At 60.8% G+C, this 53,871-nt stretch carries 62 protein-coding genes (2 of these 62 running past the window's edge); 35 read left to right on the top strand and 27 right to left on the bottom strand.

Annotation, left to right across the window (positions count from 1 at the left end; translation table 11 throughout):
• On the bottom strand, window positions 1–282 hold the 5' end (the start) of the coding sequence (locus EIY72_RS11330) for an MATE family efflux transporter (protein WP_093223542.1). The gene continues 1,077 nt to the left of window position 1, outside the view; 282 of the gene's 1,359 nt are visible here — the first part of the coding sequence; its start codon is at window positions 280–282; its stop codon lies beyond the left edge, outside the window.
• A gap of 116 nt (window positions 283–398) precedes the next feature.
• Between EIY72_RS11330 and EIY72_RS11325 the strand changes: the two genes are divergently transcribed.
• From EIY72_RS11325 to EIY72_RS11315, 3 genes are all read left to right on the top strand, one after another.
• On the top strand, window positions 399–896 hold the full coding sequence (locus EIY72_RS11325; RefSeq protein WP_093223545.1) for a CC0125/CC1285 family lipoprotein: 498 nt from the start codon (window positions 399–401) through the stop codon (window positions 894–896).
• Window positions 893–1,516: a hypothetical protein gene (locus EIY72_RS30025; RefSeq protein ID WP_197678796.1), complete on the top strand. Its 624-nt coding sequence runs from the start codon at window positions 893–895 to the stop codon at window positions 1,514–1,516. The genes EIY72_RS11325 and EIY72_RS30025 overlap by 4 nt, the downstream gene beginning before the upstream one ends.
• 435 nt (window positions 1,517–1,951) lie before the next feature.
• Window positions 1,952–2,224, top strand: coding sequence for a hypothetical protein (locus EIY72_RS11315; protein ID WP_093223551.1), 273 nt, complete (start codon window positions 1,952–1,954; stop codon window positions 2,222–2,224).
• A 64-nt stretch (window positions 2,225–2,288) separates the two neighbouring features.
• Here the strand turns inward: EIY72_RS11315 and EIY72_RS11310 are convergent, their stop codons facing one another.
• A complete protein-coding gene (locus tag EIY72_RS11310; protein WP_093223554.1) occupies window positions 2,289–2,834 on the bottom strand; it encodes an NMCC_0638 family (lipo)protein in 546 nt (181 codons plus the stop codon).
• 201 nt (window positions 2,835–3,035) lie between these two features.
• Between EIY72_RS11310 and EIY72_RS11305 the strand changes: the two genes are divergently transcribed.
• Both EIY72_RS11305 and EIY72_RS11300 read left to right on the top strand, forming a co-directional pair.
• On the top strand, window positions 3,036–3,308 hold the full coding sequence (locus tag EIY72_RS11305) for a hypothetical protein (RefSeq protein WP_093223560.1): 273 nt from the start codon (window positions 3,036–3,038) through the stop codon (window positions 3,306–3,308).
• Between the two features lie 122 nt (window positions 3,309–3,430).
• Window positions 3,431–5,011 carry an ArnT family glycosyltransferase gene (locus EIY72_RS11300; protein WP_093223563.1) on the top strand — a complete coding sequence of 527 codons (1,581 nt, stop codon included), beginning with the start codon at window positions 3,431–3,433 and terminating at the stop codon, window positions 5,009–5,011.
• Between the two features lie 32 nt (window positions 5,012–5,043).
• Here EIY72_RS11300 and EIY72_RS11295 read toward each other — a convergent pair whose 3' ends face one another.
• The 3 genes from EIY72_RS11295 to EIY72_RS11285 are packed head-to-tail and all read right to left on the bottom strand — an operon-like array spanning window position 5,044 to window position 9,015.
• Window positions 5,044–7,077 (bottom strand): LTA synthase family protein, encoded by a 2,034-nt coding sequence (locus EIY72_RS11295; RefSeq protein WP_093223566.1) that lies wholly within the window; start codon window positions 7,075–7,077, stop codon window positions 5,044–5,046.
• A gap of 25 nt (window positions 7,078–7,102) precedes the next feature.
• Window positions 7,103–7,720 (bottom strand): hypothetical protein, encoded by a 618-nt coding sequence (locus EIY72_RS11290; protein ID WP_093223569.1) that lies wholly within the window; start codon window positions 7,718–7,720, stop codon window positions 7,103–7,105.
• Complete coding sequence (locus EIY72_RS11285) at window positions 7,720–9,015, bottom strand: sialidase family protein (protein WP_093223572.1); 1,296 nt, start codon at window positions 9,013–9,015, stop codon at window positions 7,720–7,722. The genes EIY72_RS11290 and EIY72_RS11285 overlap by 1 nt, the downstream gene beginning before the upstream one ends.
• Window positions 9,016–9,233: 218 nt before the next feature.
• On the opposite strand from EIY72_RS11285, the gene EIY72_RS11280 reads away from it, so the two are divergent.
• The 9 genes from EIY72_RS11280 to EIY72_RS11240 all read left to right on the top strand — a co-directional run bounded on the left by EIY72_RS11280 (window position 9,234) and on the right by EIY72_RS11240 (window position 15,263).
• Window positions 9,234–9,896 carry a response regulator gene (locus EIY72_RS11280; RefSeq protein WP_093223575.1) on the top strand — a complete coding sequence of 221 codons (663 nt, stop codon included), beginning with the start codon at window positions 9,234–9,236 and terminating at the stop codon, window positions 9,894–9,896.
• A complete protein-coding gene (locus EIY72_RS11275) occupies window positions 9,893–11,260 on the top strand; it encodes an ATP-binding protein (RefSeq protein WP_093223577.1) in 1,368 nt (455 codons plus the stop codon). The genes EIY72_RS11280 and EIY72_RS11275 overlap by 4 nt, the downstream gene beginning before the upstream one ends.
• A gap of 81 nt (window positions 11,261–11,341) precedes the next feature.
• Window positions 11,342–11,746, top strand: a complete 405-nt coding sequence (locus EIY72_RS11270; protein ID WP_093223580.1) for an antitoxin Xre-like helix-turn-helix domain-containing protein — start codon at window positions 11,342–11,344, stop codon at window positions 11,744–11,746.
• Window positions 11,740–12,432, top strand: a complete 693-nt coding sequence (locus EIY72_RS11265; protein WP_093223583.1) for an RES family NAD+ phosphorylase — start codon at window positions 11,740–11,742, stop codon at window positions 12,430–12,432. The genes EIY72_RS11270 and EIY72_RS11265 overlap by 7 nt, the downstream gene beginning before the upstream one ends.
• A 135-nt stretch (window positions 12,433–12,567) precedes the next feature.
• Window positions 12,568–13,047 carry a phage infection protein gene (locus EIY72_RS11260; RefSeq protein ID WP_093223586.1) on the top strand — a complete coding sequence of 160 codons (480 nt, stop codon included), beginning with the start codon at window positions 12,568–12,570 and terminating at the stop codon, window positions 13,045–13,047.
• Window positions 13,048–13,156: 109 nt separating this feature from the next.
• A complete protein-coding gene (locus EIY72_RS11255; protein ID WP_093223589.1) occupies window positions 13,157–13,447 on the top strand; it encodes a DUF7693 family protein in 291 nt (96 codons plus the stop codon).
• 81 nt (window positions 13,448–13,528) lie between these two features.
• Complete coding sequence (locus EIY72_RS11250) at window positions 13,529–14,086, top strand: chorismate mutase (RefSeq protein WP_093223592.1); 558 nt, start codon at window positions 13,529–13,531, stop codon at window positions 14,084–14,086.
• Window positions 14,087–14,102: 16 nt separating this feature from the next.
• The gene (locus EIY72_RS11245) at window positions 14,103–14,819 is read left to right on the top strand and encodes an SGNH/GDSL hydrolase family protein (RefSeq protein WP_093223595.1); all 717 of its coding nucleotides are present in this window, start codon (window positions 14,103–14,105) and stop codon (window positions 14,817–14,819) included.
• 15 nt (window positions 14,820–14,834) lie between these two features.
• Complete coding sequence (locus EIY72_RS11240; RefSeq protein ID WP_093223597.1) at window positions 14,835–15,263, top strand: nuclear transport factor 2 family protein; 429 nt, start codon at window positions 14,835–14,837, stop codon at window positions 15,261–15,263.
• Between the two features lie 114 nt (window positions 15,264–15,377).
• Here the strand turns inward: EIY72_RS11240 and srmL are convergent, their stop codons facing one another.
• The 5 genes from srmL to EIY72_RS11215 form a co-directional block, all read right to left on the bottom strand.
• Entirely contained in the window at window positions 15,378–16,526 is a 1,149-nt protein-coding gene (srmL, locus tag EIY72_RS11235; RefSeq protein ID WP_093223600.1) for a PheS-related mystery ligase SrmL, read from the bottom strand.
• Between the two features lie 190 nt (window positions 16,527–16,716).
• On the bottom strand, window positions 16,717–17,841 hold the full coding sequence (locus tag EIY72_RS11230) for an agmatine deiminase family protein (RefSeq protein ID WP_093223603.1): 1,125 nt from the start codon (window positions 17,839–17,841) through the stop codon (window positions 16,717–16,719).
• A 55-nt stretch (window positions 17,842–17,896) separates the two neighbouring features.
• Window positions 17,897–18,997 carry an extracellular solute-binding protein gene (locus tag EIY72_RS11225; protein ID WP_093223605.1) on the bottom strand — a complete coding sequence of 367 codons (1,101 nt, stop codon included), beginning with the start codon at window positions 18,995–18,997 and terminating at the stop codon, window positions 17,897–17,899.
• A 1-nt stretch (window position 18,998) separates the two neighbouring features.
• Entirely contained in the window at window positions 18,999–19,907 is a 909-nt protein-coding gene (gene aguB / locus EIY72_RS11220; protein ID WP_093223608.1) for an N-carbamoylputrescine amidase, read from the bottom strand.
• Between the two features lie 4 nt (window positions 19,908–19,911).
• Window positions 19,912–20,964 (bottom strand): agmatine deiminase family protein, encoded by a 1,053-nt coding sequence (locus EIY72_RS11215; protein ID WP_093223611.1) that lies wholly within the window; start codon window positions 20,962–20,964, stop codon window positions 19,912–19,914.
• Between the two features lie 146 nt (window positions 20,965–21,110).
• On the opposite strand from EIY72_RS11215, the gene EIY72_RS11210 reads away from it, so the two are divergent.
• Entirely contained in the window at window positions 21,111–21,986 is an 876-nt protein-coding gene (locus tag EIY72_RS11210) for a LysR substrate-binding domain-containing protein (RefSeq protein WP_093223614.1), read from the top strand.
• Here the strand turns inward: EIY72_RS11210 and EIY72_RS11205 are convergent, their stop codons facing one another.
• From EIY72_RS11205 to EIY72_RS11195, 3 genes are all read right to left on the bottom strand, one after another.
• Window positions 21,987–22,367 carry a c-type cytochrome gene (locus tag EIY72_RS11205; protein WP_093223616.1) on the bottom strand — a complete coding sequence of 127 codons (381 nt, stop codon included), beginning with the start codon at window positions 22,365–22,367 and terminating at the stop codon, window positions 21,987–21,989.
• Window positions 22,368–22,458: 91 nt separating this feature from the next.
• The gene (locus tag EIY72_RS11200) at window positions 22,459–22,881 is read right to left on the bottom strand and encodes an arsenate reductase ArsC (protein WP_093223619.1); all 423 of its coding nucleotides are present in this window, start codon (window positions 22,879–22,881) and stop codon (window positions 22,459–22,461) included.
• Window positions 22,882–22,905: 24 nt separating this feature from the next.
• The gene (locus EIY72_RS11195) at window positions 22,906–23,838 is read right to left on the bottom strand and encodes a Ppx/GppA family phosphatase (RefSeq protein ID WP_093223623.1); all 933 of its coding nucleotides are present in this window, start codon (window positions 23,836–23,838) and stop codon (window positions 22,906–22,908) included.
• A 176-nt stretch (window positions 23,839–24,014) separates the two neighbouring features.
• Here EIY72_RS11195 and ppk2 point away from each other — a divergent pair, with 176 nt between their 5' ends.
• Window positions 24,015–24,932: a polyphosphate kinase 2 gene (ppk2, locus tag EIY72_RS11190; protein WP_093223627.1), complete on the top strand. Its 918-nt coding sequence runs from the start codon at window positions 24,015–24,017 to the stop codon at window positions 24,930–24,932.
• A 141-nt stretch (window positions 24,933–25,073) separates the two neighbouring features.
• On the opposite strand, the gene EIY72_RS11185 is transcribed toward ppk2, so the two are convergent.
• Entirely contained in the window at window positions 25,074–25,415 is a 342-nt protein-coding gene (locus EIY72_RS11185; protein ID WP_093223630.1) for a hypothetical protein, read from the bottom strand.
• A 299-nt stretch (window positions 25,416–25,714) separates the two neighbouring features.
• Between EIY72_RS11185 and EIY72_RS11180 the strand changes: the two genes are divergently transcribed.
• Window positions 25,715–26,020, top strand: a complete 306-nt coding sequence (locus tag EIY72_RS11180) for an NIPSNAP family protein (RefSeq protein ID WP_093223633.1) — start codon at window positions 25,715–25,717, stop codon at window positions 26,018–26,020.
• Window positions 26,021–26,083: 63 nt separating this feature from the next.
• Here the strand turns inward: EIY72_RS11180 and EIY72_RS11175 are convergent, their stop codons facing one another.
• The 5 genes from EIY72_RS11175 to speB form a co-directional block, all read right to left on the bottom strand.
• Window positions 26,084–26,542: a GNAT family N-acetyltransferase gene (locus tag EIY72_RS11175; protein ID WP_093223636.1), complete on the bottom strand. Its 459-nt coding sequence runs from the start codon at window positions 26,540–26,542 to the stop codon at window positions 26,084–26,086.
• Window positions 26,543–26,751: 209 nt separating this feature from the next.
• Entirely contained in the window at window positions 26,752–28,440 is a 1,689-nt protein-coding gene (betA, locus tag EIY72_RS11170; protein ID WP_093223642.1) for a choline dehydrogenase, read from the bottom strand.
• Between the two features lie 2 nt (window positions 28,441–28,442).
• Entirely contained in the window at window positions 28,443–30,017 is a 1,575-nt protein-coding gene (locus EIY72_RS11165) for a purine-cytosine permease family protein (RefSeq protein ID WP_093223645.1), read from the bottom strand.
• A 222-nt stretch (window positions 30,018–30,239) separates the two neighbouring features.
• A complete protein-coding gene (locus tag EIY72_RS11155; protein WP_093223647.1) occupies window positions 30,240–31,751 on the bottom strand; it encodes an aldehyde dehydrogenase family protein in 1,512 nt (503 codons plus the stop codon).
• A 64-nt stretch (window positions 31,752–31,815) separates the two neighbouring features.
• Entirely contained in the window at window positions 31,816–32,817 is a 1,002-nt protein-coding gene (gene speB, locus EIY72_RS11150; protein ID WP_093223650.1) for an agmatinase, read from the bottom strand.
• Window positions 32,818–32,969: 152 nt separating this feature from the next.
• On the opposite strand from speB, the gene EIY72_RS11145 reads away from it, so the two are divergent.
• The 8 genes from EIY72_RS11145 (at window position 32,970) to EIY72_RS11110 (ending at window position 40,121) form a co-directional block, all read left to right on the top strand.
• Window positions 32,970–33,884: a LysR family transcriptional regulator gene (locus EIY72_RS11145; RefSeq protein ID WP_093223653.1), complete on the top strand. Its 915-nt coding sequence runs from the start codon at window positions 32,970–32,972 to the stop codon at window positions 33,882–33,884.
• A 70-nt stretch (window positions 33,885–33,954) separates the two neighbouring features.
• Window positions 33,955–35,463: a sigma-54-dependent transcriptional regulator gene (locus EIY72_RS11140; RefSeq protein WP_093223656.1), complete on the top strand. Its 1,509-nt coding sequence runs from the start codon at window positions 33,955–33,957 to the stop codon at window positions 35,461–35,463.
• 39 nt (window positions 35,464–35,502) lie between these two features.
• Window positions 35,503–35,691: a hypothetical protein gene (locus EIY72_RS29905; RefSeq protein WP_157720943.1), complete on the top strand. Its 189-nt coding sequence runs from the start codon at window positions 35,503–35,505 to the stop codon at window positions 35,689–35,691.
• A 171-nt stretch (window positions 35,692–35,862) separates the two neighbouring features.
• On the top strand, window positions 35,863–36,246 hold the full coding sequence (gcvH, locus tag EIY72_RS11130; RefSeq protein WP_093223662.1) for a glycine cleavage system protein GcvH: 384 nt from the start codon (window positions 35,863–35,865) through the stop codon (window positions 36,244–36,246).
• A gap of 34 nt (window positions 36,247–36,280) precedes the next feature.
• A complete protein-coding gene (glyA, locus tag EIY72_RS11125) occupies window positions 36,281–37,537 on the top strand; it encodes a serine hydroxymethyltransferase (protein WP_093223665.1) in 1,257 nt (418 codons plus the stop codon).
• Between the two features lie 89 nt (window positions 37,538–37,626).
• Window positions 37,627–38,619, top strand: coding sequence for a lipoyl synthase (gene lipA / locus EIY72_RS11120; RefSeq protein ID WP_093223668.1), 993 nt, complete (start codon window positions 37,627–37,629; stop codon window positions 38,617–38,619).
• Window positions 38,620–38,649: 30 nt separating this feature from the next.
• Complete coding sequence (locus tag EIY72_RS11115; protein ID WP_093223671.1) at window positions 38,650–39,408, top strand: M15 family metallopeptidase; 759 nt, start codon at window positions 38,650–38,652, stop codon at window positions 39,406–39,408.
• Window positions 39,405–40,121, top strand: a complete 717-nt coding sequence (locus EIY72_RS11110; RefSeq protein ID WP_093223674.1) for a L,D-transpeptidase family protein — start codon at window positions 39,405–39,407, stop codon at window positions 40,119–40,121. Before EIY72_RS11115 ends, EIY72_RS11110 begins: the two co-directional genes overlap by 4 nt.
• A 140-nt stretch (window positions 40,122–40,261) precedes the next feature.
• On the opposite strand, the gene EIY72_RS11105 is transcribed toward EIY72_RS11110, so the two are convergent.
• The 3 genes from EIY72_RS11105 to EIY72_RS11095 all read right to left on the bottom strand — a co-directional run bounded on the left by EIY72_RS11105 (window position 40,262) and on the right by EIY72_RS11095 (window position 43,941).
• Window positions 40,262–41,002: a TorF family putative porin gene (locus EIY72_RS11105; protein WP_093223677.1), complete on the bottom strand. Its 741-nt coding sequence runs from the start codon at window positions 41,000–41,002 to the stop codon at window positions 40,262–40,264.
• A gap of 108 nt (window positions 41,003–41,110) precedes the next feature.
• Window positions 41,111–42,850 carry an amidohydrolase gene (locus tag EIY72_RS11100; protein WP_093223680.1) on the bottom strand — a complete coding sequence of 580 codons (1,740 nt, stop codon included), beginning with the start codon at window positions 42,848–42,850 and terminating at the stop codon, window positions 41,111–41,113.
• A gap of 104 nt (window positions 42,851–42,954) precedes the next feature.
• Complete coding sequence (locus EIY72_RS11095; protein WP_093230634.1) at window positions 42,955–43,941, bottom strand: helix-turn-helix transcriptional regulator; 987 nt, start codon at window positions 43,939–43,941, stop codon at window positions 42,955–42,957.
• A 276-nt stretch (window positions 43,942–44,217) separates the two neighbouring features.
• Here EIY72_RS11095 and EIY72_RS11090 point away from each other — a divergent pair, with 276 nt between their 5' ends.
• Window positions 44,218–44,859, top strand: coding sequence for a TetR/AcrR family transcriptional regulator (locus tag EIY72_RS11090; protein ID WP_093223683.1), 642 nt, complete (start codon window positions 44,218–44,220; stop codon window positions 44,857–44,859).
• Window positions 44,860–44,979: 120 nt separating this feature from the next.
• On the opposite strand, the gene EIY72_RS11085 is transcribed toward EIY72_RS11090, so the two are convergent.
• Entirely contained in the window at window positions 44,980–45,513 is a 534-nt protein-coding gene (locus tag EIY72_RS11085) for a cysteine hydrolase family protein (RefSeq protein ID WP_093223686.1), read from the bottom strand.
• Between the two features lie 68 nt (window positions 45,514–45,581).
• Window positions 45,582–47,309, bottom strand: a complete 1,728-nt coding sequence (ggt, locus tag EIY72_RS11080) for a gamma-glutamyltransferase (protein WP_093223688.1) — start codon at window positions 47,307–47,309, stop codon at window positions 45,582–45,584.
• A gap of 136 nt (window positions 47,310–47,445) precedes the next feature.
• Here ggt and EIY72_RS11075 point away from each other — a divergent pair, with 136 nt between their 5' ends.
• A complete protein-coding gene (locus EIY72_RS11075; protein WP_093223691.1) occupies window positions 47,446–47,958 on the top strand; it encodes a methylated-DNA--[protein]-cysteine S-methyltransferase in 513 nt (170 codons plus the stop codon).
• 10 nt (window positions 47,959–47,968) lie between these two features.
• On the opposite strand, the gene EIY72_RS11070 is transcribed toward EIY72_RS11075, so the two are convergent.
• Window positions 47,969–48,556 (bottom strand): NUDIX domain-containing protein, encoded by a 588-nt coding sequence (locus EIY72_RS11070; protein WP_093223694.1) that lies wholly within the window; start codon window positions 48,554–48,556, stop codon window positions 47,969–47,971.
• A gap of 88 nt (window positions 48,557–48,644) precedes the next feature.
• Window positions 48,645–49,082, bottom strand: coding sequence for a hemerythrin domain-containing protein (locus EIY72_RS11065; protein WP_093223696.1), 438 nt, complete (start codon window positions 49,080–49,082; stop codon window positions 48,645–48,647).
• Between the two features lie 146 nt (window positions 49,083–49,228).
• Here EIY72_RS11065 and EIY72_RS11060 point away from each other — a divergent pair, with 146 nt between their 5' ends.
• Window positions 49,229–49,654, top strand: a complete 426-nt coding sequence (locus tag EIY72_RS11060; RefSeq protein ID WP_093223699.1) for a GNAT family N-acetyltransferase — start codon at window positions 49,229–49,231, stop codon at window positions 49,652–49,654.
• 103 nt (window positions 49,655–49,757) lie between these two features.
• Here the strand turns inward: EIY72_RS11060 and EIY72_RS11055 are convergent, their stop codons facing one another.
• Window positions 49,758–50,108: a hypothetical protein gene (locus tag EIY72_RS11055; protein ID WP_093223701.1), complete on the bottom strand. Its 351-nt coding sequence runs from the start codon at window positions 50,106–50,108 to the stop codon at window positions 49,758–49,760.
• A gap of 91 nt (window positions 50,109–50,199) precedes the next feature.
• Between EIY72_RS11055 and EIY72_RS11050 the strand changes: the two genes are divergently transcribed.
• The 7 genes from EIY72_RS11050 to EIY72_RS11020 all read left to right on the top strand — a co-directional run.
• Entirely contained in the window at window positions 50,200–50,529 is a 330-nt protein-coding gene (locus EIY72_RS11050) for a DUF6388 family protein (protein ID WP_093223704.1), read from the top strand.
• A gap of 121 nt (window positions 50,530–50,650) precedes the next feature.
• On the top strand, window positions 50,651–51,043 hold the full coding sequence (gene tusD / locus EIY72_RS11045) for a sulfurtransferase complex subunit TusD (protein WP_093230637.1): 393 nt from the start codon (window positions 50,651–50,653) through the stop codon (window positions 51,041–51,043).
• A 1-nt stretch (window position 51,044) separates the two neighbouring features.
• Window positions 51,045–51,407, top strand: a complete 363-nt coding sequence (tusC, locus tag EIY72_RS11040; RefSeq protein ID WP_093223707.1) for a sulfurtransferase complex subunit TusC — start codon at window positions 51,045–51,047, stop codon at window positions 51,405–51,407.
• Window positions 51,407–51,700 (top strand): sulfurtransferase complex subunit TusB, encoded by a 294-nt coding sequence (gene tusB, locus EIY72_RS11035; RefSeq protein ID WP_093223710.1) that lies wholly within the window; start codon window positions 51,407–51,409, stop codon window positions 51,698–51,700. The genes tusC and tusB overlap by 1 nt, the downstream gene beginning before the upstream one ends.
• Window positions 51,697–52,032 carry a TusE/DsrC/DsvC family sulfur relay protein gene (locus tag EIY72_RS11030; protein ID WP_093223717.1) on the top strand — a complete coding sequence of 112 codons (336 nt, stop codon included), beginning with the start codon at window positions 51,697–51,699 and terminating at the stop codon, window positions 52,030–52,032. The genes tusB and EIY72_RS11030 overlap by 4 nt, the downstream gene beginning before the upstream one ends.
• Window positions 52,029–53,030, top strand: coding sequence for a glycosyl transferase family protein (locus EIY72_RS11025; RefSeq protein ID WP_093223721.1), 1,002 nt, complete (start codon window positions 52,029–52,031; stop codon window positions 53,028–53,030). Before EIY72_RS11030 ends, EIY72_RS11025 begins: the two co-directional genes overlap by 4 nt.
• A gap of 92 nt (window positions 53,031–53,122) precedes the next feature.
• Window positions 53,123–53,871, top strand: the 5' portion of a protein-coding gene (locus EIY72_RS11020; protein ID WP_093223724.1) for a glutathione S-transferase family protein. 259 nt of this gene lie beyond the right edge of the window; 749 of the gene's 1,008 nt are visible here — the first part of the coding sequence; the start codon lies at window positions 53,123–53,125; its stop codon lies off the right edge, out of view.

Here is a 53,871-nt window from a genome sequence, read left to right as displayed (position 1 = left end):
CGCCCCGGCAATGGCCTTCACCAGATGCGTCTCCCGCGCCCCCCACGCCTGCCCGATCAACACCCCCGCGCCCGCGCCAAGGCCGATCACCAGGGCAATAAAGAAGAACACAATGGGAAACATCCCCGACACCGCCGCCAACGCCTGCACGCCGAGCATCTGGCCGATGTAGATGCTGTTGACCGTGCCGGACATGGATTGCAGGAAGTTCGACAGCACCATGGGCGCGAGGAATAGCAGGTAGGTTTGCCACAAAGGGCGTAGGGGGTTTGGGCTTTGCATTGAAGGTCCGTCTAGATTGGGGGGGACAGTATTTTTGCGATTCTACGCTACGATAAATCACAACATAGCGACGTATTTTCACTACCCGGACCAAGAAAAATCAGTCAGGAGTCTTTATGAATACGTCATTGAAAATTGCATTTCATCTGCTCGCCATCCTGCTCCTTTCCTCTTGTGCGTCAACCTACACCCCGCAGAGCAATTTCCCTGGGTTCAACGGATACTTTGACACTCAGCTTGGTGAAAATATTTTTCAGGTCGGTTTTCAAGGCGATGGCTACGACTCTCGCAGTCGAGTAACGGATCTTGCTCTACTTCGTAGCGCCGAAGTGGCCTTGAAAAACGGGTTTCCCTATTTCGTGATTGTGACCAATGCCGACAACTCTACTGGCGCAAGTTATGTGGCACCCACAACGACACAAGCTTCCGCTACCGCTATTGGTAACACCACATACGGAACTGCCACGACCTATGGAGGGCAGAGTTTCCTTTTCACCTATCCAAACACCACCAATACGATTGTTTGTTTTAAAGATAAACCAATAACGCAAGCGTTGGTGTTCGAAGCGAACCTCGTAATTACATCTCTTAAATCGAGGTATGGAATTAAATGAAGCCCTGCAATGAGCTGCTAAAAATTCTCGAGCCGGCCTATGCCCCATGTCGCAATTTTGCCGGCGCCTGTAATTCTCTCATTTGGGACCCGGGAAACGGGCACGTGCCTCGTGGTTTTCTAGGAGCTACTAGCTCGATTTCTGATGTTGAGCTCGTATTGGTATTTGCGGAACCCGGCGACCCTCATTTTTCAGAGAATCACAAAACGATGGAAACTACGCTGGAATACACCTACCAGTGCATGAAACACGGAACTGATTTAATCCACCGCAACGTTCGGACAATTTTGGATCTCTGTTTTCCTGATGAGCCTTTTGATGACCAACTCCGCAAAACCTGGATGACCGAATCCCTCCTTTGTTCAGCACCTGAAGAAGGAAAATCGGTTAAATCAACTGCTTGGCGAGCATGTTCTTCGTGCTATCTGAAACCACAATTGGATTTACTTTCCAAAGCATTCATAGTCGCATTGGGCCTCAAAGCTCAACAAAGATTAAGGTCTGTCGGGTTAACTTTTTTCGCGGCAGGTGCGGCTTCACCACCGGGCTGCAATTTACCCAGCACCAGAGACTCATGGCTTAAGGCGGCAATGGCTTTGCGAACACGTGGCAGGAATTGAGGGTTTTGGTTCTGCCAGCGAACAACTCAGATCGGATAACTACACCGCATAAATAGGAGCCCTATTTTTTGTGTCGTTGGCCGCTGCCAAAAAATGAGCTCCCACAGTTAACAACGGGCAATGCTCAACCCTCATGTCCTTTCACGATGTGGAAACCAGCTTCTTGCCCCTCTAACCCAATGAAGCTTATAGTCCGCCCCGTCGCCCAAATGGCGACCAGGTTTGGCGACCTGTTCGATCGGATGCAAAAGCACTCTGCTTTTTTGCAGGTGCTGTTGCATGCACGCAAAGCTGTCGTTATGGCAGCTGTGCGCGGGAGACCTTCGGGTCTGCCGGTTTTCCGATCCCGGTTCGCCAACCTGCGTACAGCTGTCACCCATTCGTTTGGCGACGAATGAGCGGCAGTCAATCGTTGCATTGATCGGAGTTTTATCCATGGAAAGATACATGCCCATTACTGGAATCGACCTGGTTCCGGCTTCTCTCCTTATCGACACCCAAGCCCCCCTCGACGTCCTGCAAGCCATGGCGGATTACCGTATTCGCGTGGTTACGCAGGTGTTGGAGAACATTGCCTATCGCTCCGAGCTCGGGTGCGACACGGTGGTGCTGGAAGATTTCTCCAAACTGTTGGTCATTCCATTGCGGGACGGTTGCGACCTGATGGACGTGATCGGGCGCAGATTGCGGGCACAAGTCGCGTCGTAAATGAAAACGGGCGCTAAATGCGCCCGCTCTTTTGCTGGACCTCACCTTCAATTCAAGTCAAACCTCAATCCCCCACAATCGCCGCCGAAGCCATCACCTGCAATTGCGCCGTCTCCGACGGTGCCGTAGACAGGATGAACTGAAACCGCCGTTTCACATCGGGCGCTGACCATTCATAGGCGATGGTCTGAGTTGGTCCATTCGCAGCTGTTTGCGTCTGTTCGTTTTTCACAAGTTTTGCCGTCAGGGGTGCAGGTGGTTTGGAGACCAGTTTCGTGAACAACTGGATGGCAACTTCGGTATTCGCCCGGCGGGCATACAACACGCAAAAGTTCTCGCCTTCAGGCAGAGCGAGGACGAAGGTGCCGTGTTTATCTGGCACGGGCCAGGCGTCGCCAGGTTTACCTGTCAGAAACAGCGTGGCTTTTTCAGTAGGCAGTTTGGGGAATGCCTGGAGTTGTTTGCGCATTGCCTCAAGATTGGGGAGGTTGTGCATGCAGCTCCTCAGGTATTGCTGTGCGAAGGCGTTAGCTGCGTCATCGCCTTCGCTGGCCAGGCAAACAGTCGAGGTCAAAGTGATCAGAAGTACGGGGGCGAAGAATCTGAGCATGGGCAATCTCCTGAAAACCAACAATGCCGCTGATCAGGAGAGTCATCGCCCGGAGTGTGGACAACACGTCGTCGACTTCATGAAATCCTTTTCAGAGTGCCTGTAGCGTAGGAGGCATTCCGGAACTTTTCCTCCACGCATTGCCAAAGGGCTGTGACACAGTGGTTCTCGAAGACGAGCACCGATAAAGGGGAGATCAGAATGATCGGCAAACCAGCGCGTCGCGACGTTTCATGGAGCTTGCTGTTTCTGGTCTTCCTTACGCTACTGACCGGCTGCGCGCACAAATCCGCAACCACAGGCGCAAACTGCTACGCAAAAGCCGTCCCCACCGCCGGTGAAGGCGGTCTCGCCTGGGGTTCCAGCCTGAGCATCGCCAAGCAGAAATCCCTGAACAATTGCATCCGTTACGCCGGTCGCTCCGGTGGTACGCCGAACACCTGCCAAGTGGTGCTCGCCGAGTGCCGAAAGTAAATCCTTACGACGCCCTCAACGCTTTCTTCTCAATCTCCTCACAAGCCCATCACATTTGCCCGGATAGCCTTCACGCATCACTCGCCTCCCCGGCGCCATTCCTGCGTGAACGCGAAGCCGTCATGAATAATTCGTTAGTCCGATTTCTGAAAACCGACCGTGGCGCGCTGTTCCTGTTGCTGGGGGTTTCTGCGTTGCTCCTGCTGTTCGGCCTGGGTGCCCGTGAGCTGTGGGGCGCGGAGACGCGTTGGGCGAACATTGCGCTGCAGATGCTGCAAAGCGGTGACTACTTCGACCCCTACCTCAAGGGCTCGCCCTATTACGACAAGCCGCTGCCGTCTTACTGGCTGATCACCGCCACGGCGCATTTGATGGGCGGGCTGGGGCACTGGTCGCTGCGCTTGTCGACGGTATTGTCCGCCTGGTTGAGCATCTGGCTGGTCTACCTGATTGGCGAAAAGCTCTACAGCAAAGGCACCGGCCTGATTGCCGGGTGGTTTCTGGCGACGACCTTTTACTTCGTGTTCTGGTCGCGAGTGGCCACGGCGGACATCCTCACGGTGTGCGGGGTATTGGCGGCGATCTGGTGGTACTGGCGCGGCCCGGAGGACACCCGGCTGAGTCGCTATCTGGTGTTTTTCCTGCTGCTGTCGCTGACGTCACTGCTCAAGGGGCTGATCGGTTTCATCCTGCCGGGGTTGATGCTGTTGCCGCACCTGCTGGCCGAGGGGCGTTGGAAGAAACACCTCAACCCGCGCCTGTGCCTGGCGCTGCTGGTGGGCGGCGTGGTGTACATGGTGCCGTTCATGCTGTCCCATCGTTACGGCGCGCCGACCTACGGGGAAAGCGGGCTGGGCCTGGTGTTCAAGGAGAACGTGGTTCGTTTCTTCAAGCCCTTCGACAACATCGGCCCGATCTACACCTATCTGCTGTACCTGCCGGTCTACACCCTGCCCTGGGCGCCTTGCTGGTTGCTCGGCCTGTGGCTGGCGGTGCGTCACTGGAAGCATACAGAGCCCAACGTGCGCTGGCTGATCTGGGGGCTGGGCCTGTTGTTCCTGTTTTTCACTGCCAGTGGCAGTCGGCGCAGTTACTACGTATTGCCGCTGGTGCCCTTTGCCCAGTTGCTCGGGGCCTGGTGGGTGACCCGGCGCCTGGCCGAGCGACGCGCGGCCGGCAAGGTCAGCGGGCCGGGCTGGACCAAGGGCATCGCTGCCGCGACGGGCTTCGTGTTCATTGTGCTGGGTGTGGTGTATCCGTGGACCAACGGTGGCGGTGGCGGGGTTATGCAATTTTCCAAAGACCTGCAGGCCGAAGCGAGCAAGACGGCGCCGTGGAATGAGTGGCGCCTGGTGCTGGTGGACGTCGACAACAAGGTGCCGATGTACCTGCAGAACCATGGCTCGCCCTTCTATTACGTCGTGCCGGATTCGGACATTCCGCAAACGGGCGACAGTGCTGCACTGATGGCCTGGCTGGAAAAGCAGAGCGGTCAGGCGTGGAATCCCGAGCGCACGATCTTTGTCGCCCAGTACGAGGACATCAAGCGCTTGCCCCTGGCTTATCTGGCGGCGGACCATCAAATGATCACCACCAAACCCAACAATGGCGCCCGAGTGTTTCACACGAACGAGACGGGCAGCGTGGCGTTTGTTCCCAAGGCGAGCGCGGCTACGGACACGCAAGCCTCGGTGCAACCGTAAAAGCAGACAACACGAAGTTTTTAGGAGCCTGGTCAGCGCACGTTGCGATAAAGCATCAACCTCGAGCTTTCATGCAGCCCGCGCGTCAGCTCCACCAGACGGTTGAATTCCTCGGGGTTCTGCGCAGACACGTCTTCCATCGGCGTTTTCGACGCCAGGTCATGCAAGGTCGGCGAGCTGCCGTCGTGTTGCATTTGCAGCAGGTGATGTTGGGTCACGCCGCCAATCAACGGAAAGGTGCCTTCGCGCAGCACCAGCGGTACCACACGCTCGCCTTCCGGCGCCGGTTGCTGGATGTCCCGGCCCATGGCGCCGTTGCTGAACGGCATGCCGGCCATGCCTGCCACCGTCGGCAGCAGGTCCGCCAGGCCAACCGCTTCCTCGATCACCCTGGGCTGCAACAAGGCCGGTGCGTGGATCAGCATCGGCACGTTGTTGCTTTCCAGGCCCAATTGCTCGAAGGCCGGCGCCATGTGCGGGATCTGGCTGATGCGGGTGTTGTGGTCGCCAAAGAACACGAAAATGGTGTTGTCGTAGTAACCGCCCTCCTTCGCGATCTCCATCAAGCGACCGATGTTGAAGTCCAGCAGGCGCACGGCGTTGTATTGCTCGACGCTGCGCGAGCCGGCGGCCTGAACTTGTTCGAGTGTCAGGTGGCTGACTTCAAAGCCGTCGTTGTCCTTGGGAATGGTGAACGGACGGTGGTTGCCGGAGGTTTGCAGGTAGGCGAAGAAAGGTTTGTCCTTGGGCAGTTCGCGCAAGATGCGGTCGCTTTCCTTGAACAGGTCGAGATCGGAAATGCCCCAGACATCCACCAGCGGTGAGCGCCAGTGGCTTTCGTCATACAACTGCACGCCGTCGATGCTTTGCCGGATCAAGGCGTTGATGTTCGCCCAGCCGGCGTTGCCGCCGATCATGTACAGCTTGTGGTAGTCGGTGAAGGCGTTGATCAGGGTGTGCTGGTTGGTGATCAGCGGATGGCGCGTGGCCGTTTCCTGGCGGGTGACATCGGGCACGCCGGTGATGCTGGCCCAGACGGTTTTCGCGGTGCCGGTGACCGGCACGTAGAAGTGCCTGAAGAACCAGCTCTGCTCCGCCAGGCGATCGAGGTTTGGCGTCGGGTTCAACGGGTTGCCGTAGGCACCCACCGCGCTGGTACCCAGGGATTCAAGCATGACGAAGATGACGTTGGGCGGGCGTTCGCCGGCAACTTTATAGGGCTGCACGGTTTGTTGTCGTACGAAACTCAGGGTTTGTGCATCCGGTTGATTCACGCCGAGGTAGCGTGCGACGGCCGGGTAATGTTCCCGCACCTGCGCTTCGTTGTATTGCGACTGGCCGACCTTGAGCGTGTCGTAAAGGAAGATCACCGGGTTGAGCCCCAGTGCAGCAATCTGGCTGTTGCCGGTGAAAAACGCATCGCTCCAGCGCAGCGGCACCGGGTTTTCCAGGTTGAGATTTTCCACCCGGCCCAACAGTGCCAGCAGCACCGCAACCACGCCGAGCCCGGCACCGAAGGCAACGGATCTACGGCGGATCTCTGTCGGTTCGCGATCCAGGGTCAGCCGCTCCAGGCGCACCAGCCCATAGAACCACAGCCCCACCACCGCCAGCCAACCTGCGCTGATCCACAACACCGGGTAGGTTTCCCAGACCATCTGCGTGGAAATCTGTGCGTCTTGCAGATAGCGCATCACCGTCGCGTTGATGCGCACGCCGAGGTAGGCGTAGTGGCCGAAGTCGATGATGTACACCAGTCCGACCACGCACAACGCCGATAGCAGATAGGTACGCATAAACCCACGCAATACCGGGGTACGCACAAGGTTCCAGCGTGGCAACCATGCCAGCAACGCCAGCGGCAGCATCAGCAGCACCGCCAGACGCAGATCGAATCGCAGACCGATGCCCAGGGTTTCCAGCCACTGCGGGTTGTCGACTACCGCGCGCGGATCGACCCCGGAAAACCCCAGCAGAAACACCAGCCGCAGCAGAGCGAACAACAAGAACATCAAACCTATGGCGCCGGCGCCGTAGCGCAGGCGTCGTGATTGCAACCAGCCCATCGTTTACCTCGGTGTGGTGATTCGTTCAGCCGTTGAGCGAAGGCGTTGCCGCCACGGGTGCGGGACGCAGCTTGCGCCACGCGCTCAGCGCCAGCAGTTTTGCCCCGGCCAACACGCAGTAGCCCGCCAGCAACGGGTCGATCAGGTAATCCCAGTAGTTCTCCGACACTTTCAGGCGCAGGGCGAAAGCCAGGGTGCCGAGCGCGAGCATGCACATGCCCAGGGCATTGCGCAGACACAACAGCGCCATCGCCGCCAGCCCGACCAGCAGGATCATCGGCCGCGGGTTGTAGCCCCAGCGATAAGGGTCGAAATACGTCAGGCCGAGGGTGGCGGGATAGAGGATCAGCCCGCACACGGCAAACACCAGCAACACCTGGCTGCGACGGGCCAGCGTCAACGGCTGCACCAGGCCCAGACGGCGCAAAGCGGCCCAGCCCAGGAACACCAGGGAGGTGATCGCCAGGTCATCGGTGTAGCTGCGGATATACGCGGCGAGTGACAGCCCCTCGACCGGCAGAAAACTGACCAACGCCAGCGCCGGCAACAGCCACGGGCGCCAGGTGGCGGTGAAATTGAACGACCCCAGCAGCACGAACAGCGCCAGGATGAAACTCAGGTGAGCTTGCCAGAGAGGTAGCATTACAGACGCTCCGCCAGCCAGGCCTCATTGAAGCTGACATGTTTGATGAAGGTGTTGTTCCACGAATAGACCAGGTGGTACAGGCCGTCCGGGCCACGGCTGAAGTACGGGTACTCGTACTCGAATTCACAGCCCGAGGGCTTGCACACCCGGTAATCCAGGTTGCTCAGGAATCTCTGTTCAAGGGGCAGGCGCCGGGTGCCGCTGGAGGCACGAAAACCTTCACCGATGATGGCCTTGAAGGCCTCGGGCTCGAAGGCCTTGCCCAGGGGATCGGGCGATTGATCGAGCTCGACCAGGTTGCGCCAGTCGTCGAGGCCAGCATTGGTGCCGTACAGGCTCAACCGGAAGCGGCCGTCGCGCAGATCGTTCAGCGCCACCAGCAAACCGTCATCAGCAGTGCCCACGGCGGCCAGCGAAGAGTTCGGATTGGCCGGTTCCAGCGGATAGGGCTCGCTCCAGGTCTGCCCGGCGTCTTCGGTACGGCTGGCCAGGACCCGATGATGGGTGTTGCCGGCATAACGCAGCATGGCCACGGCACGGCGCTCGTCCTGGGGTACGATGGTCGGCTGCAAGGCATGGGTGCCGCGACTGATGCGGAATTTGTCGATCACCGCCCCGTCGGCGCTCAGGTACAGGTATTCGGCGAACTTGCCGAGGAACTCGTGGTAGATCGGCAAGCCGATGGAGCCATCGGCATGGAACACCGGCGCCGCACGCACCAGCGTGCTGATGTTGAAGAAGGGCGAAGTCACCAGTTGCCGTGGCGCCGACCAGTTGCGCCCCAGATCATCGGAGACCATGGCATTGATGGCGCTGCCGGCCCAGCCGCCGACCGAGACCGAGACGTAGAACAGCCACAGGCGATTGTCCGGTGCCAGGGCGATCACCGGGTTACCCAGCTTGCGGATGAACCGGCGCGTGCCGTCGCGGGTCGACTCGCGCGTGGCCAGCACCTGCTCGGCGCCCCACTCGCCACTCCTGGCGTCATAGTGTGAGGCCCGCACCTGCACATCGGCCGCCCCTTCGCGAGAACCGGCGAACCACACCGCCATCAGGTTGCCCCCCGGCAATGAAGTGACGGAGGAAGAGTGAACAAAGTCGTCCAGCCGCGAGGAGACGAAGCGGCTGGTGTAGAGCGCGGCGGTTTTTTCGGTTGCCGCCGCAGGCGTCGGTTCGGCCTGGGCGAATCCGCTCAATACGTGCTCTGGATGACTGCGCCAGGCTGCAACGAAAATGCATGCCAGCAGCACACTGCCGAGGGTGAAGGTCAGACGAAAGGAAAACGGGCGCATGGGTAACCTGGTGCAGGTGGACGGGCTGCGACAGGCTGCATATGAACGCTGGGAAGCACGCATGCCTGGTCAGGAGGCCGCACTGTGCAAAACCAAGCTTAGTGAAAGCTTAGTTGGCAACGTGCCGTAACATCTTTCCCGGCAAAGGGACTGCCAGTGGACTACCGGGAGCGGCATGATGCCGCCGTTCCAGCCTCCACTTTTACCGGGTACCGCCCATGCGCCTGCTGCTTGTCGAAGATGATCGTGCCTTGGGCCAGGGCATCCGCGTCGCCCTGGGTGCCGAAGGCTATACCCTCGACTGGTTGCAGGACGGCCTCAGCGCCCGGCACGCATTGAACAGCGAATCCTTCGACCTGCTGCTGCTCGACCTCGGCCTGCCACGGCTTGATGGCCTGGCGTTGTTGCAGCAGTTGCGGGCCGATCAGCAGGACCTTCCGGTATTGATCCTGACCGCCCGCGACGGCACCGCCGACAGAATCGCCGGGCTCGACGCCGGTGCCGACGACTACCTGATCAAACCCTTCGATGTCGACGAGCTCAAGGCCCGGGTCCGCGCCCTGCTGCGCCGCAGCCAGGGCCGCGCGCAACCGCTGCTCGAGCACGCCGGTGTCAGCCTTGACCCGGCCACCCAGCAAGTCAGCTATCAGGGCCAGCCCGTTGTGGTGACGCCGATGGAATATCAGTTGCTGCATCAACTGATGGCCCGCCCGGGCAAGGTGGTCACCCGTGAGCGCCTGTCGCGTGCGCTGTACGGCTGGCAGGACCGGGTCGAAAGCAACACCCTGGAAGTGCTGATCCACAACCTGCGTAAAAAGCTCTTTACCGAACTGATTCGCACCGTGCGCGGTGTGGGGTATGTCGTGGAGCTGAAGCCATGATTTCGGTGCGTACACGCATTCTGGTGCCGGCCCTGGTGCTGGTGTTGATCGGCGATGTGCTGATCAGTTGGCTGGCACTGCGCGACAGCCATCACGAAATCGAAGAGGTCTACGACGCCCAACTGGCGCAAAGCGCACGACTGCTGCAAGGCGTTTTGCGCCAACAGGCAAAGGGCGATGCCGATTGGGACCGTCTGTACCACGCCTTCGATGACGCCATGAGCCGGGTCGGCGACGGTGAGGTGGCCCACCCCTATGAAACCCGCCTGACCTTTCAGGTGTGGCGCAGTGACGGGCAACTGCTGATGCGTTCTGCCGAGGCCCCGGCCCTTGAGTTTCCGCCCGCTACCCTCGGTTCCCACGACCTGACGGAGAACGGTCAGGACTGGTGCGCCTTCCTGCTGGCCGACCCGCAACAGGGCTTGCTGATCTGGGTCGGCGAGCGCGATGACGTGCGCCAGGACCTGATCCAGCGCATCGTCAACCATACCCTGTGGCCGTCGCTGATCGGTGTACCGCTGCTGGCGATGCTGATCTGGCTGGCCATCGGCCGTGGCCTCAAACCACTGCGGGCCATGACCCAGGCCATCCGCGGCCGTAACACCGAGACGCTCCAGCCACTCAAGCTCGAGCCGTTGCCCGTTGACCTGGAACCGATGCAGACCGCCATCAACGGCCTGCTCGCACAGATCGACAGCCTGCTGGCGCGGGAACGCCGTTTCATCGCCGATGCGGCCCACGAATTGCGCACGCCGCTGGCGATCCTGCGCATTCATGCGCAGAACGCACAGCAAGCCAGCACCGAGGAGCAACGGCAGGAGGCGCTGGAGTTTCTGGTCACCGGGGTCGACCGCGCCACCCGCATCGGCAGCCAGTTACTGACCATGGCGCGCATCGAACCGCGGCTGAATCATCCACAAATCAGCCACGTCGAACTGACCGCGCTGGTACGCGAAGAATTGGCCGAACTGGCGCCGCTGGCCCTGCAGAAAGAGGTCGAGCTGATCCTCGACAGCGATCTGGAACTGGACATACCCATCGACCCGGTGGCACTGACCATCGCCCTGCAAAACCTGCTGACCAACGCCCTGAACTTCTCCCCCGCCGGCAGTGAAGTCCGCGTACAGATCCGCCCACAGGCATCCGGCGCGGTGTACATCAGCATCGCCGACAGCGGGCCGGGTATCGACGAAGCCGAGCAGGCGCGCCTGTTCGAGCGTTTCTACAGCCAGGGCAACGCCAACGGTGCCGGCCTCGGACTGGCCATCGTCGAGATGATCGTGGGCAAGATCGGCAGCAGCCTGAAGCTCTACAACCTGCCTCAAGGCGGCTTGTGCGCGGAGTTGCGGCTGAATGAACGCTGAGGCCACTGGTCGCCGATGATTTGCTCTATAGATTCAAAAAGACTACGTTTGAATCTATAGATTCAGACTTGGGACACGAAGATGGCCGTCGCCTCGCAACCCCGCTCCTTCAGCAAAAGCCAGTGCGTGACCGGCCTGCGTGCCGCCGTCGGCATTCTGGAAAAGTGGCAGGCAACCGGCGATCAAGCCTGCCGCATCCTGCGCATTTCCCGCAGCACCTACACCCGCGCGCGCCAGCATGATCCCGATTGGTCGGTGGCGCTGGACGCGGATCAGATGCAGCGCATCAGTTTTGTCCTGAACATCCATGCGACCTTGCGCCTGGTGTTCGACAACCCGGACAACGTCTACGGCTTCGTCTCGATGGCCAATCACAACGAGTTCTTCAATGGCCGCAGCCCGCTGGACATCATGGCCCAGGGCGACATGATCGCGCTGTATGAAACCTTCCGCCGCATCGACATGCTGCGCGGCGCGCAATGGTGAGTGCCCGTCGCTTGCCGCAGCTCGCCGGGAAGGCCTTGCAGGCTTATCGGCTGGTGAACTCGAAGTTTCCACCCATTGCCTTGTTCGATGACGTGGCGAGCGCCGATGAGTTCGAACTGCTGTTCGAGATTCAGGCGCTGACCAATCCCCGTTTGAAAAACGAACTGGGTCAACTGGAGCTGATTGCGCGTAGCGAGATCCCGTTCGGCATTCCCGGTTGCTCCTATGCCATTGCGCCTTTCACCCACATCAATCCGGCGGGTTCGCGGTTCAGCGATGGCACCTTCGGGGTGTTGTACCTGGCGGACACGATGGAGACGGCACTGGCCGAGGTCCGCCATCACCAGAGCCTGTACTGGTCGAACGTGCCGAGCCTGAACTATGAGCGCTTTGTGTTTCGCGGCCTGGCTTGCGGTTTTGTCGAGCGCGGTATGCAAGACGCCACCACCCTGCCGTCCGAAGATCCGGTGTATGCCCCGGACGACTACAGCCAATCCCGGCTGCTGGGCCAGGCAATCAGGGACGCCGGCTGTCCGGGCTTGAAGTATCACTCGGTGCGCCAGCCCGGCAGCCATTGCTGGGCACTGATGACGCCGCGCCCGGTGTCGTCGATCGTGCAGACGGCCCACTACGAGATAGTGTGGAACGGGCAGATCACCAGCGTGAGCCAGATCAGCGCGGCCTGAGGGTGTGCCAATACCGACTTGAACAGTCATTGACGGAGTCGATAGTCACCATTAACTCAATGAAGTTCTCTTAAAAAATCCCGGGCGTAACATCTGCTCCATACCAACCAACAAATACCCCCGGAGCACACCATCATGAAACGCCAGACCCTTCTCAGCATCGCTTTCTCGGTTTTCGCAGTAAACGCTTTCGCCGCTACCGCTACCCAGCCAGTCGTCGCTGAAGGTGGTGCGGATCGTCTGATTGAACGTCGTGTGGCCGAGGGTGGTTCCGATCGCCTGATTGAAAAACGTGTGGCTGAAGGCGGTTCCGACCGTCTGCTGGAACGCCGCGTGGCTGCTGATGGTTCGGACAAATTGATGCAAAACCGTGTGGCCGCCGATGGTTCGGACAAACTCCAGCAAAACCGTGTGGCTGCTGACGGTTCGGACAAACTCCAGCAAAACCGCGTCGCCGCTGACGGTTCCGACAAACTCCAGCAGAACCGCGTTGCCGCTGACGGCTCCGACAAACTCCAGCAAAACCGCGTCGCTGCTGACGGTTCCGACAAACTGATGCAAAACCGCGTCGCCGAAGGTGGCTCGGATCGCCTGATCAAATACCGCGCTGCCTGAATGTCTGGTTTTACCGCGGTCCTCAACGAAAAAGCCCGGCCTCAACAGCCGGGCTTTTTTGCATGCCAATGGATTATTCTGTGCCCCCGCTTTTCTCCCGGAGACACCCGTGCCCGCCCTCACCGCCCGCGAGGTTTATCAACAACTGCGTGACGCCGCCCAGGGTATTCGCACCTTCACGGTTTTAAACAGAACCACGGTGGCCGGCCAGACACGGGTCGACATCGACGGCTGGCGCCTGACCCTGGATGTTGATGCCGGGCACCTTCGCCACTGCCTGCAAGGCCAGAGCCCGGACGGTCGAACCTATGAATTCGATAACCATCAGCGCTTCGGCACCGACCCGGTGAGTTTGCTCAGCACTTGGGAGCTGGCGCAGATCGAGCGTTTAATCGGCTGATTGTTTCGCCTCCTATCGTTCCCTGATCGCACTTGTGATAAACAGGCCGAAGTGATTTCCGTGTCCAAGGAGGCCCTGCCAATGTCCCGAACCCACCTTGCCTGCGTTTTGCTCGGCCTGCTCGCTTGCAACGCACAGGCAGACACCACGCCACCGGCGCCCGACGCCCTGCAACCGCTGCTGTCGACCATGGACCAGCGGCTGTACCTCAGCGAACTGGTGGCGCTGACCAAGTGGGACAGTGGCAAACCGATTCAGGACAACGCCCGGGAAGCCCAGGTCGTGGCCAACGCCAAAGTCGAGGCGGCCAAGCGCAAACTCGACCCGGACGATGTCGCCGACCTGATGTCCGCCCAGATCGAGGCCAGCAAGCTGGTGCAATATGGCCGATTGGCGCAATGGCAAGCCGCGCACCGGGCGCCGGATACACCGCGGCCGGACCTGAACAAGGAAATCCGGCCCAAACTCGACAAGTTGCAGGACCAGTTGCTCAAGCAATACGCGGCGTTCCTGCCCTACCGCAAAGACCCGAACTGCCCGCAATGGCTGGCCAAAGAGCGCTCGGCGCTGATCAAGGATTACCTGCATGGCCAGGCGATGATTCGCGCGACCGGCGAGTTGTGCATCGTGGGTAACTGAGTCGTAGGTGCCTTGCATGAGCCACACCGAAACCCTCGCCAAGTTGCTGCTCGGCCCGTTGTTGTTGCTGCAGGGGCTTCACACTCGGCGCGTCACGCCGAAGTTGCCGGAAGCTGAAGGTGAGCGCCGGGGCGAGGCCGGTGATGGCGCTTCATTACGCGTGCTGATAGTCGGTGACAGCGCTGCAGCGGGCGTGGGAGCCTTGACTCAGGATCAGGCCTTGAGCGGTCGGTTGGTCAAACGCCTGGCCGAACGGCATCGAGTGTCGTGGCAACTCTGGGCACGCTCGGGGCTGGACTCGCAAGCGTTGCTGGACCTGCTGGAACAGCAAGTCGCCGAGCCCTTCGACGTGGCGTTGCTGTCGATAGGCGTCAACGACGTGACCGGCACGCTGGCGGTGGATCCGTGGATCGATCGGCAACAGCGCTTGATGAAACTGCTGTGCGACAAATTTGCGGTAAAGCTGATTCTTGTATCGCCAGTGCCGCCGATGCACCTGTTCCCCGCCTTGCCACAGCCATTGCGCTGGTTTCTCGGTTTCAGGGCGCGGCGTTTCAATACCCGACTTGCAGACCTGACCACGCGGCTGGAGCAATGCACGCTGCTGAACATCTCGCTGGCCCCCGAGGCCGGGTTGATGGCCAGCGACGGGTTTCATCCGGGGCCGAAGATCTACAGTCAGTGGGCCGACGATGCGGCCCGAGTGATCGACCAACGCTTTGCACAACAATAAAAAACAGGAGTTGCAATGTCCGAACTGAATCTGCACGCCAACGCCGCAGCCTCCCTCCAGCACTGGCACGACATGGTCAGCCGCAAGGACCTGAGCCAGTTGCCGACGATGCTCGACCCGCAAGCGGTGTTCCGCTCACCGATGGCGCACACGCCGTACCCGGGCGCGCCGGTGGTGTCGATGATCCTCAACACCGTGATGAACGTATTCGAAGACTTCACCTATCACCGGGAACTGGCCACCGCGGATGGCTTGAACGTGATCCTCGAGTTCAGCGCCAGGGTCGACGGCAAAGAACTCAAAGGCATCGACATGATCCGCTTCAACGAGCAAGGCAAGATTGTCGAGTTTGAAGTGATGGTGCGGCCGTTGAGTGGCTTGCAGGCGCTGGGTGAGCAGATGGGGCAGCGGTTGGGGGCTTACTTGAAGGCTGCAAAGGCCTGATTCAGCGCAATCTTGCAGGAGTCGCCCGCAGCAAGCCGGCTCCTGCAATTCAAGCCTCACTTGCGGGAACGGGCCTGCCAGCGATGAGGCGAGAACACCCAACACGAAGACTGGCTAAACCTGCGGAAGATCCATCCTGTACCCCGCCCCCGGTACACCCTCATGCAACGCGGCCTGGATTTTCGCGTACAGCGCGTTCGCCTCAGCGTTAGTGATTGACCGCGAACAATCACGCAGCACCACCCGCAGCAGCACATTCTCCTGACCTGGCATCAACCCGAGACGTTCGCTCGCCTGCACCGGCAAGTTAGAGAATGTCCAACGCCCTTTGACCTGCATCTCCTCGATCCAGCCTGAACAATCCCCGGCGGCCAGCAACATCTTCTCGGTCAACAACTCCTCGCTCAAACCCGGTGATACCGCCAAGGAAATATCGCGAGCGATCGACGGCAATCGCGATACCGGATTCCACGGATTCAAGTCGTGCATCTGCGCCTGCACTCGCTCGTTCTGATCTCGAAGCAGTCGAATGTCGGGAATGCCTTTGCGCAGCATGGTCAAGCGATCCAGGCCCATTCCGAGCGCCAGCCCCCCGTGAAGCAGAGGATCAATACCCAGACGTCTTAACAAAGTTTGCGCAATACGACCGCACTCCAGTACCTCGACCGGTGCGCCATCGTTCAACACATTCACCTCGATTCCACCCTCGGTGTAGTGATGCGGGCTATCACTGTAAATCCAGGATTTTTCTGGCACGGCGGATTCAAGAACATCGTTGACCAGACGCAACAAGTGCTCATGTGTCGCCAGCTCGGGATCACCCAGCACCCAGATATCCATTTGATGCGGTTCCGCGCAATGCCAACGATCCCGGCTATCGCGGCGGAACGTGATACCCGGCGCGGCCAACAGGATCCTCTGCCCCGGTTGTCGAACCTTTGCCGCACGCTGAAGTGCCGCGGGAATCTGGCTGGTGGTCTGGGTCCGCAACAACGAGAAATCGTCGACCCATCGCGTGTGCGCACTTCCAAGGGTGACTTCCGAGGTGTCATAACCGAGTAGCCCGTAATTTTCTTCCGCGGACACAATTCGCGGCCCGGTCTGAAGCAGCGCTTGCGGCCAGCCGTTATCGAACAATCCTTGCAGGACTTCTTTCAACAGAAGCCGAACGGCGTGGTCGGGCTGCGCAGCGTCGGTCAAGTCCGCCATCATCAAGGCTTGGTGTACAGACTCGTCTGTCAGATGCTTTTTTGCCTCTCGCATTAAGTAGTTCCTTTTCGTTGAATAGAAGTTGAGTCCGCAGACACGGCCCCCCTCTATCAACCTAACTACCTGCGAACAGCCTCCACAATGAAAAGCAAAGTGCTTTGAATATTTTCAGAGCCGTACTACATCCACGGACTACTTACTGCGGAAAAAGGAGGAACCGGTTCCTCCACTTTCAGAACAACCATCAAACCTTCGGCTGATGACTGGTCACGCAGTGAATCCCGCCACCGCCCGCCGAAATCGCATCGATATTGAGCTGCACCACCTTGCGCTCCGGGTACAACTCGGACAGCAGGTCGAAGGCCTTGGCGTCGGCCTCTTCATCGCCGAATTCGGGCGCAATGATCGCGCCGTTGATCACGAAATAGTTGATGTAGCCCGCGGCGAAGTCCGGGTTGTCCTGACTGAATTTACTGCCGCGCGGATGCAATGGCGGCGACACGGTGTGCACCTGCAACGGACGGCCATCGGCATCGGTGGCGTTCTGCAAAATCTCCAGATGGGCACGGGTGACTTTGTAGTCGTAGGAGTCCGGATCGTTGTCGAGGTTGGCGATGACCACGCCGGGTTTGACGAAGCGTGCGTAGAAGTCGACGTGGGCATCGGTGATGTCCTTGCCCTTGATCCCCGGCAGCCAGATGATCTTGCGCAGGCCCAGTCGCTCTTTCAGTTCCGCCTCGACTTCGGCGCGGCTCCAGTCGCGGTTGCGGTTGGCATTGACCCAGCTGCTTTCGGTCATGATACCGGTGCCGTGGCCGTCCACTTCGATGGCGCCGCCCTCGCCCACCAGTTCGCTGCGGATGTAGCTGGCCTTAGCGTTTTTCGCGACTTGGGCGGCCAGTTGCGCATCGCTCTCGTGTTGTTGTTTGTTGCCCCAGCCGTTGAAGTTGAAATCCACCGCGCCCAGGTTTCCGTCACCGTCGATGACGAAGTTGGCGCTGATGTCGCGCATCCAGATGTCATCCAGCTCGGTGATGACGAAGGTGGTGTTGTGCTTGCCGCACTTGGCTTCGGCCAGGTCGCGCTCGTCCTCGCGGCAGAACACGGTGACCGGTTCATAGTCGGCAATGGCACGGGCAATCCGGCCCAGGGCGTCTTGCACCTGGGGCGTGAAGTCTTCCCAGATGGCGTCCTGCGCGCCGAACGCGATGAACGCCCGCTGGTGGGTGTCGCCTTCATCCGGCATGTACCAGGGCTTGAGTGTGGCGGCTCGCACCGGTAGCGATGCGAACCCCAGGCCCATGGACGCCGCGGCGCCCCAACCGGCAACGGCCGATACCTGCTTGATGAATGTTCGACGTGTCGGCATAACGTTTCCTTGAATGGTTCGGCTGCGGGCCGGCCCTGCGCGGGCCGGCCGGCGGTCATTTAACAGTAGCGGTTTTGAACTTGGTCCAGGTGCGCATGCGTGCCCGCATGTCGGCCTGAGGTATGTCTTTGCCGGGAATCAGCCGCGCATAGGTGGCTTCGTCGAGGTAGATGTCCGGGTTGTTGCGCATGGCCGGGTCAACGTCCGGCCGCGCCTTGGCGTTGGAGGTCGGGTAACCGGTGAAGTTGCTGATCGCCGCCATGTTCTGTGGACGCATGACGAAGTTGATGAACGCGTAGGCGTACTCCGGGTGCTGCGCGTCGACCGGAATGGCCATGGTGTCCATCCACACCGTGGTGCCCTCGCGGGGGATGCGGTAGTGGAAGGTGGTTTTCTTGCCGGCACTGTCGGAAGTGCGCTGGGCCTGGGTCATGTCGCCGCTGTAGCCGAGGGACATGCACAGGTTGCCGTTGACCAGGTCGGTCACCGGTTGCGACTGGAACTTGCGGATGTACGGCCGCAGTTTCATCAGCAACTCACTGGCCGCCGCCAGGTCTGCCGGCTTGGCACTGCGCGGATCACGGCCAAGGTAGTTGAGCACCACCGCCAGCACTTCGTCCGGCGAGTCGATCATCGAGATGCCGCAGTCGGCAAACTTCGCCGCCAGCTCCGGTTTGAACAGCATGTCGAGGCTGTTGACCGGCGCATCCGGCGCACGCTTGGCGATTTGCTCGGCGTTGTAGGTCAGGCCGATGGTGCCCCAGGTGTAGGGCACGGTGGCATCGTGGGAATGCTCGTAATGCGAGCGCAGTTTTTGCAGGCCCGGTTCGATGTCGTTCATCGCGGTGATTTTCGACTGATCCAGCTTCTGCAGGCTGCCGGCACGCATCAGGCGCTCGGCCACCGTGTCACCGGGGAAGATCAGGTCGTAGCCGCTGCCGCCGGCGAGCATCTTGGCTTCCAGGGTTTCGCTGCCGTCCATGACGTCGTAGATCACCTTGATCCCGGTTTCGGCGGTGAACTTGCTCAGGGTGTCTTCGGCAAAATAGTCGGCCCAGTTGTACAGGCGCAGGGTTTTCTCTTCAGCGTGCAGTGACGGCATGGCACAGCTCAGCGCCAGCCCCATGGCCAGGCACAGCGTGTTGATCGATTTCATCTCAGACCCCTTGGGTTGCCCAGCGCGAATGGATTTGGCGACCGTCCTGGGTCAGCAGTGCTCCGTACATTTCCGGACGGCGGTCGCGGTAGATGCCCCAGGTCAGGCGGTCTTCGCGCATGGCCGCCAGGTCCAGGGTATGGACCAGCACACCGGTGCTGTCGCGGTCGGCTTCGGCGAGCAACTTGCCCTTGTGGTTGCTGATGAACGACGAGCCGTAGAAGGACATTTGCAAGGTCGGGTCGGTGGTGGCGGCTTCACGGCCGACACGGTTGGCGGCGATCACCGGCAGCAGGTTGGCCGCAGCGTGGCCGCGCATGGTCATTTGCCAGTGATCCCGCGAATCGAGGCTCGCACAGCCTGGTTCGGAGCCAATGGCCGTGGGATAGAGCAACACCTCAGCGCCCATCAGCGCCAGGCAACGTGCGGTCTCCGGGAACCACTGATCCCAGCAGATGCCCACACCGACGCGCCCGAAGGCGGTGTCCCAGACTTTGAACCCGGTGTCGCCGGGGCTGAAGTATTCCTTCTCCTGATAGCCGATTGCGTTGGGGATGTGGGTCTTGCGGTACACCCCCAGCAGGCGCCCGTCGGCGTCGGCCACGCTCAGCGAGTTGAAGTAGGCATTGCCGGCCTTCTCGTACCAGCTCAATGGCAACACCACGCCCAGCTCCTTGGCCAGCGCGGCGAAGCGCTTGAGCACCTGGCTCTCGCGGTATTCCTCGGCCAGGGCCAGGTGCTTGTGGTGTTGCTCGATGCAGAAGTAAGGCGTGGCGAACAGCTCCTGCAGGAGGATGACTTGCGCGCCTTTGGCCGCAGCCTCGCGGACTAATTGCTCAGCCTGATCGAGGTTGCTTTTCAGGTCCCAGTTACAGGCCATCTGGGTGGTGGCGACGGTCAACAAGGTCATGGCATCAACCCCGCACCGGCCAGGCCGGCTGTTGCTGGGTGATGCAGTGCACACCGCCGCCGCCATGGGCCAGGTGGTTGATGCGCACCGGCACCACTTCACGCCCGGGGAATGCCTGCGCCAACACTTCGGCTGCCACGTTATCGGCATCGATACCGTAGGCCGGCATGATGATCGCGCCGTTGGCGATATAGAAGTTGGTGTAGGAGGCGCAGAACACTTCGGCTTCAGTGTCCACCGCATCAGTGGCTTCATACAGTTCGATCAGCTCGAAGCGACGGCCTTGGGCATCGGTGGCCAGTTCCAGGGCGCGACGGTTTTCCGCGGCCACTTTGGCGTACACCGAACTCTTGTCGTGAGTCGCATCCACCAGCAACACACCCGGGCGAGCGAAGGCGCACACGCCGTCGACGTGGCCGTCGGTCATGTCACCGGTGACGTAGTCCGGGTCGCCCGGCAGCCAGATGGTCTTCTTGATCCCCAGCAGACGGCTGAAAATCTCTTCGATCTCGGCCTTGGTCACGCCGGGGTTGCGGTTGGGGTTGAGCAGTACCGACTCAGTGGTGATCAGCGTGCCTTCGCCGTCGACATGAATCGCGCCGCCCTCATTGCTCAGGGGCGTGCCGAAACATTCCAGGCCCAGTTGATTGAGCGCACGACGGGCCAGGCTTTCGTCCAGGTCATGGGCCGACTTGCCGCCCCAGGCATTGAAGCGCCAGCTCACCCCGGCCAGGCCTTGCTGTGGATGGCAGACGAAGCTCGGACCGGAGTCGCGGCACCAACTGTCGTTGACTGCCAGCTCGATGAATTCGACGTTCGCCCCGCACAAGGCCTTGGCGCTGGCCACTGCCGACGGATCGACCACCAGTTTCACCGGTTCGAAACGGGCGATGGCGTTGACCACCCGGGCGAAATCCTCCTGCACCTGCGGCAGGGTTACGCGCCAGCCGGACTCCCACAGCGCCTGATTGTGCGGCCAGACCATCCAGGTGGCGGCATGCGTCACCCATTCCGCGGGCATCATCCAACCACTGTTTTTATTGTCGTTCTGCTGCATGATGCTCTCCAGATCATTCGGCCGTTCGTTAAGCCATTGTGTTCAATGAAATCCGCCCTGGTGGCGGCGTCATTCATGCTACGGCTGACAAAACGGGCAAACAAACGATGGATTTTGTCGACAACTGATTAGAGGAACTTATCGATATGCTCAAACACTGGCCGCCGCTGAGCACCCTTCGCGGCTTCGAGGCGGCTGCCCGGCTCGGCAGTTTTCACAAGGCCGCCGAAGAGCTGCACCTGACCCAATCGGCGATCAGCCAGCAGATCCGCAGCCTCGAGGCGTACCTGGAGCAGCCGCTGTTCTATCGCAGCGGCCGCAGTGTCAGCCTGACCGATGCCGGTCATGATTTGCTGAGCACCACCCAGGCGCTGTTGCAGCAACTGGCGGTGGGTATTCGTCGTCTGGGGCAGTACCAGAAACCCAATCAACTGGTGCTCAATACCACGCCGGCGTTTGCCCGGCATTGGTTGATGCCGCGCCTGGGGGAGTTTCGCCGGCTGCATCCGCAGGTGGATCTGTGGATTTTCAGCACCGATGAAGTGCCGGACATGGCCAGCCAGACCATCGACCTGGCAGTGCGTGACGACATCAGCTCCCAGGCCGAATGCAGCTTCAGGGTGCTGCACGCCGACCGCCTCTATCCGGCCTGCCACCCGAGCGTGCTGGCGCTGCCGGTCGAGCAGCGCACCACGCTGCATGGCGAGCGCGAGATGGACTGGAGCCATTGGGAACTGGAGTCGGGGATTGATGTGGGGCAAGTCGATCAGGGGCTGAATTTTTCCGACCCTGGCTTGCTGCTGGACGCCGCGTGCAGCGGGCTCGGCATTGCCCTGGTCAGTCAGTTGCTGAGCCGACAGGCGCAAGCCAATGGCCTGTTGCAGCCGATGGTCGACCAGACCATTCGTGGCCCAAACTGGGCGCTGCTGACCCACCGCGACAGCGAGAACAGCCCGATGGCGCGCAGCTTCAGCGAATGGCTGGTGAGCAGTCTGGCGGCGGATCAGCAGCCCTCGGCGTAATCACTGCGCCGGGAAAGTCTGCAGGTAGGCGAGCAGGTTTTCGATTTTTTCCGGGTCGTCGAGGCCCCAGAAAATCATGCGGGTGCCGGGCACGACTTTTTTCGGCGCTTCGAGGTAGGCGATCAGGGTGTCACGGTCCCAGACCAGGTTGGCTGACTTCATCGCGTCGGAATACACGTAGTCCGTGGTAACGGCAGAGTGACGACCGACGATGCCATTGAGTTGCGGACCGAAGAATGCACGGGCCGATTCACCGATCTGGTGGCAACCGCTGCAGAGGCGCTTGAAGACTTTCTCCCCGGCCTGTGCATCGCCGGCGGCTTGGGCGGACAGGCTGGTGGAGAGAAGCGTGGCGAGGGTCAGTGCTGCAAGCTTGTTCATGTTCCGTTCCCAGTATTCCAATACCGGCTATTGGAACATGGTCATCCTGTCTTGTGCATGCCCTGCGGACGCGCCCGAGGCTTTTGCGCAATCACTGACTGACAGCACGGGTCTTCACGGTGACGAACATTTTGATGCGGTCGCCGATTTCCTGGAGGGTGTGGCGGAACGGATCGTGTTTTTCGCTGGTGGTCGGGTCTTCGAAACTCCACACGATCACTTCGCCGGAGAATGGCATGCGCGCGGCTTCTTCGCTGGACTTGTCGCACAGGGTGATGACGTAGTCGAACGCCTGCCCCTCGAAATCCTCCAGGGACTTGCTGCGCAAACCGCCGGCATCAACATTGATGTGTTCAAGGGCCTGCACGGTGCGCGGGTCGATCTCGCTGGCTTCGAGCCCGGCGCTGAAGGCGCTGAAATCTTCGGGGTCGGCGTGGCGCAGCAGCGCTTCGGCCATGGGTGAGCGAACATCGTTTCGGGCGCAGACAAACAGTACGCGACGAGGGTCGGTCATGGTGTTACCCCTGCTGGCTTGTTATCAGTGTTTGCTCATCAATCCATGCAGCACGCCGAACCGCAGACCCGGTTCAGACGCAATCATATGCGTGATTCCAAACACTTTGAACGCCGCCAGCATGACCACCAGACCGCCGGGCAGAATGCTCATGCGGTGGGTCGGCAGCCCCGCCAGTTTCAGATGCTTGACGTGTTTGACTTCCAGCAGGCGCAACGACAGGCGCAACAGTCCGCCGTAGGTGATGCCGCTTTGACCGTCGTCATTCAGACCATTGGCCTTGAGTACCTTGGCCAGCATCCGCGCCGTGCCGGAGGAGCCGATCGCTTCCTGCCAACCCATGGCGCGGTAGCGCCGGGCGATGCTTTCGAATTGCTGAGTGGCAACACGCTCGGCTTCCATCAGTGCTTCGGCCATGATCCGCCCACCATGGAAGTAGCGCGAACCGAAGGTGCCGCTGCCGATGGCCAGGCTTTCGGTGACCAGCAACTGATTGCCGCGGCCGATGATCATTTCCGTGGAGCCGCCGCCGATGTCCACCACCAGACGCGTGCTTTGCGCACTCGGCAAGGTGTGCGCGACACCGGCGTACACCAGTTGCGCTTCCTCGTGACCGGAAATGACATCGATGCGAAAGCCCAGATGACGCTCGGCACTGGCCAGAAACAGCGGTGCATTATCGGCCTGGCGCACTGCGCTGGTGGCCACCGCCCGCACGCGCCCGGCTTCGAAACCGCGCAGTTTCTTGCCGAACCGTGCCAAGGCCTGCCAGCCGCGATCCAGCGCCAGTTCATCCAGCGCCCCACCCTGCAAGCCCTCCGCCAGCCGCACCGGTTCACGCAGGGTTTTCACTTCCTGAATGACCATCTGCTGGTTTCGCCTTACCGACTGGCCAATCATCATGCGAAACGCATTGGAGCCCAGGTCGATGGCGGCAAACAGGGGGGCGTCTTTCATAGGCGGGTTCCTTGCAATCATCTCCCGAAAAGCCGGCGCATTTCGGGCACTCAAGACGGTTTGCAAGAGCTTGCCACGGGTTCGATGACATCAAGATGACACCCCAGCCCATCACCACTTCGTAACAAATGATGACTAGCATCGGCCGGGCCCACCCACGACGCGAGTGTCTCACCATGCTTTCGAATCAGGACACCTTGGTCCAGCGCATCCACCGCGAGCTGCTGGACATCAGTGACGAAGAGCTGGAACTGGAGTTATCGGAAGACGGACACGATCTCAACGCATTGTTCGACGATCACCTGCCCGATGGCAGCGAAAAGGATGCCCGGCGTCTCTATTTCGCCGAACTGTTCCGTCTGCAGGGCGAACTGGTGAAATTGCAGAGCTGGGTGGTCAAGACCGGGCACAAGGTGGTGATCCTGTTCGAAGGTCGCGACGCCGCCGGCAAGGGTGGCGTGATCAAGCGCATCACCCAGCGCCTCAATCCACGGGTCTGCCGAGTCGCCGCCCTGCCCGCACCCAACGACCGCGAACGCACCCAGTGGTATTTCCAGCGGTATGTCTCGCACCTGCCGGCCGCCGGGGAAATCGTCCTGTTCGACCGCAGCTGGTACAACCGTGCCGGCGTGGAAAAGGTCATGGGCTTTTGCAATGACGATCAGTACGAAGAATTCTTCCGTACCGTGCCGGAATTCGAACGCATGCTCGCCCGTTCCGGCATCCAGTTGATCAAGTACTGGTTCTCGATTTCCGACCAGGAGCAGAACCTGCGCTTCCTCAGCCGTATTCACGACCCACTCAAGCAGTGGAAACTCAGCCCCATGGACCTGGAATCCCGACGTCGCTGGGAGGCCTACACCAAGGCCAAGGAAATCATGCTCGAGCGCACCCACATCGCCGAGGCGCCCTGGTGGGTGGTGCAGGCCGACGACAAGAAAAAGGCGCGGCTGAACTGCATCCATCACCTGCTCGGCCAGATGCCCTATGAAGAAGTCGAGATGCCGGTGATCGAGCTGCCGCAACGGGTTCGCCAGAAGGATTACTCGCGGGTACCGGTGCCGCAGGAAATCATCGTGCCGGAGATTTACTGAGGCATTCGGACCAAAGGTCGCAAAGCTGTCACGGTTTTGTCATCTGCAAGCCGCAACCTCGAAGCATCCAATGCGTGCTTTAAAATTTCTGCTGCCTTCACCGGCAGCTTTTTTTTGCGCGCTTGTCAGGGTCGCTCGCGGTTACAGACACTCCTGCGCCGCCCGCTCGAAACTGGACGGCACGAAGGTCGACGCCAGCAACTTGCGTTCGTACAGGAACACCTTGCCGCCGTTCGAGGCCTTGTAGGTTTCCATCACGTTGTCGGCCGCGATCTTGCTGGAGACGACGATGCGGTAGCTGCGCTGGGTCTGCGAGACGGTGGGCGTCAGTTGGTCATGCTGCAACTTGGGCACCACGCAATGGGTGTATTGCTCGGGGGTCTTGCTGGTCTGCAATGTCAGCGTCGGGTCATTCGGGGTCGAGGCACAACCGGCCATCAACAGCGTGGCGAATGCCAGGGCGGGGGCGAAAAACAGGCGCATGGGCGTCATCCTGATCGGAAATCATCGGTTCGTTGAGCCACCTTCATTGAGGGGCGGCTTCTGTCATGGCGGCAATTTTTCCGTGTTTGCCGGCAAAACAGAACTTGCGATGCGTGATGGTGACTATTACCCGAAGCGATAGTTTGGCTTGGCCTCGCCCAGGCAGACGGCAAAATCCGCGCACTCGCCCCTTTCAACGGGCCGAAACTCACCGATTAATGTCGATCAGGCTGCTGTGCGATAAGCCGGCAGTTGGTTAGAGTGACGGCCATCTTCAAGCGCATCATCAAGGATGGAAAATGGTTACCTGCTACCTGAAATACGTACTCGACCCGTACCAGCTCGACGCCTTCGAGCACTACGGCAAGTTATGGATTCCACTGGTGGAGAAATTCGGCGGCCAGCATCACGGCTACTTCCTGCCCTCCGAAGGCGCCAATAACATCGCCCTGGCGCTGTTCACCTTCCCCAGCCTGGCGGCGTACGAGCATTACCGCCAGCAATCGATGAACGATCCTGACTGCATCGCGGCATTCAAATACGCCGAGGAAAAGAAGTTCATCCTCAGCTATGAACGCTCGTTCATGCGCCCGGTATTGGGATAACGGCGGGTCGCTGTCCTGACTCACTGAAAGCCGCTCAACCCTGAAGGCTGAGCGGTGATGGGCTCAGTCTTTTTTCAGGTCCAGGGCATAGGTGTAGTAACCCGTGTCGCGCTCCCAACCCAGGGACTCATACAAGCGCTGGGCGGTGAAATTGTCGGTGGCGGTTTCCAGGGTCATGCCCTTGCCGCCTGCCAGTTTTGCAAACTCGCGAGCGGTGTTCATCAGCACGGTGCCGACGCCTTTCCCCCGGGCAGCGGGCGTGGTGAACAGGTCGGCGAGCAGCCAGGTACGGTGCGCGTCGATAGAGGAAAAGGTCTGGAACATCTGCACGAAGCCGAGGTTTTCGCCGTCGCTGTCCTGTGCCAGGAATATCACCGACTCGTCCCGGGCAATGCGCTCGGCGATGAAGGCACGCGACTGTGCCAGGTTCGGCGGTTGTTTGTAGAACACCCGGTAGGCATCAAATAACGGGGCGATCTGATCGATGTGCGAGGCGTCGGCGCGCAGGGCCTGAATAGCCATGAGGGTGCTCCATTGCGGTCTCAGGAAATGACAGACTAGCAATGGCAACGCAACTGCGACGGAAAAAATCTTTGAAAGCATTCCGTCCCCTGTGTGCGAGCCTGTTCACGATGACTGAGTCTCAGTCGACATTGATTTTGACTGGTCCACCGCCATCGCGAGCAAGCTCGCTCCCACAAAAGGTCGCTACAAAGGTTTAGCAGACCCGGTCAGACCCGCACGTTACGCCCCGGCAACGAGCTGCGCTGGCTGTTCTCCCAGCCTTCGACCAGGCCCACCGGCACATCCGATGCAGGCAGCAGGTTCACCCCACGCACCAGGTCAGCCGCCCTTTCCGCCAGCATGATGGTCGGCGCGTTGAGGTTGCCGTTCGGCTCGGTCGGGAACACCGACGAATCGATCACCCGCAAACCGTCGAGGCCACGCACCCGCAGTTTTGAATCCACCACCGCCATGTCGTCCTCGCCCATGCGGCAGGTACCGCAAGGGTGATAGGTACTTTCCAGGTTGTCGCGGACAAAGGCATCGAGGTCTTCATCGCTGGTGACGTGGGCGCCCGGGGCAATCTCGCCGTCGCGGAAACGGTCCATGGCGGGCTGGCCGATGATCTCGCGGGTGAGGCGAATGCAGCGGCGGAAGCCTTCGCGGTCCTCTTCGCGCTCAAGATAGTTGAAGCGGATCTGCGGATGCTCGTACGGATCGGCCGAGCGCGCGCGCACATAACCACGGCTTTTCGGCTTGTTCGGCCCGGTCAGCACCATGAAGCCATGGCCCTTGATCGGCTTGTTGCCGTCGTAGCGCATCGCCGCCGGCAGGAAGTGGAACTGAATGTCCGGCCAGCGCAGGCCCTTCTCGGAACGGATGAAACCGCCAGCTTCGAAGTGGTTGGTGGCGCCCAGGCCGTCCTTGAACAGCAGCCAGCGCAAGCCGATCATCAATTTGCTCAGCGGGTCCATCTTGCTGTTGAGGGTCACCGGTTCCTTGCAGCCGAACTGGATGTACACCTCGGCGTGGTCCTGCAGGTTCTCCCCTACCCCCGGCAGGTCGTGACGCACACCGATCCCGGCCTTGCGCAGGACCTCGGCCGGGCCGATGCCGGAGCGTTGCAGCAGGTGTGGCGAGCCGATCGGCCCGGACGACACCAGCACTTCGCGGTTGCAATACACCTGTTGCGTCTGGCCGCCGTGGTCGTAGATGACACCCACCGCGCGCTTGCCTTCAAGGATGATCTGCCGGGTCATGGCGTGGGTGATCACCGTCAGGTTCGGCCGGCCCATGGCCGGGCGCAGGTAGGCGTTGGCGGTGGAGCAACGCACGCCGTTCTTCACGGTCATGTGCATCGCGCCGAAACCTTCCTGCATGTAGCCGTTGCAGTCGTCGGTCTTGATGTAGCCCGCTTCTGCACCAGCTTCCACCCAGGCGCCGTACAGCGGGTTTTTCATGTGGTTGCCGTTGGTGGTGTGCAGCGGCCCGGTCTGCCCGCGATAGCTGTCACCGCCCGATTCGTAACTCTCGGCGCGCTTGAAGTACGGCAGGCAATTGCGATAACCCCAGCCTTCGGCGCCCATGGATTCCCACTCGTCGAAATCCAGCGCATGCCCGCGGATGTACACCAAGCCGTTGATCGACGACGAGCCGCCCAGCACCTTGCCCCGTGGGCAATGAATGCGCCGGCCGTTGAGGTAGGTCTCCGGCTCGGTCTCGTAGCGCCAGTTGTACTTTTTGGTGTTCATCGGGATCGAGAACGCGCTGGGCATCTGGATCACCACGCTCTTGTCGCTGCCGCCGTACTCCAGGACCAGTACCGAGGTCGTCGGGTCTTCGCTCAAGCGGTTGGCCAAGACACAACCTGCGGAGCCGGCGCCAATGATGATGTAGTCGTATTTTTTTGTGGTCATGACTATCTCCCGACCGTCGATTCAGTGAAGAGCGGCAACGGCTGCTGTTTGTGCCTGAGCGTGTCGCCGGTGGTGTATTGCGGGGAGGTTTTTTCGATCTGCTGGATCACCGCTTCTTCGCGCTTGAGGTCGATCGAACGGCTCAGCCAGTAGTAGGCCAGGCCCGAGACGATCAGCCCGACCAGCCAGGCGATGTCGATGCTGCCCAGCGCCTTGGCCAGTGGGCCGACATACACCTCGCGCTGCTCGACGCCATCGAAGATGTAGAAGAACGGGATCATCGAGACGAAACCGATGGCGTACGCGACGATCCCGCGCACTCCCCAGCTGCCATAGATATTGCCGTGAGGCATGAAGAAGTGCGGGATGGCGTAGCGGCCCTTGCGCACGAAGAAGTAGTCAGTGAGGTTGACCGAAGTCCAGGGCACCAGGAAGTACAGCATCACCACCAGGTAGATCCCCAGCACCGACAAGCCTTTGCCGGAACTCTGGATGCTCAGGGCCACGCCCAGTTGCAGCAGGATGACGAAGGCGATGGCGAGGATGCGTGCCTTGCGCGTCGGCTCGATGTGCTTGATCGAGTCGACACAGGTCAGCGTGGTCAGTTTGGCGCTGTAGATGTTCATCGCGATCACCGGCAGGAACGCCAGAATCGTAATCACCACCACCGCCGTACCCATCAACGGCGACACGGTATTGCCGACTTGCCCCAGGGCCACCAGCACATCCGTCGAGTGCAGGTGATCGGCCAGCCAGCCGCCCACGGAAATCATCCAGGCACCGGACAACGAGGCACCGAGAAACACCACGGCGATCAGCTTGCCGCTGGAGGTGTTCTTCGGCAGGTAGCGCGAGTAGTCCGAGACATAGGGCGCATAGGCGATGTTGTAGCTGGCGGCGGCAGCGAACTGCGCGATGAACCCGGTCCAGTTGAAACCCAGCGGCGGTGCCGCCACCTCGCCCGCTGCCAGCACTGGCGCGGCCGCATCCGGCACCCAGCCCATCATCACGGCCAGCGTCACCAGCCCGTACAACGGCAGGGACAGGAACAGCGCCCATTTGAAGCTGCGGTGCATCCAGTCATGGCCAAGAATCGCCAGCACCGCCGCTGGTATAGTCACCGCCACCGCGATGGCCCAGGGGTGAAAACCGAACAGTGTGTGCAGGCCTTGCATCATCAACACCAGGTTGACGATGTTGAAACCGGCGAACACGAACAGCGTGGCGAACAGCACCAGGATCACCCCGCGATAACCGAACTGCGCGCGGGACTGGATCATCTGCGGCAGGCCCAGGTGCGGGCCTTGGGAGCCGTGAAAGGCCATGAACAAGGTGCCGAACATGATGCCCAGCGTACCGGCGAGGGTGGTCCAGAGTGCGGTCAGGCCGACACTCGGGCCGACGAAACCGATGGTCATGGTGAAGAAGGTGAAGTTGCCGAGGAACCAGAACGGGCCTTGGCTGGCCAGTTTGTCAGTGCGCTCGTTCTCGGGAATGAAATCGATCGAATGCCCCTCGACGACGGACTTGTCATCGAGGGTGGGCACGCTCGTGGCGGACTTGGCGTTAGTGTTCATGATGGACTCTTATTGTTGGAAGATCATGAGATAACCGCGTTTCTTCGGGTGCCTGTGGCGAGGGAGCTTGCTCCCGCTGGACTGCGCAGCAGTCCTGTTCTTTTTTTAAAAGAGGGGCCGCTTCGCGACCCAGCGGGAGCAAGCTCCCTCGCCACAGGTTCATTGTTGCCCGTGCCTACCTGGCGTTGTTGCTGAAATCGCATTCACCTTTAGGGACGCGCGTCAGCTCGGCAAGGTGATCCACACCGCCTTGGTTTCGAGCAGGTAATCGAGCTGCTCGGCGCCCAGGTCCTTGCCGAAGCCGGACTGCTTGTAGCCACCGAACGGCATCGACGGATCGAGGGTGCCGTGGGCGTTGACGTAGACCGAGCCGGCCTTGAGGCGTGGGATCAGGCTGTGCACCTTGCCCAGGTCGTTGGAATACAAGGCCGCTGCCAGGCCGTAAGGCGAGTCGTTGGCCAGGGCCAGCGCTTCTTCCTCGTCGTCGAAGGGTGCCGTCACCAGCACCGGGCCGAAGATCTCTTCCTGGACAATGCGCATGTCATTGCGGCAATGGGCGAAGATGGTCGGCTCGACGAAAAAGCCCGGGCCATCGACCGCCTGGCCGCCGTAGACCAATTCGGCGCCTTCGGCCTTGCCGGTCTCGATGTACTCGGTCACCCGCTGCTTTTGCAGGGCCGACACCAGCGGGCCGATGAAGCAGTCCGGGTCCAGGCCCGGGGCCATTTTCAGGGTGCGCGTGTAGGCGATCAGTTCACTCAGGAACTGCTCGTAGACGCTGCGATGCACATAGGCGCGCGTACCGGCGTCGCACACCTGTCCCGAGTTGAAAAACACCCCGTTGGCCACCGCTTGCGCCGCCGCCGGAATGTCCGCATCGGCAAAGACGATTACCGGTGATTTTCCTCCCAGTTCCAGGGTAAGTCGCTTCATTTCGTCTAATGCCGCGCGCCCGACTGTACGCCCGACCGGGGTCGATCCGGTGAAGGTCAGCTTGTCGATGCCAGGGTGGGTGGCCATGGCCGCGCCGACCACGCTACCGCGTCCGGTGACGATATTGATCACACCGTCCGGAATGCCCGCTTCCTGCACCAGCTCGGCAAATCGCAGGGCCGAGAGCGAGGTCAGTTCAGCGGGTTTGACCACCACTGTGCAGCCTGTCGCCAGCGCCGCGCCGAGCTTCCAGGCCATGGTTTGCAGGGGGAAGTTCCACGGCACGATGGCGCCGACCACGCCCACCGCTTCCTTGCGGGTGTAGGCCAGGTAATTGCCCGGCAGCGAAGGCTCGACCGTGCGCCCGTGCAGCTTGGTGGCCCAGCCGGCGAAGTAACGCAGGGTGTCGACGGTGCCCTGGATATCCACGTCCCTGGCGAAGGCGACGGACTTGCCCATGTCGATGGATTCGATCTCGGCCAGTTCAGCGGCGTTCTGCTCGATCAGATCGGCCAGGCGCTGGATCAGGCGTTCGCGCTCCGCCGGCTTGGCCTGGCGCCAGGCGCCGCCGTCGAACTGCGCGCGAGCGGCTTGCACGGCGCGGTCCAGGTCCTCGGTGGTGCCCATGGGAATACGCGTGATCAGGCCTTCGGTGGACGGCTCGATCACCTCCGAGGTCTGACCGTCGCCGGCCTCGACCCAGGCGCCACCGATGAACATTTTCTGCACCTTGCTGAGGAAGGTCTGGGTCGCTTCGCTGACGCCGAATTTCTGCAGGTAACTTTTGACGATCGTGTCCATTTTTATTCTCTCTGACCGGCAGTCAGGCACTGCCGGTGCTGTGGTTTCGATGTTCGGCCTGCCCTTAAGCCGGCGTGGTTTCGCTCTCGGCGGCGGCCCGTACCTTACCGCGCTCGTGGAAGATGAAACCGATGCTGTTGAGCAACAGTTGCGCGGCGAGAATCGAGGTCATGCCGGTCGGGTCGTAGACCGGCGCCACTTCCACCAGGTCCATGCCGACGATGTTGCCCTTGCTGCGTTTGGCCAGCGCCTGGATGATTTCCAGCACTTCGTAGTAGAGGAAACCGCCGTGGCTCGGGGTGCCGGTGCCGGGGGCGATGGACGGGTCGAAACCGTCGATGTCGATGGTGATGTAGTAGTTGATGTTCTGCGGGATCAGCGCCAGCACACCCTCGACACCGAGGCGACGCACGTCGCGTACCGAGAGGATTTTCGAGCCGGCATCGTGGGCGGCCTGGTAGTCGTCGCGGTTGGACGACGACACGTTGCGGATGCCCATTTGGGTCATGCCGACAATGTGGTTCATCTCCGATGCGCGGCGCAGCGGGTTGCCGTGGCCGTAGCGCACGCCGTGACGTTCGTCGACGAAATCCAGGTGGGCGTCGAAGTGGATGATATGGATCGGCCCGCGCCCTTCGAAGGCCTTGATCACCGGCGCATGCACCGAGTGATCGCCGCCCAGGACCACCGGCATCACCCCGGCGTCGAGGATCTTGCGAACCGCGTACTCGGTGTTCTGGTTGCTGGTTTCCATGTCGGTGTGAACGATGTCGGCATCGCCGACGTCGACCATGCGCACGTCCGAAGCGGTCAGGTACATCACGTCGTCTTCGTGATCGTAGGCACCGGCATGGCCGAAGGAAAACAGCGTCGATGCCTCACGAATCCCCCGTGGCCCGAAGCGTGCGCCGGAGCGCCACTGGGTGCCCATGTCATTGGGCACGCCGAGCACCGCGACGTCGGCGTCCAGCGCATCCCAGTCGGTGCACACCGGGGCTTTGCCAAAGGTGCAGTGACCCACGAATGGCAGGTTCAGGCGACCGGATTCATAACCGTTGTTCGACATTTCTAGCCTCTCCACTTCTTGTTATCGGCTTGGCGGAACTGCAAGGCGACCGCCGTTGGAGAAACTATGGGCGCAGGTTTTCGTGGAAAAAATGCCAAACATCAGATACTCATATCGGCATTGCCGATGCATCCACACGCAGGAGATTCCAGGTGATCCAGCTGCACGATGTCGATCTGAAGTTACTCAGGGTGTTTGCCACGATCGTCCGCTGCGGCGGTTTTTCCGCGGCGCAAGCGGCGCTCAACGCCGGGCAGTCGACCATCAGCGAACAGATGACCCATCTGGAAACCCGCCTCGGGGTCAAGCTGTGCCAGCGCGGGCGCAGCGGCTTTCGCCTGACCGAGCAAGGCGTGGCGATTCACGAAGCGACCCAGCGCCTGCTCTCGGCCGTAGAGAATTTCTGCATGGACGCCGACGTGCTCAAGCAGCACATCAGCGGCAAGCTCAACCTGGGGATCATCGACACCACCATCACCGACCCCGACTCGCCGATTCCGCGCACCACCCAGCGCTTCGTTTCACGGGGACACGATGTGCACCTGAACGTGTACGTCGGCACCCCGGCGGAACTCGAAGAGCGCGTGCTCGACGGGCGACTGCACCTGGCCATCGGGCACTTCCCGATCCATGTGCCGGGGCTGCAGCACACCCCGCTGTACCAGGAAGCGCTGGGCCTGTATTGCGGACGGCGCCACCCGCTGTACGGCAGCCTCGCCGAAGGTGAGGAGCTGCTCGAAGAGGTCAAGTCAGGGCGCATCGTGGTGCGCGGCTACATGCAGCAATACGACCTCGAACACCTGGGCGTGAGCAAGGCCGCCGCCACCGTCGACAACATCGAAGCGACCGCTATCCTGATCATCTCCGGCGCCTACGTGGGCTTTCTGCCCGAGCACTTCGCCGCGCAATGGGTCAAGAACGGTGACATGCATCAGCTTGCCCCGGCGAGCTTGCGCCTGAAGTCGCCGTTCGACGTGATCACCCGACGCGGCACCGCACCGCCGCCGATCCTGCAAGCCTTCCTTGAAGACCTCAGCGCCAGCGCACGCAAAACCGGCAACGGATGACGTGGCACTCGCCAAACGGAAATTTTGCCCGGCATACTGATTTGACGTTCGCTCACCTCACAGGCCCGTCATGCGCATCCACGTTACCTTCATTGACCGCGTCGGCATCACCCAGGAAGTACTGGCCCTGCTCGGTGGTCGCAGCTTCAACCTCGATGCCGTGGAGATGGTCCCGCCGAACGTCTACATCGATGCGCCGACCCTCGACGCCGATGTCCTCGAAGAGTTGCGCGAGGCACTGTTCGAGGTGAAGGGCGTGCAAGCGGTGACCATGGTCGACATCCTTCCCGGCCAGCGTCGACGCCTGCAACTGGACGCGCTGCTGGCCGCCAGCTCCGACCCGGTGCTGGCGGTGGATGATCGTGGGCATGTGCTGCTGGCCAACCCGGCGCTGATCGCCCTCTGCGGTCGCGAACCGGCCGGTGAATCACTGACCGCGCTGTTTGACGATGCCGACTTGCAGCGCACCTTGCTCGCCCACCATTTCCGCCTGCCGATGCACGAGGTCAGCCTCGGTGGTCAGACCTTCCTGCTCGATGCGATGCCGGTCACCGACGCCGGTGCCCTGCTCACCCTGTACCAACCCAATCGCATCGGCGAGCGCTTGTCGGCGCTGCATCACGACCACGCCGAAGGCTTCGATGCGCTGCTCGGCGAATCACCGCCGATTCGCTCGCTCAAGGCCCGCGCCCAGCGCGTGGCAGCACTCGATGCGCCGTTGCTGATCCAGGGTGAAACCGGCACCGGCAAGGAGCTGGTGGCTCGCGCCTGCCACGCCATCAGCCCCCGACATGACGCGCCGTTTCTGGCGCTGAACTGCGCCGCGTTGCCGGAAAGCCTCGCCGAAAGCGAGCTGTTCGGTTACGCCCCCGGCGCCTTCACCGGCGCGCAACGGGGCGGCAAACTGGGCCTGCTGGAACTGGCGGATCAGGGCACGGTATTTCTCGATGAGGTCGGGGAAATGTCGCCGTACCTGCAAGCCAAACTGCTGCGCTTTCTGAGTGACGGCTGCTTCCGCCGGGTCGGTGGCGACAAGGAGGTGCGGGTCAATGTCCGGGTGCTCAGCGCCACCCACCGCGACCTGGAAAAGATGGTCGGCGAAGGACGTTTTCGCGAGGACCTGTTCTACCGCCTCAACGTGCTCAACCTGCAAGTGCCGCCGCTGCGCGAGCGCGGTCACGACATCCTGCTGATGGCCAATCACTTCATGCAGCAGGCCTGTGCGCAGATCCAGCGACCGGTGTGCCGCCTGGCACCGAGCACCTTCAGCGCCCTGCTCGGCAATCGCTGGCCGGGCAATGTGCGGCAACTGCAAAACGTGATTTTCCGCGCGGCGGCGATTTGCGAAAACCCGCTGGTGGACCTCGACGACCTGGACATTGCGCGCACGGCGGTAGAGCGGCAAAACGACGGAGAGGTCGGCAGTCTGGAAGAGGCCGTGGGCGGCTTTGAAAGGAACTTGCTGGAGCAGTTGTATCGCAGCTATCCGTCCAGTCGTTTGCTGGCTGCACGGTTGCAGACGTCCCATAGCGCGATTGCCATTCGCCTGCGCAAGTACGGCATTCCCAACAAACCCTGAGCGACCTGACGGAACACATTCCCCCCTGTAGGAGCGAGCATGCTCGCGATGAATTTAGCCACACCGCGGGTAACCGGACAGCCCACATCATCGTTGACGACCATCGCGAGCATGCTCGCTCCTACAGGGGATGAGCGTTTTTTTGAACTCCTCGTCTTCAAATCAATACAGCGTCACGAAATCAAGACAAGCACGGCCCTGCCAACAATCACGGCGCTTGCATCCTGAACGCTGCGTGTCTGTATTGATTTCAATACAACAGATGCCGTCCCTTTTTTAAATAATTACTTTAACTAATTGATTTAAAACAGTTATTAATCCTTGGCACCACCCTTGCTTTCACTCCTGAAACCCTGCTCGTCACCCCGTCACGAGCCTGAAAAACAATAAGGAGTGGATATGAGCCCATTGCGCTTTACCGTCGATCACGAATGGCTGCGGCTCGATGCCGATGGCCTGGTCACTGTGGGCATTACCGCGTTTGCCCAACAGTCCCTGGGGGATGTGGTGTTCGTGCAAGTGCCCGAGTTGGGAACGTTCGGCGCCGGCACCGAGGTGTCGGTACTGGAATCGGTAAAAGCGGCCAGCAGCATCGGCATGCCGCTGGACGGTGAAGTGGTTGCGGTCAACACCGCGCTGGAAAGTTCTCCGGAACTGGTCAACGAAGATCCCCTCGGCGAAGGCTGGTTCTTTCGCTTCAAACCCGCCGACCCTGAAGCCCTCTACGAACTGCTGGATCAGGCCGCCTACGAGCAATTGACCGCCGAACAGGCCGACGCCTGAAACCCTTCCCCACTTCAAAAAAAAGGACTGCACCATGTTCAGCAAACACGACCAGATCAAGGGCTACGACGACGAGTTGTTGGCCGCGATCAACGCCGAAGACGCACGTCAGGAACATCACATCGAATTGATCGCGTCAGAGAACTACACCAGCCGTCGCGTCATGCAAGCCCAGGGCAGCGGTCTGACCAACAAGTACGCCGAAGGTTATCCGGGCAAGCGTTATTACGGTGGTTGCGAGCACGTCGATGTGGTCGAGGCACTGGCCATCGAACGCGCCAAGCAACTGTTCGGTGCCGATTATGCCAATGTCCAGCCGCACTCCGGTTCCTCCGCCAACAGCGCCGTGTACCTCGCGCTGATTTCGCCGGGCGACACCATTCTCGGCATGAGCCTGGCCCACGGCGGTCACTTGACCCACGGCGCGAAAGTGTCGTCCTCGGGCAAGCTGTACAACGCCGTGCAGTACGGCATTGACACCAAGACCGGCCTGATCGATTACGACGAAGTCGAGCGCCTGGCGGTCGAGTGCAAACCGAAAATGATCGTCGCCGGTTTCTCGGCCTACTCCAAGACCCTCGACTTCCCACGTTTCCGCCAGATCGCCGACAAAGTCGGTGCCCTGCTGTTCGTCGACATGGCTCACGTCGCCGGCCTGGTCGCAGCCGGTCTGTACCCGAACCCGCTGCCTTACGCCGACGTGGTCACCACCACCACCCACAAAACCCTGCGCGGTCCACGTGGTGGGCTGATCCTGGCCAAGGCCAACGTAGAAATCGAGAAGAAACTCAACGCCGCGGTATTCCCCGGTGCCCAGGGCGGCCCGCTGATGCACGTGATCGCGGCCAAGGCGGTGTGCTTCAAGGAAGCCCTGGAGCCATCGTTCAAGACCTATCAGGCGCAAGTCATCCGCAATGCCCAGGCGATGGCCAAGGTGTTTATCGAACGCGGTTACGACGTGGTTTCCGGTGGCACCGATAACCACCTGTTCCTAGTCAGCCTGATCCGTCAGGGCCTGACCGGCAAGGACGCCGACGCCGCCCTCGGCCGCGCCGGTATCACCGTGAACAAGAACGCCGTGCCCAACGACCCGCAATCGCCGTTCGTGACCTCCGGTTTGCGCATCGGCACCCCGGCGATCACCAGCCGTGGCTTCAAGGAAGCGCAGAGCATCGCGTTGGCCGGGTGGATCTGCGACATCCTCGATCATCTGGGGGATGCCGATATCGAGGCCAATGTCGCCCGCCAGGCTGCGGCCTTGTGCGCGGACTTCCCGGTCTACCGCGACTGATCACACAACAAAAAACCTGTGGGAGCGAGCTTGCTCGCTCCCACAGAAACCGTGCCCTGCCTGATTAGCTGTCTGCACAAGGAAAAATCATGACCGCCATTGCTGAAACGGCGCAAAAAGGCCCGACCAAAGTGGAAATCGGCAGCAAACTGCGCGGCGCTGAAAAAGTCGCGCGGATTCCGGTGAAGATCATTCCCACCGAAGAGTTCCCGCGCAAACCCGACTGGATTCGCGTGCGTATGCCGATCTCACCCGAGGTCGAGCGCATCAAGCAATTGCTGCGCAAACACAAGTTGCACAGCGTCTGCGAGGAGGCCTCGTGCCCGAACCTCGGCGAGTGTTTCTCCGGCGGCACCGCGACCTTCATGATCATGGGCGACATCTGCACCCGTCGCTGCCCGTTCTGCGACGTCGGCCATGGTCGGCCAAAACCGCTGGACGTCAATGAACCGAAGAACCTCGCCGTGGCCATCGCCGAATTGCGCCTGAAGTACGTGGTGATCACCTCGGTAGACCGCGACGATCTGCGCGACGGCGGTGCCCGGCACTTTGTCGATTGCCTGCGTGAGATCCGCAAGCTGACGCCCGGCGTGCAACTGGAAACCCTGGTGCCCGATTATCGCGGACGGATGGATGTGGCGTTGGCCATCACCGCCAGCGAACCACCGGATGTGTTCAACCACAACCTGGAAACCGTGCCGCGCCTGTACAAGGCGGCAAGACCTGGCTCGGACTTCGAGTGGTCGCTGGACCTGCTGCAGAAATTCAAACAGGCGGTGCCCCACATCCCCACCAAGTCCGGGCTGATGCTGGGCCTGGGTGAAACCGACGAGGAAGTGATCGAGGTGATGCAACGCATGCGCGAACACGACATCGACATGTTGACCCTCGGCCAGTACCTGCAACCTTCGCGCAGTCACCTGCCGGTGCAGCGCTTCGTGCACCCGGACACCTTCGCCTGGTTCGCCGAGGAAGGCACGCGCATGGGCTTCAAGAATGTCGCGTCGGGGCCTTTGGTGCGTTCGTCCTATCACGCCGATCAACAACTTCATGGAGATGCACGGGTTTTCCAGCCATCATGAACGCAACCCTCATGCCTGGAGCCTTGGTCGATGCCTCGTTCACCCTGCCTGTTGCTGCTCTGTACGAGCCTCGCCCTGCCCTGCATGGCCGATGAGGCCAAGCCTGCGCACATGGTGTATGTGCGCTCGGTTGACCCCGGCATCCAGCAGGACATGCGTTACGCTGGCGTGCACAACTTCACCGGCCACGTGCTCGATGGCTATCAGGCGCCGGAGTGCCTGCTGTCTGCCGACGCCGCCCAGGCGCTCGCCCGTGTGCAAGCGACGCTGAAGGCCGAGGGCTACGGCTTGAAAGTGTTCGACTGCTATCGGCCGACCCGCGCAGTGGCGGACATGGGCCGCTTCGCCACGCAAGCCGGTGATCCGCTCAAGGCCGAGTTTTATCCGCGGGTCGATAAACAGGATTTCTGGCGCTTGGGCTACGTGGCGCGGGTGTCCAATCACTCCCGGGGCAACACCGTCGACCTGACCCTGACCGGCCCTGGCGCCCTGCCCGCCGACACCTGGACCGCTTCGGCGACACCGGTCGATTGCACGGCAGCTTACGGCGAACGCTGGCACGATGGCGCACTCGACATGGGCACCGGCTTCGACTGCTTCGACGAACGTGCACACACCGATTCGACACAGATCAGCACCACGGCCAAGGCCAACCGCCAACGACTGAACGCGGCCATGGCCAAGGAAGGTTTCGTCGGTTACGACGCCGAGTGGTGGCATTTCACTTACAGCGGCAACGGGCAGAAGCCTGAGGTCATGAACTTCCCCATCACCCCGTTGGCACCATGAACAAACTGATCAAGAGCCTGTGCCTTGTGTTGTTTCCACTGACTGCGATGGCGAAGGGCATCGACGACAGTGGTCAACTGATTGTGGTCACCAGCAGAAACTGGGACGACATCCAGGCCACTGCCCAACGCTATGAACGCCATGGCAAGACCTTTGAAAAATTCGAAGCGCCGTTTGCCGTGGTGCTCGGCAAAAACGGCATGGGTTGGGGCAAAGGCTTGCTCGACCCAGGGCAACCCCAAGGGCCGGTCAAACAGGAAGGCGACGGCAAAGCCCCGGCCGGTGTGTTCAGCCTGGGCACGGCATTCGGCTACAACAACAGCGCCGACACGCGCCTACCTTATCTGCCCCTGACAACGGCCATCGAGTGCGTGGACGATAGTCAGTCGACGCACTACAACCAACTGCTCGACGGCACTAGCGTCGCCAAGGACTGGAACAGCTCGGAGCACATGCACCGCACCGACGAGCTGTATCGACAGGGCATTTTCATCCAGCACAACACACCGGCGACGCCCGCCGCCGGCTCGTGCATTTTCTTCCATATCTGGCGCGGCCCCAGCGCCCCGACCCGAGGCTGTACGGCCATGGACCCGGCGGACATCGCCCGCCTGCTGCAATGGCTGGACCCGAAAAAGTCGCCGCTGCTGGTGCAATTGCCCGAGGCGCAATACGAGCAATTGCGCAGACGCTGGAACCTCCCGACACGCTAACAGAACAGCACTGAACCTGTGGCGAGGGAGCTTGCTCCCGTTGGCGCGCGCAGCGGCCCTGAAAGACAGGTCTGCTTCGCAGCCCAGCGGGAGCAAGCTCCCTCGCCACAGATACTCATCTGTTCACATTTTTGGGAGATCTAGAAAGTTTTTGTGGCACTGGCCACCACCGTCGCCGAGCACAGGTCATCATAGCCATACCAACTACCGCACTCGCTTTTCGACAAGTCGGTGTCGACGTAGCTCAGGCCCCAGGTCACGCCGACGAGCTCCTTGGTCAGTTTGGCTTCCCACTCGTAATAGGCTTCACGGTGATCGCCATTGCTGGACCAGAACGCCGGGTCTTTCACATCGTTACGTCCGAAGCGCAGTTCCAGGCCGACCTCGGCCGGTAACGCAAGGTTGTAGCCGACGTAGGTGTAGAGCGTGTCCTGGTCTTCGCCGAAGACGTTCGGCGTGTCGTTGGAGTAATAGGCGCCGAGCTTGACGCCGTAGAGGTCAAGAATGGCGTAGACCTCGCTCATGTTGAATTCGGAATTCTTCGGATAGTCGTATTTGACATAGCCCAGATCGAGGCTGATCGCTTCGCTGGCCTGCCAGAAATAACCGGCGTAGTACTCAAGCTCTTCACGGGTGGCAAAGCCTTCGCCGAAGTCGACACTCGAGGTCCAGGTGCCGATGTACAGGCCGCTGCTGTGCATCAAGGTTGCCCCGCCCTGCGCCGCCGGATCACCGAGGGACTGCGAGATACCGCGGCTGCGATAGTCGCTGACGGCGCCAAGGGTCAGTTCCAGGTTGAAGTCGTCGTTGAGGGCCAGGGCGTGGCTGGTCAGTGGAGCGAAGGCCAAGGTTGCGAGGGTCAATGCTGAAAGTGCGTTCATACAGTTCTCTTGTTGTTATGGCGTACGGGGGAATTTCAGGCACGGCCAAGCCAGGCCCCTCGCGGTTCGAGGGGCTGGCAGGGTTCACGGTGATGGGAGAGGCGCAGCTCAGGACGCGGGGGCGTACACCTGTTTGCCGGCGAAGTAGGTTTTCAGCACTTTGGTGTCGAACAGGTCGTCATCGCTGACCTTGAACACATCGCGGTCAAGGATGATCAGGTCGGCCTGCTTGCCCGGCGCCAGCGAACCGATCTGTTTTTCCAGGCGCAGGGTTTTCGCGGCGTTGAGGGTGTAGGCGTAGAACATGGTCTGGCGGTCGATGCTTTCCTTGGCATTGAGCACGCCCAAAGGTCCCTTGCGCGTGCTGGCCTGGGCAATGGCGTTGAACGGGTTGTTGCTCGACACCGGCCAGTCGCTGCCACCGGCAATGGTCGCGCCGGCATCCTGCAGGGACCGGGCGGGATACTGATAACCGTAGGCAAACGCACTGATGTAGGGTTTGACCAGTTCGACCGTGTAAGACTCACCCGTGGCCCACAACAGCTGCATCGAGGCAATCACCCCCAGTTGCTTGAAGCGCGGGAACTCCTTGGGATTGACCAGTTGCAGGTGCGCAACGCTGTGGGGTACCGGCGTCGGGTTGAGTTTGCGCGCATAGGCCACGCCATTAAGCGACTCACGCACAGCACGGTCGCCGACCGCATGCATGTGGACGATCCAGCCACGTTTTTCCGCCGCCACCACCAGCTCGCCGAAGTGCGCCGGATCGATCAGCAACTGGCCGTTCTTGTGGCTGTTCTTGTACGGGACGATGACCGCTGCGGTCTGCCCCGGGAATTCGAGAATGCCGTCGGCAAACACCTTGATCCCTGGGAATGTCAGGTTGGGCACGCCTTCGAACTGCTTCATGACCGTGGCGATGACTTCCAGGTCCGCCGGCTTGCTCTTCGGGTTGGTGACCATCAACGCGGCGACGTGGGCGGTGAGTTCGCCGTTCTGCGCCAAGGCCTTGTACAGCGGCAGCACGCCAACCGTTTCCGTGGTGGCATGGAAGTCGAACAGCGAGTCTTCGCTGCCGCCGTTGGCCGCGGCGTCCATCCACGCGGTGACGCCGTATTGATTGTTGATCCGCACCGCCTCGCGCGCGGCCTTGAGCATGGTCTCCGGGCTCGGCGCGGGAATGCCGTTGCGCACCACATCCCAGCGCGATTCGGCGAAGTAGCCGTTGGGCGTGAAGTCCTGTTCGTGACCGATGTAACCGCGCTGTTTTTCCGGCAGGCTTTTGACCAGGGCGGCATCGATTTTCAAACGCTTGAGCATCGCGTTGTTGGCCCAACCGGTATGCCCATCGATGCCGCTGAGCACAACTGGCTGATCGGCCCAACGGCCGTGGTTGAACAACTGGCCGAGTTCGCGGCTTTTCTCCCAATACGCCGAACTCACGCCGACCACGCTGATCACGTCACCGGCTCGGGCACGCCCGGCCTTGTCCTCTTCGAGCAACCACTGCTCAAGCTCGGCCATCGGTTTGACTTCATCCAGCAGGTTGGCCTTCATGCTGTCGAAGGCGCCGACCACCGGGTGGCTGTGGGTGTCGATCATCCCCGGCATCAACACCTTGCCGGCCAGGTCGACGCGCTGGGTCTTGTCGTCGGCCAGGGCGTTGATCTCGGCATCGCTGCCGACCTTGAGGATCTTGCCGTCTTGCACCGCCACCGCTTGCACCAGTCCTTGACCGGGTTCGGCGGTGAACACTTTGCCGTTGAACAGCACAAGGTCGGCGGCGGCCATCGCCTGCACCGAGGACAAGGCCAGGGCGGCGGCCAACAGGTTTGGAATCAATCGCATCGTAACGCTCTCTTGTTGTAATTGAGCGCTACCCTATAGGGCGCGGCGTTCCAATGGACCTCTGCAAATGAGGAGGGGCAAGGCAAATAGTCGCAACGGCCAGGTCAATCCCGCCGCGCGGCGTCCGCCAGCACAGTTGCAGAACGCAGGGCCGAGCCCAGCTCCACCTTGCTTTTCACTCCGAGCTGCACATAGCAATTACGCAAGTAGGTACGCACGGTGGCCGGGCTCAGGGCGAGCATCCGGGCAATTTCCTTGTAGGAGTGGCCAGCGGCAAACAACATCGCCGCCGTGCGTTCCCTGGGCGCCAGGCCCTGACTGCCTGAGGGTGCTTCCAGGGACAGGATGACGTGCTCGCCGTTGGGGCTCAGCGTCAGCGCACAGCGCCCCAGGCGAATTACACAGGGGGCCTTGGGCAGTTGCGCCACGACGTCGGGCGGCAGGGTTGAACCGCTCCACCCCGGCAACTCGCGCTGAATCGCCGCACACAATCGCGCGCCGACGTACAACAGACTGCCGTCCAGGCGCGCAACACCCGCGTCACTGGCACCGTTGTCGCTGTCGAAACGAATCATGTCCTGCACCTGAAATCGCCACAACTGGAACAGGTGATCGCAGTACGCCGCATACAGCTCGCCTTCGCTTTCACTGAAGGACTGTTCGCGCTCACCGCGATAGAGACAGACGAAAAACATCAAGCCACTTTCCGGCAACTCGTAGGTGATGCTCATCAAGTGGTACAGGTCGTAGCGGCGGGCAAACGCATTGACCGCTTCGCTTGGGTCGTTGAAGCCTTTGTCGCGCAATACCTGACCGGGCTGCTTGAGCGTGGCGTGGGAAAACTGATCGTCGGCGGCCACCGGATGCCATTCGGCAGCAAAGGATTCGGGAAGGTTGAGGCTGCCATGCATCCAGCTCTGGTGCGGCACATCTGCCGCAGGCGTCGACATCTCGCCCCACCAGGCCGAAGTGAACGGCACCAGATCACTGAACGTTTGCAGACCTTGGCCGATGAATCGCGACGCTCCGCTCTCCCGCGCCAGCCGGCCCAGGTGCAACACACATTGGTTGAACGCCTTGAGTGTGTTCATCGACACCTGGCTGTCGAGCTTGATGACTGCCGCCACTTTCACGATTCCTTTCACTGCATGACCTTTCCCCGGACCATGCCACAGGCGCGGGAAAGGCGTCCAGCCAGTAGTGACATAAGTGGTTACGGGTAGCAGTTCCAGCCGTGGGGCTTCACAAGGTTAATCGCCAATTTCTGACCGACGTAACCGGACAGCAGCCAGGCGGCGCAGACAACGCTGGCCCAAGCGCTATATAGTTTTGTATATTGCGCAGCTCGTTTTTCATCAGATCGTCCCATGAGCCGTATCCGTCAGCATAATCAGAACCTCCTCCTCGAGGCCGCCAGCGCCGAATTCGCCGCCAAAGGCTTCGACGCCGCGCAAACCCGGGACATCGCGGCGCGCGCGGGGGTGCCCAAGGCCAATCTGTATTACTACTTCCAGTCCAAGGAAAACCTCTACGGCCAGGTGCTGTTGGGCTTCGTCCAGCCGCTGCTCGACGCTTCGGCCGCGTTGCGTGAGAGTGATGACCCGATCGCCGGGCTACAGGCCTACATCGCCGCGCGAATTCGCATCGCCCGGGAGCATCCGCACATTGCCAAGGTGTTCAGCGGCGAATTGCTGCTGGGCGCCAAGCAACTGCCCGAGGAATGCCGAGACCTGCTGTACGCCGAGGCCCGGCGCAATGTCGAATGCCTGCGCAGCTGGATCGATCGGGGCTTGCTGGCGCCGGTAGACCCGGAGCACCTGATGCTGTTCATCTGGTCGGCGACGCGCACCTACACCAACCTGGGCTGGCAGATGGCGTGCATCACCGGGCGCGAAGTGCCGCAGGATGAGGATTACGCCAATGCGGCGGCAACCATTACGCGGCTGGTGTTGGGGGGCGTTGGCATGGAGGGCGTGCGCGAAGAGCGGGTGTTGATGTTTGCGACCTGACGTCGCAATTCCTGTAGGAGCGAGCTTGCTCGCGATGGCGGTGGGTCATTCGACATCCTGGTCGACTGTCATTGCGCTATCGCGAGCAAGCTCGCTCCCACAAAGGCTTGGGGGGTGAGCTTAGAAATGGATGTCCCGGGCCGGTATCACATCAATCCGCGCCACTGAACCGCTGAGGTGGGCCAGGTCCTTGTTGTGCTCGGCGATGATGTCTTCGGCACTGAGGTTGCCGTTATCCAGCGTCGAATGGGCGTCGGCCGCCAGCACCACGTCATAGCCCAGCTTCAATGCCTGACGTACCGTGGCATTGACGCAATAATCGGTCTGCAGGCCAGCAATGACCAGGCGCTCGAAGTCCTGTTCCGGCAGCAGTTTGCGCAGGTTGGTCTGGTAGAACGAATCCGGGGTGGTCTTGCGGACGCGATGGTCCTTGGGGGACGTGAGCAAGCCTTCGGCGAGTTGCCAACCCGGCGCTTCATGGGCCAGCGGGCTGTCCGCCTCCTCGTGCTGGATCAACACCACCGGCACCCCGCCCTCACGCGCCCGCGCGGACAGGTCGTTGAGGGTGTCGATGACGCGCGCGATCTGGAAACACTCGTACTCACCGGAACACAAAGCCTGTTGGACGTCGATGATCAGCAATGCAGTGGTCATGGTTCCTTCCTTGAAATGTCGAGGGATCAGGGGACGAACATAGGCCCGCCCCCTTGCAAACACAACCCTCAGTAACCCAGCGACAAGCCGGTGTTGCGCCGTGGATCGTTGGCTCCGTAGAAGCGGTTTTTGCCGACCGGTTTGCCACCCAGTGACGGTGCACCCACGAGGATCGCCGCCAGGTGGTTGGCGTCCTGCGGACCGGCAAACTTGTGGCCCCAGCTTTCGAGAATTTTCACCGTGTCCGGGCTGGTGGTGAAGGCTTCGAGGTTGGTTTCCTCCGGCAGCCATTGCTGGTGGAACCGCGGCGCATCGACCGCTTCCTGGATGTTCATGCCGTAGTCGATCACGTTGAGCATGGTCAGCAAGGTCGCGGTGATGATGCGGCTGCCCCCGGGCGTGCCCACCACCATCACCACCTTGCCGTCCTTGGTGACGATGGTCGGGCTCATGGATGACAGCGGTGCCTTGCCCGGGGCGATGGCGTTGGCTTCGCCCTGGACCAGGCCGTACATATTCGGCACACCGACTTTCGAGGTGAAGTCGTCCATCTCATCGTTGAGGATCACCCCGGTCTTGCTCGCCATGACACCGGCACCGAACCAGTCGTTGAGGGTGTAGGTCACCGACACCGCGTTGCCCCATTTGTCGACGATGGAGTAATGGGTGGTGTTGTTGCCTTCATGGGGCGCTACGCCGGGTTTCAGGTCACTGGATTTCGCGGCTTTTTGCGGGTTGATCGCTTCACGCAGTTTGGTCGCGTAATTTTTATCCAGCAGGTGGGCAATCGGGTTCTTCACGAAGTCCGGGTCGCCCAGGTAGCTGTTGCGGTCCACATAAGCGTGACGCATGGCCTCGATCTGATAGTGCATGCCCTGGGCCGAGTGATAACCCAGGTCCTTCATCGGGTAGCCTTCGAGGATGTTCATGATCTGGCAAATGACCACGCCGCCGGAACTCGGTGGCGGTGCCGAGACCACATGGTAGCCGCGGTAGTCACACTCGATCGGCGCCAGCTCGCGGGTCTTGTACTTGTCGAGGTCGGCCTGGGTGATGATGCCCTTGTTGGCCTGGCTGGAGGTGACGATGGCGTCGGCAACCCAGCCTTTATAGAAGCCGTCGGCGCCTTTCTCGGAAATTTCCCGCAGGGTCTTGGCCAGGTCCTTTTGCACCAGTTTTTGCCCGACCTGCATTGGCTCGCCGTTGCTGAGGAAAATCGAGCCGCTGTCCTTCATGTCCTTCTTGAACACGTCGGTGGCGTAGTCCAGCAGGTCGACGTCGCCCTGCTCCAGTTCAAAGCCGTCTTCGGCCAGTTTGATCGCCGGGGCGATGACTTCCTTGCGCGGCTTGGTGCCGTACTTGGACAGCGCCAGCTCCATGCCCGAGACCGTGCCGGGCACGCCAACGGCCAGATGCCCGCGAGTACTCAGGTCCGGGACGACGTTGCCATCCTTGTCCAGGTACATGTTGGCAGTCGCGGCCAGCGGTGCTTTTTCGCGGAAGTCGAGGAAGGTCTTGCGCCCGTCCGCCAGCTGGATGGTCATGAAACCGCCGCCGCCAAGGTTACCTGCCGCGGGGTAAACCACTGCCAGTGCATAGCCCACGGCGACCGCAGCATCCACCGCGTTGCCACCGTTCTTGAGCACATCGACGCCAACGTGGCTGGCCAGGTGTTGGGCAGTGACCACCATGCCGTTTTCCCCGGTAGCCGGGGCCACGGAGGCGGCGTGGGCAGTCAGGCAACTCAGCGCCAACGAAGTCGCTAGCAGCGATTTGGCAAAAGGTTCGTACTTCATGATTCGGTCTCTTCTTGTTATCAAGTGGGAAAACGCTTCAAAAGCCGTACGAAAGTATGGTCGCAATTACGTATTGCGCCTCCCCTTCCCCGCAGTATCCTTAACGCCTGTTCAGCAATTTCAATCGAGCGCCGGCATGACCTACACCTGCATCACCCTGGCCACACCCGTCGGCGAATTGAAGCTGGTGGCGAACGGCTCGCGTCTGGCGGCCATCCTCTGGGAAAACGATAAACCTGGCCGGGTACGGCTGGGGCCGATGAATGAAGCGCCGGACAATCCGGTGCTGGTTCGCACGGCGCAACAACTGCGCGAGTATTTTTGCGGAACCCGCGATCGCTTTGACCTGGACCTGGACTTTGCCGGGACCGCGTTTCAGAAGAAGGTCTGGGCGGCGCTGTTGACCATTCCGTTCGGCGAGACCCGCAGTTACAGCCAGATCGCCGAGCAGATCGGCCACCCGACTGCCGTCAGAGCGGTGGGCGCGGCCAACGGCAAGAACCCGATTTCGATTGTTGCACCCTGTCATCGGGTGATCGGTGCGTCGGGCAAGCTGACCGGGTTCGCCGGAGGACTTGAGGCGAAGGCGTTGTTGCTTGATCTTGAGGGCGCACACAGGCCCGGTAATGCACGGCTACCGGGCTTCTGATCGTGCTGGCTTAGTCGAAGAGGTTTTTCATCGCGGCGTACTGCAACAGCATGATGGTCTTGGCATCACAGATCTCGCCGCGATAAAACGCGTCGAGCGCGTCATCGAAACGCCACTCGAGCACTTCCAACTCCTCGGTTTCCGACTCCAGACCGCCGCCCTCGCTGACCCTGGACGACGCATCGTATTCAGCGATGAAAAAGTGCAACTTTTCCGTCACCGAACCCGGGCTCATGTACGCCTCGAACACCTTGCGTACGTCATGCACGCGATAACCCGTTTCTTCTTCGGCCTCATCGCGGATGCGATCCTCGGGCGCGGCGCCCTCCAGCAGCCCCGCCGCCACTTCGATCAACAGGCCATCATGGCCATTGACGAACACTGGCAAGCGAAACTGTCGAGTCAACACCACCGTGCGTTTCTCGCGGTTGTACAACAGAATGCAGGCGCCATTTCCACGGTCGTAGACCTCCCGCGTCTGGCGTTGCCACTCGCCGTTGTTGCGCAGGTAATCGAAAGAGATTTTACGCAGCAGATACCAGTCGTGGGACAACACCTCGGACTCGATGATGTTGACCCGTTCGGCTGTGTTCGACATGACCGCCCATCCTGTTCGTTTTCCACGGAGGTCGGCATGTTAGGTGAAAACAGGATGTCCCGGCAGCTCTTGTCTCAATAAAGCCACTTCAAGAAAGCTGCGCCTTGTACTCCTTCTCGTATTGTCCCGCCAGCGACTCCTTCTGTTTGTCGTCGAGCAGCTTGCCGGCCATCTGGAAGAATTTCTGCTCCTCCTCCTTGATGTGATGGTGAACCTTTTCCGAGAGCTTTTTCGCCGTCGCGAGCCAGGCCGGGCTGGACATCTCGGTCCCGTCCAGTTCCTCCATCATTTCATCCATCTCATGGTGTTCGGCGATGGCATGACGGCTGAGGTCGACGCCATTGTCGAACTCCATCAACGGGATGTAGAAGTAGCGTTCCTCAGCCGTTTCGTGTGCCTGCAATTCGGACTTGAGCTGCTTGTAGGCTTCGACCCGCTCCGGCGTGTCGCCACTGGTGTGGATCAGCGCCTTGGCATAGGTGCGTTGGCGATCGTGGCTTTCGCGCAGGGCTTCAAAAATATTCACGGCGTGCTGTCCTCATCGGTCGCGTTCGCAAGTGACGCGTCTTTATGAGTGACAGCTGCGCATTGGCAGGGGTTCAAGTTTTTCGGGGATGGCTCAATGGTCCCGGGCAGGATAGGCTCTGCGCTCCATGCCATAAGGATATCGTCATGAACCTGCGAATCGAGCTGACTGAAAAACCCACGGAAGAACAACGCCAGGCCATTCTCAAACCGTTGCGCGCCTACAACGCCTCCAAGGCCGATGGCAACGTGCCGGAACATTTCGCCTTGATGATCCGCGACGACAACGACGACATCATCGGTGGTCTGCATGGACGACTGTTTTACCGGTGGCTTTACATCGACCTGCTGGTGGTACCGGAACAGGCCCGGGGACAAGGCATGGGGTCGAAGCTGATGCAAATGGCCGAGGATCTGGCGCGGGAACGTGAATGCGTGGGGCTCTGGCTGGATACTTTTGAGTTCCAGGCGCCTGAGTTCTACAAGAAGTGCGGGTACAGCGAGATCGGGCACATTGCCGATTACCCGCCGGGGCAAAAGCACTATTTCTTTCAGAAGCGGCTGAGCAACTGACTCACCCATGTGGGAGCGAGCTTGCTCGCGATGACGCAGTGTCAGTCGATAAATGCATTGGCTGAAACAGCGCATTCGCGAGCAAGCTCGCACACACCTCAGATCACAGGCAAGTCGCCAGCGCCGCCAAGCGGCGCTTGGCCACGAAATCGTCCTGCTGGGCGTAGTAGCTCAGCACCGTCCCCGAGGCATCGGTGGTCACGTCGACGAAAGACTCAGCCGAGCGCGTGTAAACGGTGGTAACGCCCTTCTCACCAGGTTCCAGATACGCCGCGGCGTCGACACCGAACACCGCCTCGTCCTGCCAGGAGAACTGCACGCACTGGGCGACATCCTTGGCCGGTTTGGACGAGTTCAGGGTTTTGTACGGGGCCTTGGTGCGAGCATCGTTCATTGCCGAGCCCGCGCATCCCGCCAACAGGGTAACGGCCAGCGCCACCATCAGAATTCGCATTGCAGTCACTCATCAGGAAAAAGCGGACTTTACCACTGTGGCAAGGCCTGTCGTTCTGCTTTACTGAAACAAACCCAGCGAAGGAACGACCATGGCGGCAAGCGAACTGCAACATGAACAGGCGCTGAAACGTTTTCTCGATGAACGACCGGAATTGCGCCACGAACTCGACCACCTCAACCCGTTGCTGGCCCAGGCCAAGGGTGAAACCGCAGCGCAGTATCGCGACGAACGCCTGCATGAAGCCTTCGAGGCAGAAGCCGAGCGCCAGGGTTTGTTTGCCTGGGAACTGACCTTGCAACTGACCGCTGCCACAACCCAGGACTACGAGGCGCAACGCCTTGAGGTCCATCGTGAAGTGGCGGAGATGGCCGGGATGGACTGGCTGGAATATTGCGATCTGTATGGCATAGAGCCGTGACCTATCTTTGAGCAGCCATGAAACCTGTGGGAGCGAGCTTGCTCGCGATAGGGCCAGTCCAGACAACATCACACGCCAAGAAAGCATTATCATGGCCGCAGTTTTACTGATCGAGTCCGCCATGAAGTTCGCCATCGCCGTGTATTCCGCCGCCCATGCGCCCTCCTCGCGCCGCGCCCTGCTGTTCGCCCAGGCGGTGCTGGCGGGCGGGCATGAGATCGTCCGGTTGTTTTTCTACCAGGACGGCGTCTACAACGCGGCCGCCAGCGTGGTCACGCCCCAGGACGAACTGGACTTGCCTAAACAGTGGAGGTCCTTTGTCAGCGACCACCAACTCGATGGCGTGGTCTGCATCGCCGCCGCTCTGCGCCGGGGTGTGTTGAACGCCGAAGAAGCCAAACGCTATCAACGCGACGCAGTGGCCGTCGATGCGCCATGGGAACTGTCCGGGCTCGGCCAGTTGCATGATGCGATCCAGGATGCCGACCGCTTGATCTGCTTCGGAGGCGCTTGAGATGGCCAAGTCCTTGCTCATTATCAGCCGTCAGGCGCCATGGTCCGGGCCGGGTGCGCGCGAAGCCCTGGACATCGTCCTGGCCGGTGGCGCCTTCGATTTGCCGATTGGCCTGCTGTTTCTCGATGACGGTGTGTTCCAGCTCGCCGCCCGCCAGAACGCCAAGGCCCTGCAACAGAAAGACCTGAGCGCGAACCTGCAGGCACTGCCGATGTTCGGCGTCGAGGAACTGTTTGCCTGCGGTGAGAGTATCGCACAGCGCGGCCTCGACCCTCACGCCCTGGCACTCGAAGAAGCCCGGGTATTGGCCAGCGCGGACATCACCGCCCTTATTGACCGTTACGACCAGGTGATCACCCTCTGATGTCGACCTTGCATGTGTTGTCTCATTCTCCGTTCGGCGATGAACGCCTGACCAGTTGCCTGCGCATCCTCGGCAACGACGATGCCTTGCTGCTGTCCGGTGACGCCGCCTATGCCCTGCAACCGGGAACCGTGCCGTTCACCGCATTGAGCGCTCGCCGGCTGAGCATCTACGTTCTAGTCGAAGACGCCGAAGCCCGTGGCATTGAGGTGCCTGACTGGGCTTGCGCCATCGACTATCCGGCATTCGTCGAGCTGTCGATTCATCACGACAAGGTCAACAGCTGGTTATGAATGCATTGACCGTCGGCACCCGCGCCATCGAACTGGACAAGGACGGTTTCCTCGTCGATCTGAGCGACTGGTCCAACGACGTGGCCAGCGCCCTGGCAGCCGCTGAAGACATCGAGTTGACCGCCGAACACTGGGAAGTCCTCGAACTGCTGCGCAGTTTTTACGCGGAGTTCCAGCTGTCACCGGCCACCCGCCCGCTGATCAAGTACACCGCACTGAAACTCGGCCCGGAGAAAGGCAACAGCCTGCACCTGAACCGACTGTTCAAAGGCACCCCCGCCAAACTCGCCGCGAAACTGGCGGGCCTGCCCAAACCGACGAATTGTCTATGACCGATTATCCTGCGCTGATCCTCGAAACGCCTGCCGAGCACCCGTTCGCCCAATTTGTGCGGATTCTCGGCAAAGGCAAACGCGGCGCCCGCGACCTTAGCCGCGCCGAGGCCCGCGAAGCCATGGGCATGATCCTCGACGAAGCGGTCGAACCGACTCAACTCGGCGCATTCCTGATGCTATTGCGGCACAAGGAAGAAAGCGCCGAGGAAATGGCCGGTTTCACTGAAGCCTTGCGCGAACGCCTGAACCCGCCGGCACTGGCGGTGGACCTCGATTGGCCGACCTATGCCGGCAAGAAACGCCATTTGCCGTGGTACCTGTTGGCGGCCAAATGCCTGGCGCAGAACGGTGTGCGGATTTTCATGCACGGCGCCGGCGCCCATACCGCCGGCCGCTTGTACAGCGAGCAACTGCTGGGTGAATTGAACATCCCGCTGTGCCGCGATTGGCAGCAAGTCAGTGCCGCGCTCGACACGGCCGGCCTGGCCTTCATGCCGCTGGTGGACTGGGCACCGCAGTTGCAAAGGATGATCGACCTGCGCAACACCCTCGGCCTGCGTTCGCCGATCCACTCCCTGACGCGGATTCTCAATCCGCTGGGTGCACGCTGCGGGCTGCAAAGCATTTTCCACCCGGGTTATCAGGCCGTGCATCGCGATGCCAGTGGTCTGCTCGGTGATACCGCCATCGTGATCAAGGGCGATGGCGGCGAAATCGAGATCAATCCGGACGCCGACAGCCACTTGTACGGGACGACCGGTGGCGCGAGCTGGGACGAAGAATGGCCGCAATTGTCGGCACAGCGCCACGTCAAACCCGCCTCGTTGAATCCTGAGCACTTGAAAGCGGTATGGCGCGGCGAAGTCGTCGACAGCTACCCGCAGATGGCCCTGATTTCGACCATGGCCCTGGCCCTGAGAGGCCTGGGACAGAGCCGCGAACAGGCGTTCGCCAATGCCGGGCAATACTGGACCAACCGCGACAAATCGATTTAACCGATCATTCACGCCCGATCTTTGCGCTTTTTGTTCGAACTCATCGGAATAGACTCGACTCCAACGGTTTATGAACTACTGGAGTCTTGGACATGGGTTTACTCGTCGATGGCCGCTGGCAGGACAAGTGGTACGAAAGCAGCAAGGACGGCGCGTTCCAGCGCGAACAGGCGCAACGTCGCAACTGGGTCACTCGCAACGGCGAGCCCGGGCCGAGCGGCTTCGGTGGCTTTGCCGCCGAAGCCGGGCGCTATCACCTCTATGTGTCCCTCGCCTGTCCGTGGGCCCATCGCACGCTGATCCTGCGCAAACTCAAGGGCCTGGAAAAGCTGATCGATGTGTCGGTGGTCAGTTGGCTGATGCTGGAAAACGGCTGGACCTTCGACCAGACACTGGGCTCGACCGGCGACAAGCTCGATCATCTCGACTTCATGCACCAGCGCTACACCGCCGATACCGCCGACTACACTGGCCGCGTCACCGTGCCGGTGCTGTGGGACAAACAACAGCAACGCATCGTCAACAATGAATCAGCGGAAATCATCCGCATGTTCAATGGCGCTTTCGATGACCTAACCGGCAACGATCTGGATTTCTACCCCGAGCCCCTGCGCGGCGAGATCGATGCACTGAACGAGCGGATTTATCCGGCGGTGAACAACGGCGTGTATCGCGCCGGATTTGCCACCTCGCAGCAAGCCTATGAAGAAGCGTTCGATGATGTATTCGCTGAACTGGATCGGCTGGAATCGCTGCTGAGTGCCAACCGGTACCTGGCCGGCGAGTACCTCACCGAAGCGGATATCCGCCTGTTTACCACGCTGATTCGCTTCGATGCGGT

This window comes from Pseudomonas vancouverensis (assembly GCF_004348895.1).
Classification (GTDB): domain Bacteria; phylum Pseudomonadota; class Gammaproteobacteria; order Pseudomonadales; family Pseudomonadaceae; genus Aquipseudomonas; species Aquipseudomonas vancouverensis.
This window is presented reverse-complemented; position numbering and strand designations above follow the sequence as displayed.

What these genes read in the sequence shown, in the direction of transcription:
- EIY72_RS11325 (WP_093223545.1), top strand. Translation starts at nt 399, where the DNA reads ATGAATACGTCATTGAAAATTGCATTTCATCTGCTCGCCATCCTGCTC.
- EIY72_RS11055 (WP_093223701.1), bottom strand. Translation starts at nt 50,108, where the DNA reads ATGCGAATTCTGATGGTGGCGCTGGCCGTTACCCTGTTGGCGGGATGC.
- EIY72_RS11185 (WP_093223630.1), bottom strand. Translation starts at nt 25,415, where the DNA reads ATGCGCCTGTTTTTCGCCCCCGCCCTGGCATTCGCCACGCTGTTGATG.
- betA (WP_093223642.1), bottom strand. Translation starts at nt 28,440, where the DNA reads ATGACCACAAAAAAATACGACTACATCATCATTGGCGCCGGCTCCGCA.
- gcvH (WP_093223662.1), top strand. Translation starts at nt 35,863, where the DNA reads ATGAGCCCATTGCGCTTTACCGTCGATCACGAATGGCTGCGGCTCGAT.
- EIY72_RS11240 (WP_093223597.1), top strand. Translation starts at nt 14,835, where the DNA reads ATGTCCGAACTGAATCTGCACGCCAACGCCGCAGCCTCCCTCCAGCAC.
- EIY72_RS11310 (WP_093223554.1), bottom strand. Translation starts at nt 2,834, where the DNA reads ATGCTCAGATTCTTCGCCCCCGTACTTCTGATCACTTTGACCTCGACT.
- EIY72_RS11275 (WP_093223577.1), top strand. Translation starts at nt 9,893, where the DNA reads ATGATTTCGGTGCGTACACGCATTCTGGTGCCGGCCCTGGTGCTGGTG.
- EIY72_RS11030 (WP_093223717.1), top strand. Translation starts at nt 51,697, where the DNA reads ATGAATGCATTGACCGTCGGCACCCGCGCCATCGAACTGGACAAGGAC.
- EIY72_RS11195 (WP_093223623.1), bottom strand. Translation starts at nt 23,838, where the DNA reads ATGAAAGACGCCCCCCTGTTTGCCGCCATCGACCTGGGCTCCAATGCG.
- tusB (WP_093223710.1), top strand. Translation starts at nt 51,407, where the DNA reads ATGTCGACCTTGCATGTGTTGTCTCATTCTCCGTTCGGCGATGAACGC.
- aguB (WP_093223608.1), bottom strand. Translation starts at nt 19,907, where the DNA reads ATGACCTTGTTGACCGTCGCCACCACCCAGATGGCCTGTAACTGGGAC.
- EIY72_RS11050 (WP_093223704.1), top strand. Translation starts at nt 50,200, where the DNA reads ATGGCGGCAAGCGAACTGCAACATGAACAGGCGCTGAAACGTTTTCTC.
- EIY72_RS11280 (WP_093223575.1), top strand. Translation starts at nt 9,234, where the DNA reads ATGCGCCTGCTGCTTGTCGAAGATGATCGTGCCTTGGGCCAGGGCATC.
- ggt (WP_093223688.1), bottom strand. Translation starts at nt 47,309, where the DNA reads ATGAAGTACGAACCTTTTGCCAAATCGCTGCTAGCGACTTCGTTGGCG.
- EIY72_RS11215 (WP_093223611.1), bottom strand. Translation starts at nt 20,964, where the DNA reads ATGCAGCAGAACGACAATAAAAACAGTGGTTGGATGATGCCCGCGGAA.
- EIY72_RS11285 (WP_093223572.1), bottom strand. Translation starts at nt 9,015, where the DNA reads ATGCGCCCGTTTTCCTTTCGTCTGACCTTCACCCTCGGCAGTGTGCTG.
- EIY72_RS11105 (WP_093223677.1), bottom strand. Translation starts at nt 41,002, where the DNA reads ATGAACGCACTTTCAGCATTGACCCTCGCAACCTTGGCCTTCGCTCCA.
- EIY72_RS11095 (WP_093230634.1), bottom strand. Translation starts at nt 43,941, where the DNA reads ATGAACACACTCAAGGCGTTCAACCAATGTGTGTTGCACCTGGGCCGG.
- EIY72_RS11060 (WP_093223699.1), top strand. Translation starts at nt 49,229, where the DNA reads ATGAACCTGCGAATCGAGCTGACTGAAAAACCCACGGAAGAACAACGC.
- EIY72_RS11075 (WP_093223691.1), top strand. Translation starts at nt 47,446, where the DNA reads ATGACCTACACCTGCATCACCCTGGCCACACCCGTCGGCGAATTGAAG.
- EIY72_RS11305 (WP_093223560.1), top strand. Translation starts at nt 3,036, where the DNA reads ATGATCGGCAAACCAGCGCGTCGCGACGTTTCATGGAGCTTGCTGTTT.
- EIY72_RS11270 (WP_093223580.1), top strand. Translation starts at nt 11,342, where the DNA reads ATGGCCGTCGCCTCGCAACCCCGCTCCTTCAGCAAAAGCCAGTGCGTG.
- EIY72_RS11290 (WP_093223569.1), bottom strand. Translation starts at nt 7,720, where the DNA reads ATGCTACCTCTCTGGCAAGCTCACCTGAGTTTCATCCTGGCGCTGTTC.
- EIY72_RS30025 (WP_197678796.1), top strand. Translation starts at nt 893, where the DNA reads ATGAAGCCCTGCAATGAGCTGCTAAAAATTCTCGAGCCGGCCTATGCC.
- tusC (WP_093223707.1), top strand. Translation starts at nt 51,045, where the DNA reads ATGGCCAAGTCCTTGCTCATTATCAGCCGTCAGGCGCCATGGTCCGGG.
- EIY72_RS11300 (WP_093223563.1), top strand. Translation starts at nt 3,431, where the DNA reads ATGAATAATTCGTTAGTCCGATTTCTGAAAACCGACCGTGGCGCGCTG.
- EIY72_RS11155 (WP_093223647.1), bottom strand. Translation starts at nt 31,751, where the DNA reads ATGGACACGATCGTCAAAAGTTACCTGCAGAAATTCGGCGTCAGCGAA.
- EIY72_RS29905 (WP_157720943.1), top strand. Translation starts at nt 35,503, where the DNA reads ATGCTCGCGATGAATTTAGCCACACCGCGGGTAACCGGACAGCCCACA.
- EIY72_RS11210 (WP_093223614.1), top strand. Translation starts at nt 21,111, where the DNA reads ATGCTCAAACACTGGCCGCCGCTGAGCACCCTTCGCGGCTTCGAGGCG.
- srmL (WP_093223600.1), bottom strand. Translation starts at nt 16,526, where the DNA reads ATGCGAGAGGCAAAAAAGCATCTGACAGACGAGTCTGTACACCAAGCC.
- EIY72_RS11265 (WP_093223583.1), top strand. Translation starts at nt 11,740, where the DNA reads ATGGTGAGTGCCCGTCGCTTGCCGCAGCTCGCCGGGAAGGCCTTGCAG.
- EIY72_RS11165 (WP_093223645.1), bottom strand. Translation starts at nt 30,017, where the DNA reads ATGAACACTAACGCCAAGTCCGCCACGAGCGTGCCCACCCTCGATGAC.
- glyA (WP_093223665.1), top strand. Translation starts at nt 36,281, where the DNA reads ATGTTCAGCAAACACGACCAGATCAAGGGCTACGACGACGAGTTGTTG.
- EIY72_RS11100 (WP_093223680.1), bottom strand. Translation starts at nt 42,850, where the DNA reads ATGCGATTGATTCCAAACCTGTTGGCCGCCGCCCTGGCCTTGTCCTCG.
- speB (WP_093223650.1), bottom strand. Translation starts at nt 32,817, where the DNA reads ATGTCGAACAACGGTTATGAATCCGGTCGCCTGAACCTGCCATTCGTG.
- EIY72_RS11205 (WP_093223616.1), bottom strand. Translation starts at nt 22,367, where the DNA reads ATGAACAAGCTTGCAGCACTGACCCTCGCCACGCTTCTCTCCACCAGC.
- EIY72_RS11070 (WP_093223694.1), bottom strand. Translation starts at nt 48,556, where the DNA reads ATGTCGAACACAGCCGAACGGGTCAACATCATCGAGTCCGAGGTGTTG.
- EIY72_RS11230 (WP_093223603.1), bottom strand. Translation starts at nt 17,841, where the DNA reads ATGCCGACACGTCGAACATTCATCAAGCAGGTATCGGCCGTTGCCGGT.
- ppk2 (WP_093223627.1), top strand. Translation starts at nt 24,015, where the DNA reads ATGCTTTCGAATCAGGACACCTTGGTCCAGCGCATCCACCGCGAGCTG.
- EIY72_RS11180 (WP_093223633.1), top strand. Translation starts at nt 25,715, where the DNA reads ATGGTTACCTGCTACCTGAAATACGTACTCGACCCGTACCAGCTCGAC.
- EIY72_RS11175 (WP_093223636.1), bottom strand. Translation starts at nt 26,542, where the DNA reads ATGGCTATTCAGGCCCTGCGCGCCGACGCCTCGCACATCGATCAGATC.
- EIY72_RS11140 (WP_093223656.1), top strand. Translation starts at nt 33,955, where the DNA reads ATGCGCATCCACGTTACCTTCATTGACCGCGTCGGCATCACCCAGGAA.
- EIY72_RS11085 (WP_093223686.1), bottom strand. Translation starts at nt 45,513, where the DNA reads ATGACCACTGCATTGCTGATCATCGACGTCCAACAGGCTTTGTGTTCC.
- lipA (WP_093223668.1), top strand. Translation starts at nt 37,627, where the DNA reads ATGACCGCCATTGCTGAAACGGCGCAAAAAGGCCCGACCAAAGTGGAA.
- EIY72_RS11250 (WP_093223592.1), top strand. Translation starts at nt 13,529, where the DNA reads ATGTCCCGAACCCACCTTGCCTGCGTTTTGCTCGGCCTGCTCGCTTGC.
- EIY72_RS11315 (WP_093223551.1), top strand. Translation starts at nt 1,952, where the DNA reads ATGGAAAGATACATGCCCATTACTGGAATCGACCTGGTTCCGGCTTCT.
- EIY72_RS11200 (WP_093223619.1), bottom strand. Translation starts at nt 22,881, where the DNA reads ATGACCGACCCTCGTCGCGTACTGTTTGTCTGCGCCCGAAACGATGTT.
- tusD (WP_093230637.1), top strand. Translation starts at nt 50,651, where the DNA reads ATGAAGTTCGCCATCGCCGTGTATTCCGCCGCCCATGCGCCCTCCTCG.
- EIY72_RS11295 (WP_093223566.1), bottom strand. Translation starts at nt 7,077, where the DNA reads ATGGGCTGGTTGCAATCACGACGCCTGCGCTACGGCGCCGGCGCCATA.
- EIY72_RS11245 (WP_093223595.1), top strand. Translation starts at nt 14,103, where the DNA reads ATGAGCCACACCGAAACCCTCGCCAAGTTGCTGCTCGGCCCGTTGTTG.
- EIY72_RS11090 (WP_093223683.1), top strand. Translation starts at nt 44,218, where the DNA reads ATGAGCCGTATCCGTCAGCATAATCAGAACCTCCTCCTCGAGGCCGCC.
- EIY72_RS11260 (WP_093223586.1), top strand. Translation starts at nt 12,568, where the DNA reads ATGAAACGCCAGACCCTTCTCAGCATCGCTTTCTCGGTTTTCGCAGTA.
- EIY72_RS11115 (WP_093223671.1), top strand. Translation starts at nt 38,650, where the DNA reads ATGCCTCGTTCACCCTGCCTGTTGCTGCTCTGTACGAGCCTCGCCCTG.
- EIY72_RS11025 (WP_093223721.1), top strand. Translation starts at nt 52,029, where the DNA reads ATGACCGATTATCCTGCGCTGATCCTCGAAACGCCTGCCGAGCACCCG.
- EIY72_RS11225 (WP_093223605.1), bottom strand. Translation starts at nt 18,997, where the DNA reads ATGAAATCGATCAACACGCTGTGCCTGGCCATGGGGCTGGCGCTGAGC.
- EIY72_RS11110 (WP_093223674.1), top strand. Translation starts at nt 39,405, where the DNA reads ATGAACAAACTGATCAAGAGCCTGTGCCTTGTGTTGTTTCCACTGACT.